37 protein-coding genes and 1 other annotated feature (1 of these 38 only partly in view) are annotated in these 45,176 nt (G+C 52.6%); of the genes, 15 read left to right on the plus strand and 22 right to left on the minus strand.

The genetic code is table 11. From position 1 onward, the window contains the following. Nucleotides 1-189 (plus strand) — a binding site (T-box leader); it begins 153 nt to the left of the window's first position. 34 nt (nucleotides 190-223) lie between these two features. Then, the gene (gene aspS, locus H5T67_05220) at nucleotides 224-1,525 is read left to right on the plus strand and encodes an aspartate--tRNA(Asn) ligase (GenBank protein MBC7244716.1); all 1,302 of its coding nucleotides are present in this window, start codon (nucleotides 224-226) and stop codon (nucleotides 1,523-1,525) included. Between the two features lie 96 nt (nucleotides 1,526-1,621). On the opposite strand, the gene H5T67_05225 is transcribed toward aspS, so the two are convergent. Genes H5T67_05225 through obgE form a run of 3 tightly spaced genes read right to left on the minus strand, consistent with a single transcriptional unit; the run spans nucleotide 1,622 to nucleotide 4,360 of the window. After that, nucleotides 1,622-2,461, minus strand: a complete 840-nt coding sequence (locus H5T67_05225; GenBank protein ID MBC7244717.1) for a sugar phosphate isomerase/epimerase — start codon at nucleotides 2,459-2,461, stop codon at nucleotides 1,622-1,624. Then, nucleotides 2,440-3,111, minus strand: a complete 672-nt coding sequence (locus H5T67_05230; GenBank protein MBC7244718.1) for a nicotinate-nucleotide adenylyltransferase — start codon at nucleotides 3,109-3,111, stop codon at nucleotides 2,440-2,442. The genes H5T67_05225 and H5T67_05230 overlap by 22 nt, the downstream gene beginning before the upstream one ends. Next, complete coding sequence (gene obgE / locus H5T67_05235; protein MBC7244719.1) at nucleotides 3,092-4,360, minus strand: GTPase ObgE; 1,269 nt, start codon at nucleotides 4,358-4,360, stop codon at nucleotides 3,092-3,094. The genes H5T67_05230 and obgE overlap by 20 nt, the downstream gene beginning before the upstream one ends. A gap of 375 nt (nucleotides 4,361-4,735) precedes the next feature. Between obgE and H5T67_05240 the strand changes: the two genes are divergently transcribed. From H5T67_05240 to H5T67_05270, 7 genes are all read left to right on the plus strand, one after another. Beyond that, nucleotides 4,736-6,415 carry a DUF1957 domain-containing protein gene (locus H5T67_05240; GenBank protein ID MBC7244720.1) on the plus strand — a complete coding sequence of 560 codons (1,680 nt, stop codon included), beginning with the start codon at nucleotides 4,736-4,738 and terminating at the stop codon, nucleotides 6,413-6,415. A 154-nt stretch (nucleotides 6,416-6,569) separates the two neighbouring features. Next, nucleotides 6,570-7,700, plus strand: coding sequence for a sugar ABC transporter permease (locus tag H5T67_05245; protein MBC7244721.1), 1,131 nt, complete (start codon nucleotides 6,570-6,572; stop codon nucleotides 7,698-7,700). Nucleotides 7,701-7,740: 40 nt separating this feature from the next. Then, complete coding sequence (locus tag H5T67_05250; GenBank protein MBC7244722.1) at nucleotides 7,741-8,622, plus strand: sugar ABC transporter permease; 882 nt, start codon at nucleotides 7,741-7,743, stop codon at nucleotides 8,620-8,622. A gap of 176 nt (nucleotides 8,623-8,798) precedes the next feature. Further along, entirely contained in the window at nucleotides 8,799-11,105 is a 2,307-nt protein-coding gene (locus H5T67_05255) for an extracellular solute-binding protein (protein MBC7244723.1), read from the plus strand. 80 nt (nucleotides 11,106-11,185) lie between these two features. Beyond that, nucleotides 11,186-12,805, plus strand: coding sequence for an ABC transporter ATP-binding protein (locus tag H5T67_05260; GenBank protein ID MBC7244724.1), 1,620 nt, complete (start codon nucleotides 11,186-11,188; stop codon nucleotides 12,803-12,805). A 39-nt stretch (nucleotides 12,806-12,844) separates the two neighbouring features. Further along, nucleotides 12,845-14,140, plus strand: coding sequence for an ABC transporter permease (locus H5T67_05265; protein MBC7244725.1), 1,296 nt, complete (start codon nucleotides 12,845-12,847; stop codon nucleotides 14,138-14,140). 35 nt (nucleotides 14,141-14,175) lie between these two features. Continuing rightward, on the plus strand, nucleotides 14,176-15,444 hold the full coding sequence (locus H5T67_05270; protein MBC7244726.1) for an ABC transporter permease: 1,269 nt from the start codon (nucleotides 14,176-14,178) through the stop codon (nucleotides 15,442-15,444). Nucleotides 15,445-15,489: 45 nt separating this feature from the next. Here H5T67_05270 and rlmB read toward each other — a convergent pair whose 3' ends face one another. From rlmB to H5T67_05290, 4 genes are all read right to left on the minus strand, one after another. Continuing rightward, complete coding sequence (gene rlmB / locus H5T67_05275) at nucleotides 15,490-16,251, minus strand: 23S rRNA (guanosine(2251)-2'-O)-methyltransferase RlmB (protein MBC7244727.1); 762 nt, start codon at nucleotides 16,249-16,251, stop codon at nucleotides 15,490-15,492. 109 nt (nucleotides 16,252-16,360) lie between these two features. After that, nucleotides 16,361-17,764, minus strand: coding sequence for a cysteine--tRNA ligase (locus H5T67_05280; protein ID MBC7244728.1), 1,404 nt, complete (start codon nucleotides 17,762-17,764; stop codon nucleotides 16,361-16,363). A gap of 32 nt (nucleotides 17,765-17,796) precedes the next feature. After that, nucleotides 17,797-18,501: a cytidylate kinase-like family protein gene (locus H5T67_05285; GenBank protein ID MBC7244729.1), complete on the minus strand. Its 705-nt coding sequence runs from the start codon at nucleotides 18,499-18,501 to the stop codon at nucleotides 17,797-17,799. A gap of 70 nt (nucleotides 18,502-18,571) precedes the next feature. Further along, entirely contained in the window at nucleotides 18,572-19,654 is a 1,083-nt protein-coding gene (locus tag H5T67_05290) for a PIN domain nuclease (GenBank protein ID MBC7244730.1), read from the minus strand. Between the two features lie 455 nt (nucleotides 19,655-20,109). On the opposite strand from H5T67_05290, the gene H5T67_05295 reads away from it, so the two are divergent. From H5T67_05295 to H5T67_05320, 6 genes are all read left to right on the plus strand, one after another. Further along, nucleotides 20,110-20,565: a PadR family transcriptional regulator gene (locus tag H5T67_05295; protein ID MBC7244731.1), complete on the plus strand. Its 456-nt coding sequence runs from the start codon at nucleotides 20,110-20,112 to the stop codon at nucleotides 20,563-20,565. Nucleotides 20,566-20,640: 75 nt separating this feature from the next. Continuing rightward, entirely contained in the window at nucleotides 20,641-20,841 is a 201-nt protein-coding gene (locus H5T67_05300) for a hypothetical protein (GenBank protein MBC7244732.1), read from the plus strand. Between the two features lie 508 nt (nucleotides 20,842-21,349). Beyond that, nucleotides 21,350-23,293, plus strand: a complete 1,944-nt coding sequence (locus H5T67_05305) for an aconitate hydratase (protein ID MBC7244733.1) — start codon at nucleotides 21,350-21,352, stop codon at nucleotides 23,291-23,293. Between the two features lie 29 nt (nucleotides 23,294-23,322). Further along, nucleotides 23,323-24,624 (plus strand): ATPase, encoded by a 1,302-nt coding sequence (locus H5T67_05310; GenBank protein MBC7244734.1) that lies wholly within the window; start codon nucleotides 23,323-23,325, stop codon nucleotides 24,622-24,624. A gap of 10 nt (nucleotides 24,625-24,634) precedes the next feature. After that, nucleotides 24,635-26,494, plus strand: a complete 1,860-nt coding sequence (locus H5T67_05315; protein MBC7244735.1) for an ATP citrate synthase — start codon at nucleotides 24,635-24,637, stop codon at nucleotides 26,492-26,494. Between the two features lie 98 nt (nucleotides 26,495-26,592). Continuing rightward, nucleotides 26,593-27,708, plus strand: coding sequence for an isocitrate/isopropylmalate dehydrogenase family protein (locus H5T67_05320; protein MBC7244736.1), 1,116 nt, complete (start codon nucleotides 26,593-26,595; stop codon nucleotides 27,706-27,708). Nucleotides 27,709-27,812: 104 nt separating this feature from the next. Here the strand turns inward: H5T67_05320 and H5T67_05325 are convergent, their stop codons facing one another. The 3 genes from H5T67_05325 to rph all read right to left on the minus strand — a co-directional run bounded on the left by H5T67_05325 (nucleotide 27,813) and on the right by rph (nucleotide 29,957). Continuing rightward, on the minus strand, nucleotides 27,813-28,589 hold the full coding sequence (locus H5T67_05325) for a LysM peptidoglycan-binding domain-containing protein (protein MBC7244737.1): 777 nt from the start codon (nucleotides 28,587-28,589) through the stop codon (nucleotides 27,813-27,815). After that, complete coding sequence (locus tag H5T67_05330; GenBank protein ID MBC7244738.1) at nucleotides 28,549-29,124, minus strand: HDIG domain-containing protein; 576 nt, start codon at nucleotides 29,122-29,124, stop codon at nucleotides 28,549-28,551. Before H5T67_05330 ends, H5T67_05325 begins: the two co-directional genes overlap by 41 nt. 116 nt (nucleotides 29,125-29,240) lie before the next feature. Then, nucleotides 29,241-29,957, minus strand: a complete 717-nt coding sequence (gene rph, locus H5T67_05335; GenBank protein ID MBC7244739.1) for a ribonuclease PH — start codon at nucleotides 29,955-29,957, stop codon at nucleotides 29,241-29,243. Nucleotides 29,958-30,460: 503 nt separating this feature from the next. On the opposite strand from rph, the gene H5T67_05340 reads away from it, so the two are divergent. Then, nucleotides 30,461-31,561 (plus strand): ABC transporter ATP-binding protein, encoded by a 1,101-nt coding sequence (locus tag H5T67_05340; GenBank protein MBC7244740.1) that lies wholly within the window; start codon nucleotides 30,461-30,463, stop codon nucleotides 31,559-31,561. A 48-nt stretch (nucleotides 31,562-31,609) separates the two neighbouring features. Here the strand turns inward: H5T67_05340 and H5T67_05345 are convergent, their stop codons facing one another. The 12 genes from H5T67_05345 to H5T67_05400 form a co-directional block, all read right to left on the minus strand. After that, a complete protein-coding gene (locus H5T67_05345) occupies nucleotides 31,610-32,989 on the minus strand; it encodes an MATE family efflux transporter (GenBank protein ID MBC7244741.1) in 1,380 nt (459 codons plus the stop codon). 155 nt (nucleotides 32,990-33,144) lie between these two features. Next, nucleotides 33,145-35,466: a hypothetical protein gene (locus H5T67_05350; GenBank protein MBC7244742.1), complete on the minus strand. Its 2,322-nt coding sequence runs from the start codon at nucleotides 35,464-35,466 to the stop codon at nucleotides 33,145-33,147. 88 nt (nucleotides 35,467-35,554) lie between these two features. Next, on the minus strand, nucleotides 35,555-36,499 hold the full coding sequence (locus H5T67_05355; protein ID MBC7244743.1) for a haloacid dehalogenase-like hydrolase: 945 nt from the start codon (nucleotides 36,497-36,499) through the stop codon (nucleotides 35,555-35,557). A gap of 57 nt (nucleotides 36,500-36,556) precedes the next feature. Then, on the minus strand, nucleotides 36,557-37,840 hold the full coding sequence (locus H5T67_05360) for a 6-phospho-beta-glucosidase (protein MBC7244744.1): 1,284 nt from the start codon (nucleotides 37,838-37,840) through the stop codon (nucleotides 36,557-36,559). After that, nucleotides 37,824-38,186: a PTS lactose/cellobiose transporter subunit IIA gene (locus H5T67_05365; GenBank protein MBC7244745.1), complete on the minus strand. Its 363-nt coding sequence runs from the start codon at nucleotides 38,184-38,186 to the stop codon at nucleotides 37,824-37,826. Before H5T67_05365 ends, H5T67_05360 begins: the two co-directional genes overlap by 17 nt. Nucleotides 38,187-38,266: 80 nt before the next feature. Further along, nucleotides 38,267-38,965: a formylglycine-generating enzyme family protein gene (locus H5T67_05370; protein ID MBC7244746.1), complete on the minus strand. Its 699-nt coding sequence runs from the start codon at nucleotides 38,963-38,965 to the stop codon at nucleotides 38,267-38,269. Nucleotides 38,966-39,003: 38 nt separating this feature from the next. Beyond that, nucleotides 39,004-39,804 carry a hypothetical protein gene (locus tag H5T67_05375; protein MBC7244747.1) on the minus strand — a complete coding sequence of 267 codons (801 nt, stop codon included), beginning with the start codon at nucleotides 39,802-39,804 and terminating at the stop codon, nucleotides 39,004-39,006. Nucleotides 39,805-39,816: 12 nt separating this feature from the next. Continuing rightward, a complete protein-coding gene (locus H5T67_05380; protein MBC7244748.1) occupies nucleotides 39,817-41,262 on the minus strand; it encodes an NTP transferase domain-containing protein in 1,446 nt (481 codons plus the stop codon). Beyond that, nucleotides 41,259-41,594 carry a PTS sugar transporter subunit IIB gene (locus H5T67_05385; protein ID MBC7244749.1) on the minus strand — a complete coding sequence of 112 codons (336 nt, stop codon included), beginning with the start codon at nucleotides 41,592-41,594 and terminating at the stop codon, nucleotides 41,259-41,261. Before H5T67_05385 ends, H5T67_05380 begins: the two co-directional genes overlap by 4 nt. A 64-nt stretch (nucleotides 41,595-41,658) precedes the next feature. Then, entirely contained in the window at nucleotides 41,659-41,982 is a 324-nt protein-coding gene (locus H5T67_05390) for a PTS sugar transporter subunit IIB (GenBank protein MBC7244750.1), read from the minus strand. Between the two features lie 73 nt (nucleotides 41,983-42,055). Further along, nucleotides 42,056-43,420 carry a 6-phospho-beta-glucosidase gene (locus H5T67_05395; protein MBC7244751.1) on the minus strand — a complete coding sequence of 455 codons (1,365 nt, stop codon included), beginning with the start codon at nucleotides 43,418-43,420 and terminating at the stop codon, nucleotides 42,056-42,058. Between the two features lie 99 nt (nucleotides 43,421-43,519). Continuing rightward, on the minus strand, nucleotides 43,520-44,791 hold the full coding sequence (locus H5T67_05400) for a PTS sugar transporter subunit IIC (GenBank protein MBC7244752.1): 1,272 nt from the start codon (nucleotides 44,789-44,791) through the stop codon (nucleotides 43,520-43,522). Nucleotides 44,792-45,176: the final 385 nt, after the last annotated feature.

A 45,176-nucleotide genomic window follows, 5' to 3' on the forward strand; every position in this document is an offset into this window, starting at 1 on the left:
GGGACTGCAATGATGCAGAAGCGAAAAGATGACTCCGCTCGTTTCAGTAGGACAGGCAATCGTGATTGAACAGCGTAGTAGGCTGCGCCGGATGCTCCCGTTAGCGAGCTTGGGTTATTAACCCACAGAGTCACTGGCCAGAAGGCTAGTGAGAATAAAGGTGGCACCACGGGAAACCCCGTCCTTTAGTCAGGCGGGGTATTTTTTGTATCGGGAGGTAACGATGCAAAGGATACGAACAGATGAAGCGCCTAGCCATGTAGGAAAGAGAATCAAGCTTGCCGGCTGGATGCACAACTGGCGCGATTTGGGGCAGTTCGGCTTCCTGGTTTTGCGCGATGGAGCAGGAACTTTTCAGGCTGTCCTGGATGATGCTGCAGAAATGGCGAAGCTCAAGGGCTTGCAATACGAGACGGTATTGCAAGTCGAGGGAGTGGTGGCTGAAGAGCCTCGCGCTCCAGGGGGTGCAGAACTGCATGACTGCCAGGTTACGGTGATTTCGCCAGTTCTAGAACCCTTGCCTTTCGAGATCAACAAAAAGGAACTAAAGCCCGGCTTGGATGTCTTCTTGGACAATGCGCCGATCGGTTTGCGTCATTTGCGCAAGCGGGCGCTGTTCCGCATCTCAGCCGAGATCATGGCTGGTTTCCGTGAATACCTGATGCAGCAAGGTTTCGTGGAAATTCAGACGCCGAAGATCGTTGGTTCAGCCACCGAAAGCGGCGCCAACGTCTTTGCTCTGGATTACTTCGGTCGCCCAGCTTATCTTGCGCAAAGCCCGCAGTTCTATAAGCAGATCATGGTGGGAGTCTTTGAGCGAGTTTTTGAGATTGGCCCGGTTTTTCGTGCTGAGAAACATAACACTGCGCGGCATACGAACGAGTATGTCAGTCTTGACATCGAGATGGGATTCATCCAAGATCACACCGATGTAATGGCCATGCTCACAGAGATATTGCGCCATATTTTCAACCGGCTTACCCAGGTATGCCAGCGTGAGATCGATCTGCTTAAGATAAAAGTACCTGCTATTGGCCAAACGATCCCTGCGCTTCGTCTGCCAGAAGCCCAGCAACTGATTTTCGAGCGCCATGGCGAAGATTGCCGTGGCGAACCGGACCTCTCGCCCCAGCATGAAGAATGGCTCTGTGAATACGCCGAGCAAGAGCTGGGCTCAGAGCTGTTGTTTGTCACGCACTATCCAACCTCCAAGCGTCCGTTCTACGCCATGCCCGATGACCAGGATCCGACGCTTACCAAGAGTTTTGATTTGCTATTCCGTGGATGTGAGGTAGTGACAGGAGGCCAGCGCATTCATCGTTATGAACAGTTACTAGACAATGCACGAAAGTGGGGGATTGACCCAGAAGACATTGCAGGCTACCTACAGGCTTTCAAGTATGGGATGCCTCCCCACGGTGGTTTTGGCATGGGATTGGAACGGTTGCTGATGCAATTGGCACGATTAAGGAACCTGCGCGAGGCTACGCTCTTTCCCAGAGATCTGGATAGAGTGGCTCCGTAAAGACTATCCCTAGACGCAGCAGGAGTGGCTCCCATGTTGCCGAATATGGGGCATGGGAGCCCGGGCCACTTGTTTAGAGATGGATCTTGTATTTTATCACCCCATTTCGATCCGTCGCACAAACTCGATCATCCTTGCCAATCCCTTGCGCACGCGTGACAGGCTCCAAGCTCCAATGGCCGTAGGGCTGACTTCTAAGGTGAATGGGCCCGAATAGCCGCTGGCCAGCAGGAGCCGCACGAACTCTGCTAGTGGCAGAATCCCCTCGCCTGGCATCTGATGATGTTTCAGAAAACTATAAAGTGGTGGCCAATCCGGGAAAATGCGCCGCGATACCAAGTCGCTGAAGTGCACATTGACCACTCGCCCGTGAAATAACTCATAGGCTTCCATGAGTGGATAGGACGATGCACCCGCATGGGCGGTATCAAACGTGAGGGGCAAATCGTATTGGTCAGCGAAAGCGCGTAGCCGACGTGCATCGTGTAAGATATAATGGGCATCGGATCGCCGAAAGAACCCAGGGTTCTCTAGAGAAATTTGCACCCCTGGGTTGGCTTGTTCCCGTGCGCGCAATAGCACGTCTGTGAACTCGGCCCATTTGCGATCTTGTGGAGTAGTTACTTTGGGTACGTGTAGCACGACAAGGGGACAATCTAGCTGTTCAGCCAAGGAAACCAGGCGTGGTAGAATGGACCCTGCGCTATTCTGCCCGGGGTAGGGCACGATAGGTGGGTGCACGCTGAGCACGGGGAGAGCATATTCCTGACTTAGCCTGCGCACATAAGAGGCACCACGCAGGATGATCTCTGGACTGAGGACCAATTCCACCCCCTCGAAACCAGCCTCGCATGCAAGAGCAAAGGCAATCCGCAAGGGGCAATGATACAGAGTGCCAGTGGAGAAGCTTAGTTTCAACGCAGCGTCCCTTGCCAAAAAGAGGCATCTCCTTGTGCTTCTTCATCCAGGTAGAGTCGATGCTCGTAAATATATTTCTCGACCTGAGACGGTAATTGGTAGCGGATGGCCAGACCAGAGCGTACCCGCCGCTGCAAATCTGTCGAAGATATGGATAACTCCGGCGTGTCGATTAACTCGAGCTTGTTCCGCAAGCCAGGCAACGCTTCTTCCAGTGCGGACAAGTCTACGTGATAACCCGCGCGTTCGGCGACCACGATTCGACATAAAGTTAATAATTCCGCTGGTTTGTACCAGGATTCAATGTTGGCCAAGGAATCCATACCAATGATAAAGTACAAGTCCACATCGGGTCCGAATTCAGCGCGCAATTGACGTAATGTATCTACCGTATAGGATGGGCCAGGTCGCTCCGCCTCAATGAGTGAAAGGACAAAATGCGGGTTATCGGCGATAGCCAGCTCAGTCATGCGCACACGGTGTTGAAAAGCGGAATAGGAACCTTGTGCTTTGTGTGGAGGCTGGCGTGCCGGTACGAACAATACCTTTTCTAGTTGTAGATAAACCCGCGCATCTTCGGTGATCACTAGATGCCCATAATGAATGGGGTCAAATGTGCCCCCAAAGACTCCAATACGTCGCTTCACTTTATTGCCACTCCAATTCAGAATTGCCAATCAGTACGGTATCCCCCGGCTGGACACCTGCGCGTTGCAAAGCATCAAAGATGCCCATGGTCCTCAAGATGCGCTGAAAGCGAGCCACGGCTTCGTCATTGTTCCAATCCGTTATTGCTGCAACTCTTTCCACCCGGCGTCCTCGCACACGAAAGTGGTCGTCTTCTCTCACGACCTCAAAGGCATCCTCATCCTCGACCGGGCGGAAGATTCTGGCTTCTTCTACCAGGATTTCCTCTACGGGTATCTCCTCCAGCAGCCTGAGCACACCGTGCAGCAACTCTCCCGTCCCTGCACCGGTTACTGCAGATATGGCAAAAACAGGGAGATGTCGTTTGCACATCTCCGCCTGTACAGAAGGCCACGCTTGCTGAGCTTGCGGCAGATCCATTTTGTTCAAGGCTACGACCTGGGGCTTAGCCGCCAGCCTCGGACTGAACAAAGCCAATTCGGCATTCACTGTCTCAAAATCTTGCAAGGGATGTGCAGAAGCTCCGTCCAGGAGATGGATCAATACGCGGGTGCGTTCAATATGGCGCAGGAACTTGGTGCCAAGTCCTGCTCCGGCGTGAGCTCCTTCAATCAGACCCGGGATGTCCGCTAATACCAGATTGTGGTCATCAATCGTTGCCACGCCGAGATTGGGCGTCAGGGTAGTGAAGGGATAATCGGCGATCTTTGGTCGGGCTGCGCTTACCGCAGCGAGCAGAGTGGATTTGCCAGCATTGGGTACGCCGATGATGCCCACATCGGCGATCAGCTTCAATTCCAGTTTCAGCGAACGGACCTCGCCTGGCTCACCTTTTTCAGCGATGCGCGGGGCCTGGTTCGTGGGAGAGGCAAAAGCAGCGTTGCCTCTTCCACCCCTTCCACCCCTGGCGACGAGCACACTTTGCCCCTCATGGACCAGGTCAGCCAGCAGTTCTCCAGTCTGGGCATCGCGAACTACTGTGCCGAGTGGCACTTGGATGAGCAGATCTTTCCCCCGCTTGCCCTGTTTGTCTTTACTCTGACCATTGCCACCTGCTTCAGCTCGGAAATGTTGCTGTCTTTGAAATTGAATCAGTGTATTTAGGTGTCTGTTAGCGACGATGTACACATCGCCACCATCTCCGCCATTGCCCCCATTGGGGCCGCCAAATGGGACGAACTTTTCGCGGCGGAAACTGACACAGCCGTTTCCGCCCTTCCCTGCCCGGACATGAATTGTCGCTTCGTCAAAAAAGTAAGGTTCTTCCATTATCTCAGCAACTTACCGCAAAGAGCAACTACCCAGAGTTAGCTTCCTGCTCCTTGTCTGGCAATCTCTTGGCGCAGTGCCAATTATATCATGGTTAGTGGTTTACGGGTAGTTTATCGCATGGGATCCTCATACCCTAACCTTCGTTACCTCAGAGTACATTCTAACCCAAACATCTGTATCTGAAAACAGTTGCTGGGGAAGAATCGCTGGGCCCGTGGTGTATTTTGCGGAATGAAATTTGTCAGTATAATTTAACACACTGCACTCCATTACAAGCCGGCAACGGCCATCTTATGATGCTGAAGCCTTGGACGAAGGAGTCCATATCGCTCGTTACAGACGATGCAAATCGTATACTACTGCAGGAGGCTCATGATGAAAGGTGCCTTCACCTTCGTGTTGCACAGCCATTTGCCCTACGTGCGCAAGGCTGGCCGCTGGCCTCATGGCGAGGAAATGGTCCATGAAGCCATTGCGGAGACGTACATTCCCCTTCTCGATGCTCTCTTTGAATTAAAGCAAGAAGGTTGCACACCCCGTCTGACCATTGGCCTGACTCCCATCCTGCTGGAGCAATTATCCGATCCTGATGTCCTTGCTCATTTCGAACTCTATGTCCTGGAGAAGTTAGCATTGGTGGAAGCGGACATCAGACGTCACCAGGCAAACCACGATGCTCATCTGCTCTATTTGGCTGAATTCTATCTCAATTGGTACCGAAACATTCTGGAATCTTTTACCGAAAGATACAAAAGGAATCTGGTAGCCGCCTTTCGACAACTACAAGATGAAGGAAACCTGGACATCCTAACCAGCGCGGCTACACATGGCTATCTGCCCTTGATGGAGCGCGATTCCACAATCTATGGACAGTTGAAGGTGGGTTGGGAAACTTCCCGACGGCATCTGGGGCGTGCACCACGCGGCATCTGGCTCCCGGAATGTGGCTATCGCCCCGCTTTTGTCCAGGATGGCACGTATAAGCCCGGCATCGAAGAATTCCTCAGCGAATTGAATCTGGGCTACTTTTTCACCGATACGCATGTGATTATCGGAGGGAAACTCGTTGGCAAAGTTGCCGGGGACGCCATCGGGCCATATGGTGCACTGCCAAAGCGCAAGCTTGTCGTGCGCATGGATGAGCGCCCCGAGGCCAAGCAACGCACAACCATGCGACCGTACTACGTCTATTCCGCGAATGTAGCCGTCTACGGCCGCGATGAGCGCACTGGCTTGCAGGTGTGGTCTGCTGCTCACGGTTATCCGGGCGACTTTCTCTACCGCGAGTTTCACCGCAAAGATGACCACTCTGGTCTGCAGTACTGGCGTATCACCGGAGCCCAGGTAGATCTGGGACAAAAGGCACTGTACGATCCCCAACCTGCTATGAACCAGGTGCACCTGCACGCCGACCATTTCGTGCACATCCTGGAAGAGGAAGTGAGCCGCTACTACGATACTACGGGAAAACCGGGTATTGTCGTCTCGGCATATGACACTGAACTTTTCGGCCACTGGTGGTTCGAGGGCGTTGCCTGGCTCACAGAAGTGCTGCATCGTTTGGACAAAAACGAAACAGTCGCTGTGATGACCGCCGGCGATTATCTGGAGGCTTATCCACCAGATGAAGTGATCGCTCTGTCCGAAAGCTCGTGGGGGCAGGGCGGCGGCCACTGGACTTGGCTAAACCCGGATACCGAATGGATGTGGCCCCTCATACACAGTGCTGAACTGCGCATGGAGGAACTGGTTGCGCACTACCCACAGGCTGATGGCGACCTGCGAGATGTCTTGAACCAGGCAGCCCGTGAATTGTTGCTCCTGGAAAGCAGCGATTGGCCATTCCTCATCAGCACAGGGCAGGCCCGGGAATACGCCAGCGGACGCTTCCAGCAGCACCTGGCACGCTTTCACCACCTGGCATCCATAGCCGATTCTGGAACGCTCACTGAGATGAACAAGCACTTTTTGGCCAATGCTGCCGAGCTGGACAACCCATTTCCCGATGTGGATTACCGCGTCTTTGCCAAACGAGAAAGGTCCATGAATTGAACTGTGAAGCATGCAAAACTCTAAGAATTTGGCTTTGGTGAAATTAAAGTAAAATGAGCATATAGATGCAAGGAAAGGAGAAGTTTTATAGATGATTAGCCTGACTCCCCAGATCATGGGCACCTCTCTGATCACAGTCTTGCGCTTCCTGCTGATGATCATTGGCGCCCTGGCACTGGTCGAAGCAGTGGTTTACACGCTGTTTTACCGCCGACCAAGGAATGTGCTCTTCGGAGTGGTGATACTGGCTTTGACTGCACTGTTGCTCTTCGCTTTCATTCGCTATGTCAAGCCGGCTGAGGGGCTGAGCACGACACGCAAAGTAGGGATTGGAATTGCCTTCCTACTGGCAGACCTTGCCCTGTACTGGCTCCTGGGCTGCCCACGTATTACCAAGCTGGGCCTGGCCTACCTGTTGCTGACGCCAGCGTTGATAGGCATTGCTGGCTTGATCCTCTACCCATTTGCCTACAACGTCTATTTGGCCTTCACGAACATGTCCATGACAACGGTGCGCACCTACACCTTTAGCCTGCAGAATGGACTGAACAATTTCAGGGCTGTGTTCACTGGAGTCGTTGCCCATGACGCCACCTTCTGGCAGGTACTGTGGCGCAGCATTCTCTGGACAGCAATCAATGTCTTCTTTCATGTCACCGGAGGTATGGGGTTGGCACTGCTGCTGAACCGCCCTATGCGCTTCCGCGGGTTATACCGTACTCTGCTTGTGTTTCCTTGGGCTATTCCGCAGAGTATTGCCTGTATGTCGCTTCGCAATGAATTCAACTATCATTATGGATTTTTCAATGTGCTGCTGCGCAATCTCGGCTTGAAACCCATCAACTGGCTGACTGATCCTTTCTGGGCATTTGTGGCGGTGTGTATTTCCAACATTTGGCTTGGAATCCCCTTCATGATGGTCATTATCCTGGGAGGCTTACAAAGCATCTCGCGGGAGTATTACGAAGCAGCCGAAATCGACGGCGCATCGGGCTGGCAACAGTTTCGCAACATCACTATCCCGCTGCTGCGCCCAGTGACCACGCCAGCCATTATCTTGGGTACGGTGTGGACGTTCAACGCACTTAATGTGATCTATCTCGTTACTGGCGGTAATCCGCAAGAGAAAACAGATATCCTGGTATCCTCTCTGTACAAAGCTGCCTTTGACTTTTACCGCTACGGCTTCGCCGCTGCTTTTGCCCTGGTGATCTTTGCTTTTCTGTTTATCTTCAGCGTGGTGTACATCAAGGCAAGCGGCGGTTTAAAGACAGTCTATGAGTAGGGAAGCAGGCTGAGGAATTGTGAGAAAGGAGTTATATACTATGGACTGGCGCAAATTCTTCTATAGGGCACACGGTGATAGTCCTTTCAAGCGCTTGCTGGTTCATCTGACTTTGATCATGGCGTGCATTATCGCAGTCTATCCTATTCTGCGCATTTTTACCATCTCCATTCGCCCGGGCGATCGGTTGCTTTCTACGGATTTGCGCATTATCCCGAAAGATGCCACTCTGAACAGCTACCGTCTGGTGCTCTTTGGCGACCCGGTTACCAAGCGCAAATCGGATTTCTTTTTGTGGCTGTGGAACAGTCTAATCATCACGCTGACAACGGCAACCATTGGCGTGATACTCTCAGCATCTGCGGCGTATGCTTTCTCCCGGTTCAGATTTCCAGGGCGCGCGCCAGGGTTGATTTTCCTATTGACTACACAGATGATCCCGGCAGGAATGCTGCTTCTGCCGTTGTATATTATGCTGACACGGCTCAAGCTGATCAATAACTACCTGGGTTTGATCATCGCCTACTCTGTGACATCCGTGCCATTCAGCATCTGGATCCTGAAGGGGTATTTCGACACTATCCCCCTCGACCTAGAAGAGGCCGCCCTGATCGATGGCACGTCCCGCTTGGGGGCTTTCTACCGCATCATCCTGCCGCTGTCTACACCATCCTTAGCCATCGCTTTCTTGTTCAACTTCATGAGCGGGTGGAGCGAGTATTTGGTAGCCCGGGTAGTATTGCAGAAAGCGTCCATGTACACTTGGCCATTGGGTCTGTGGACATTTGCTGGACAGTTCACACTTGCTGCAGGGCGATTTGCAGCTGCTTCCATTATGATTGCGATACCGGCGATGGCTCTATTCCTCTATTCTTCCAAATGGCTGGTGTCTGGTTTGACACTAGGAGGGGTTAAAGGTTAAAATAGGATTGACAACGGATTGCGATTCGACTACACTAAAATGGTACTAAAATATCCTTGTCATAAGGATAAATGCATAGAAAGGAGGTGGCATTCGCTAGAGAAACGTGAAACTCCTAAGAGTGAATCAAATTTGCGACAAAGATGGAAAACTTTTCTTCAAGGAGGAGAAAGACAATGCGTAAGTGGTTTTCAACTTTAGTAGTGTTGGTTGTGGTGTTTGCCATGCTGCTGACATCGTGTGCACCCAAGGCCACGCCTACACCCACACCCAAACCTGGGGTAACCGTTGTGCCAACAGCAACGCCAGTGCCCAAGGTCACCATCACCATGTGGGAGCAGGAAGACGAGGCCAAGCGGAATGCGGTCCTCTATCCCCTGGTCAATGAGTTCATGGCGGCTAATCCCAATATCGTGGTTGAAGTTACAAACTATGGGAATGAGGAATTGCGTTCGCAGTTCCAGACCGCTTCTCTGGCCGGGGAAGCCCCGGAGATCATCCGCTGTCCCAATGATTTCGCTGGTCCGTTCAGCGTAATGGGCATCCTACTGCCCATCAAGGAGATGTTTGACCAGGCTTTCCTGGATCAATTTGTGTTTGGCGCGTTGGCAGGCGGAATGGTTGCGGGCACACTGTGGGGTATCCCTGACTCGTCGGGCAATCACCTGATGTTGCTCTGCAACAAGCAACTTGTCCCCACCCCACCAGAGGATAGCGACCAACTGATCCAGTTGGCAAAGCAGTTGACGAACGAGGCAGCTGGTCAGTGGGGTCTGGCGTACAACACGCAGGAACCCTTCTGGCTCGCTCCGTTCCTCGGAGGTTTCGGTGGCTGGGTGCTAGATGACGCCACGGACATGCCCACGCTCAACACCCCGGCCATGGTAGATGCACTGCAGTTCATGGCCGACCTCAGCCTGGTGCATAAGGTCGTCCCACCTGGTTGTGATTACAACACCATGGACACCCTGTTCAAAGAGGGCAAGGCGGCCATGATCATCAACGGCGACTGGTCCTTGACCGGCTACCTGGACGCAGGGGTAGATTTCATCCCCGCTCCTATCCCCAAGATCACCAAGACAGGGCTCTGGCCCACGCCGATGACCTCCGGCAAATACTACATGGTCAGCGCCGCGGTCAAGCCCGGTACGCCCAAGTTCGAAGCAGTGAAAAAGTTCATCGAGTTCATGACTGGTGAGCATGCTCAGCAGATGTGGCTCGAGAAGTCCAAAGTGCTGCCTTCGAACAAGAAAGTTGCCCAGTCACCTATCATCCAGCAAGACCCCATCCTGAAGGGTTCGATGGCTCAGTTGGAAAAGGGGCGCGGCATGCCTGCAGCTCCGCAGTTGCGTTGCTTCTGGGATAGCGCGCGTCCTGGCCAGCAGGCTGTGATCGCTGGAACACAGACACCTGCCGAGGCCGCCAGGAAGATGCAGGAAGATGCTGATCGCTGCATCGTGGAAGCTGGCCTTGCTCCGACGAAGAAAGTGCGGGTAGGTCAGGTGACGGACATGGGTGGCATTGACGACAAGTCGTTCAACGCCACTGCTTGGAAGGGAATCCTGGATGCGATGGAGCAACTGGGAGCGGAGGGCAAGTACCTCGAATCGCAAGTCCAAGCTGACTACGCCAAGAATATCCAGCAGTTCCTGGATGAGAAGCTCGATCTGATTGTCACGGTAGGCTTCCTGCTAGGTGTTGACACGGCGAAAGCGGCTATTGCCAATCCTGGCCAGAAGTTTGCCATCGTGGACTATGCTTATCCCGACTGCTGGCCTGGGGCAGTGGTGGGCAAGGACTGCGGCTCGGACAAGGAACTGCCCAACGTGCTGGGTCTGACCTTTGCTACCGATGAGGCTGCCTTCCTGGCTGGCTATCTTGCTGCGGGCATGACGAAGACGGGCAAGGTAGGCACGTTTGGCGGCATTAAGATCCCGACTGTGACCATCTTCATGAAGGGCTTTGAGGCTGGAGTGAAGTACTACAATCAGAGGCATGGCACGAAGGTGGAGGTATTGGGTTGGGATACGGCCAAGGATGAGGGCTTGTTCACGGGCAACTTTGAGTCTACCGACGATGGGCGGCGCTTTGCTGAGTCGCTGATGGATGAAGGTGCGGACATCATCCTGCCGGTGGCTGGTCCTGTTGGTCTTGGCTCGGCGGCTGCATGCAAGGAGCGTGGCACCATGCTCATTGGGGTGGACACGGACTGGTACATCAGTGCGCCGGAGTTCAAGGAGACGTATCTGACCAGCATTCTGAAGAACATGGATGTGGCCGTCTTTAATGCCATCAAGGCGGTAGCCACAGGCACCTTCAAAGGCGGGGTATATGTTGGCACGCTGAAGGACAACGGTGTGGGCATTGCTCCGTTCCACGAATATGATGCCAAGGTGCCTGCTTCCCTGAAGGCAGAACTCGAGGAGATCAAGGCAGACCTCATCGCAGGCAAAATCACAGTGAATGGTGTGCTAGGTTTGTAATCACCTCATCTGAGAATGGTTCGGGCCAAGGAAATCCAGTCCTTGGCCCGAACTGTATACTATTTCTGGAGGAACGTTTCATGCCCCTTGTCCTGGAATTGCGCGGCATTACCAAAGCTTTCCCTGGAGTGCTGGCCAATGATCATATTGATTTGACCCTGCAAGAAGGTGAAATTCATGCCCTTCTAGGTGAGAATGGGGCAGGCAAGTCCACCTTGATGAATATCCTTTATGGGCTTTACCAACCGGATGAAGGACAGATATTCCTGCGACCCCGCAATCGTTCTGCGCTATCTGGCTCGGTTGCTTCGCGCGATGGTCTGGTCGAGGTCAAAATCCATAGCCCAAACGATGCTATCGCGCAAGGCATCGGCATGGTTCACCAGCATTTCATGTTGATCCCACCGCTCACCGTTACAGAGAATGTAATGCTAGGGGTGGAATCCACCCGCGGGGGGCTTTTCCTGGATCAGCGCACAGCCGCTAAGCGCATCCGGGAGCTTTCACAGCAATATGGACTGGATGTAGATCCAGATGCCTATATCAGGGATCTGCCAGTTGGGGTGCAACAACGGGTAGAAATTATCAAGTTATTGTACCGCGAAGCAGACATTCTGATCCTGGATGAACCCACGGCTGTCCTGACCCCGCAGGAGGTGGATCGCCTCTTCGCCACTATCAAGAACTTGGTCAAACAGGGCAAATCGGTCATCTTTATCACGCATAAACTGCGCGAAGTCATGAAGATCGCGGATCGCATTACCGTCCTGCGCAATGGACGTGTGGTGGGAACTACCACGCCAGCTCAGACTACGCAGGCAGAGCTGGCTGCCATGATGGTGGGTCGCCAGGTTGAGTTGATGGTGCATAAGAAACCAGCCACTCCAGGAGAGGTAATCCTGGAAGTACAGAATCTCCAAGTATTGGACGACCGCCAGAACCTGGCGGTGAATGGGGTATCCTTCGATGTTCGCGAAGGAGAGATCCTGGGCATCGCTGGTGTGCAGGGCAATGGGCAAACAGAACTAGTAGAGGCTCTCACTGGATTGCGTCCCGTTGTTGGTGGAGAGGTGCGCATCCAGGGTGTACGTGTTACTAATGTTGCACCACGCAAAATACTGGAAAAAGGGGTGGCGCATGTACCTGAGGACCGACAGCGGGATGGGCTGGTTTTGAGCCGTCCGGTTCATGACAACCTAGTGCTTTGTACCTATTACCTACCCCCCTTCGCCAAAGGCATCAGCATCCAGGAAAATACCATCATTGCTACGGCATCCAAACTGGTGGAAGAATTCGATGTGCGTACTCCCAGCGTTTTTGTGCCTGCTTCCACGCTTTCCGGGGGCAACCAACAGAAAGTGATTGTTGCCCGAGAATTCTCCCGCCCAGTCAAATTGATCATCGCAGCCCAGCCCACACGTGGTTTGGATGTAGGCTCTATCGAGTATATCCACCAACGCATCATCGAGAAACGCAGTGAGGGTACGGCGGTGCTTTTGGTCTCACCAGAGTTGGATGAGATCATTGCCTTGTCCGACCGCATCGCCGTTATGTACCGAGGACGAATTATGGATATCTTGCCATCCAAAGGGATCAACCGCGAGTATCTTGGGTTGCTGATGGCAGGAGTGGAATCATTTGAAGCGGCCAAGTTGGCACCTCCTACCATCGGGATAGAAGAGGTAGAACGAGTCTTTTAGAAAGGTTGTCCGATCTCACATCGCGATAAGGAGTGAGAAGTGAACGAAGAAAAAGTAGGGGCAGAATCAACACCAGCGCAGGCGCAGGAAAAGCAGGTGGTCACGGAAGCGAGAAGGCGACGCAGGTTTCTGATCCCCTCGGCATGGCAGACTTTGCTCCTGCCCATCTTGGCGGTTTTCACTGGCTTGCTAATTGGTGCTATTGTCATCGTGATTACCGATGCCACTGTAGTCGCAACATACCGTAACTTCTTTCGCGCACCGGGCACGGCTTTGGCTGCTACCTGGCGATGCATTGCTACTGCTTACGGTGCTTTGTTATATGGCTCCCTTGGTAGTCCGAGGGAAATCTACGAGGGACTCAAGATCTATCAGAGCACCGGGGACAATGCTTTATTTCTACGGGCTATTTGGCCCATCACAGAAAGCCTGGTGGCTGCGACTCCGTACATCTTTGGAGGCGTGGCTGTAGCGCTAGGTTTTCGCTGTGGTTTGTTCAATATCGGAGCCGAGGGCCAGATTGGCATCGGCGCATTGGCCGCAGCCTGGGTTGGATATAGCATTACGAATTTGCCTGCACTGATTCACCTCCCACTGGCTATCCTGGCTGGAGCGTTGGGTGGAGCCATCTGGGCAGCCATACCAGGTTATCTCAAAGCCAAAACTGGAGCCCATGAGGTCGTGAATACCATTATGATGAACTGGATCTCGTTCCGCTTGAGCGACTGGTTGCTCAATGGCCCGATGAAAGCCCCAGGCTATCGCCCCGTCACGCCTAATATCGAGCCTACCGCTGCTTTGCCGCGTCTTTTTCCTCCTCCTATCCGCTTCAATGCTGGCTTCTTCCTCGCACTCATCGTGGCTGGCCTTGTCTATTGGTTCTTGTTCAAGACCACCCTTGGTTTTGAGATCCGCACAGTAGGGGCAAACCCTGATGCAGCACGCTATGCCGGTATGAGCATCGCCCGCAACATTATTCTGGCTATGCTATTGAGCGGAGCATTAGCCGGCTTAGCAGGCACTAGCCAGGTCCTAGGGGTAGACCACTGGGTAGGACAGGGATTCACCGCTGGTTACGGATTTGATTCCATTGCCATCGCCCTGCTGGGCAAAAGCCACCCATGGGGTGTTGTCCTGGCCGCCCTGCTCTTTGGCACGCTACGTAGCGGGGCCACGCGTATGCAATCCTTGGCAGGCATTCCCATTGATATCATCTCCATCATCCAGGGGTTGGTCATCGTCTTTATCGCTGCCCCGGCTATTATTCGTTGGTTATATCGTATCCGCGTGGAGCGAGCGGAGGAAGTTGTTCTCGCCCGCGGGTGGGGCAAATAGAGCAGAGAAATACTGAAATCCGAAAGGTGTGAAGAATGGCAACAACCGCTGTACGGGCTGAACAAAGGGCACTCACCATGGGCCGTAGCCAATGGCTAGGCATCGCGTTCCTGATGGCTGGCTTACTGACCTTTATTCTATTTGGAAGAGGATTGGAAGCCGGACTGCGGACCAAATTTGGGCTTAATCCTGGTTTTGGCTCCCAGGCGATCTCAATACCGGACCTGATCCTTCCCACTCAATCTACGATCTACACCCTGGTTGTGATTATGCTGCTCCTGGGAGTGCTGCAACTTGTGCGTGGTTTTCGCTTCGGGGATGCTCTCTTGGGAGTTGTGGCGTTTTGCTTCGTGTTCGCTTTCCTGACATGGGCCGCGCGCGGCAAATCCTTTAGCTTGGTGGGTATGCTCAGTAGCTCTTTGGTCAGAGCTACTCCAATTGCTCTGGCCGCCTTGTGCGGTGTGATGTGCGAGCGCAGCGGCGTGGTAAATATTGCCATTGAAGGTATCATGCTGATGTCCGCGCAGGCGGCAGTAGTTGTCGCTACGGTTACCAAGAATCTCTATATGGGACTTGCAGCAGCCATTCTAACGGGAGCAATCGTATCGGCTTTCCACGCTGTCATGGCTGTCAGCTTTAAGGTGAATCAGATTATTAGTGCCACGGCCATCAATATTTTCGCCACTGGAGCAACAAGTTTTATCAGCGCGCGTTTCCTCGAGAAGAATGTCAACCTCTTGAACAACTCTGGGACCTTCCGCGTTATTCCTATTCCTATCCTTTCCAAGATCCCCCTCCTAGGCCCTATCTTCTTTGAGAATGGGCTCATTGTGTATCTGATGCTGCTTATTGTCGTGTTTATACACATTCTGCTCTTCTATACCCCGTGGGGTTTGCGCGTTCGGGCAGTAGGTGAGCACCCCCGTGCTGCGGATACATTGGGCATCAATGTCTATCTCGTGCGCTACGTAAGCGTGATATTGGGTGGGGTCATTGCTGGCATCGGCGGGGCTTATTTCACCATAGGCTCCGTAGGGCGCTTTGACGAGATCATGACCGCAGGCAAAGGCTTTATCGGCCTGGCAGCGATGATCTTTGGCAAATGGACACCCTTTGGCGCTTTTGCTTCTTCGATTCTCTTTGGATTTGCCGACTCTCTGCAGATCAAGCTACAAATCCTGAGAGTGCCCATTCCCTCCGAGTTCTTGCTTATGGCTCCCTATATCGTCACCATGATCGTATTGACCGGGGTTGTAGGAAGAGCGATCCCGCCCGCTGCGGATGGGGAGCCGTACGAGAAGTAAGGCCGTAGAATAGTCAATGACAGATGACAAAATCCCAACGGATGCTCATCGGGATTTAGTCATTCTTTGTTGCCATGCTTCATACAGCGCGATGGAACTTGCGACAGCAACGTTCAGAGAATTGATTTTCCCACGCATGGGCAGCTTGATCCAGAAATCGCAATGTTCACGCACCAAGCGGCTCAACCCTCGACCCTCGCTGCCCACCACCAAGGCTAGAGGCATGTTCAGGTCAGCCTCGCGATAATCCTGTGCCTGAGGCAAGTTCTCCAGGCCGACGATCCATATCCCTTCTTTCTTCAATTCCTCCATAGTGCGCACCAGATTGATTACCTGGGCAATCAGGAGATATTCTACCGCACCAACGGAGGCATGGCTCACTGCAGGAGTGATTTGCGCCGCACGGTGACGGGGGATGACTACACCATGCACAGCTACCACTTCGGCTGTACGTAGCAAAGTGCCCAGGTTCTGTGGATCTTGCACGAAATCGAGGAGCAGAAGAAAAGGCAGCTCATTGCGTTGGCGGGCCTGGTCTAGTATGACATCCAATTCAACGTAAGGATAAGTCCCCACCTGAGCGGCAACGCCTTGGTGATTCACAGGACCGAGTTGATCCAACTGGCGACGGTTGACGCGCTGCACGGCTATGTGGCGCTCTGCAGCAAGAGCCAGGATGCGCGTTACTATGCCACCTTCCTGAATGCCCTCAGCAACAAGCAGGTTGTCAAAACGCCGACGCCCAGCTCTGAGCGCTTCATATACGACATTACGGCCATAGAGGATTTCGCGCACAGTCTCTATCATTCATTATCATCATGCAGCGGAGCACGCGCGAGAACGGGCAGAGCACGTCCTAAGTAAGGACCCAACAGTGCACCGAGCGATGCCAAATGATCTCGCCCCCCTTAATGGGCTAGGCGGCAGTGTATTTCCAGGTTGTTCCTTCTGGCCCATCCTCCAGGATGACTCCCATCTCTGCCAGACGATCCCGGATTCTATCAGCCAGTGCCCATTGCTTGGCAGCACGCAACTGGCTGCGTACCTCAACTAAGAGGGCAATGAATGGCTCGGCTTCCGTTGGGCCTGGCAATCCCTTCATCGTCAGGCCCAGCACATCCGTCAGTTCTTTCAAGATGCTCTGGGCATAGGTCAGCGATTGGGAGGCAACCCCGCTATCCCGTGCTTGGTTGATCATCCGCGCCAGTTCAAATACCTGCGCAATCGCTCGCGGCGTGTTAAAGTCATCGTCCATGGCTGCGATAAATTCACGGCGGGCTGCCTCTGCCTCCTCGCACAAGGCATCGCCTGGATTGATCGAAGGGGGACCGGTATAATCTTTCAACGCAGCACGCAGTCTCTCTGCCCCTCGCTCAGCGGCTAACACATTCTCCTCTTTCCAGGTCAATGGACTACGATAATGAGAGGAGAGGATAAAGAGGCGAATTGCATCCGTACTGTATTTCTGCAGAGCCTCCTGAACGCTAATGAAATTGCCCAGGTGACGGGTCATTTTCTCCTCGTCTTCGCGCAACTTCAAAGGGCCATTGTGTATCCAGTATTTAACAAAGGGCGTTTTACCTGTATATGCTTCAGATTGGGCAATTTCATTTTCGTGATGCGGGAAAATGACATCTGGGCCGCCGCCATGTATGTCGAGCTGCTCTCCCAAAAACTGGATGGACATAGCGGAACATTCGATATGCCAACCCGGACGACCTTTGCCCCACGGACTGTCCCAAGACGGTTCGCCTTCCTTGGACGCTTTCCAGAGTGCAAAATCCATGGGGTGCTCCTTGCGTACATCAACCTCAATGCGTGCCCCAGCCTCCATCTGGTCCAAAGAGCGCTTCGAGAGTCGGCCATAATCCGGAAAGCGAGTTACGCGAAAATAGACATCCCCATCCACCTCATAAGCATATCCTTTTTGGATTAAACCTTGAACCATCTCGATAATCTTGGGGATAACCTCTGTAGCACGTGGATGGTAATCTGCGCGTTGGATATTCAGCGCATCCATTTCGGCAAAGAAACGGACGATATACCGGTCCGCCAACTCTTTAACGGAGGTGCCAAGCGAGCGTGCTGTCTCGATGATACGATCTTCGATGTCAGTAAAGTTTTGTACATGCTTGACCTGATAGCCTCGATAGCGCAGGTACCGTTTGATCGTATCAAAGACGATGTAGGACATGGCATGTCCTACGTGTGCCGGACCGTACAGATTTGGCCCACAGACATACATTTTGACTTCCCCTGGTTGCAAGGGGATGAACTCTTCCTTTTGTCGCGTTAGCGTGTTATACACCTTTAAGCCCATATTCTCACCACTTTGCATTTATTATCTATCTCTCATTGCTGAGAGGCCTCTGGAATTACCCGCTGCACTTGTGCCATCACTACTAGTTGGATGGCCGTCTGAATGGATATCCGCCCAGTATTGATCACCAGATCGTATAATTGGGGGTCAAGCCAGTTAACCCCATAGTAACGCCGCAGATACTCTGCTCGTGCCTGATCGCTAGCCAAAATGCGCTGTGTAGCCTCGCGCTGCGTAATGCCTTCAATACGCATCAGTTTCTCAACCCGACGGGGCAAGGGGGCGATGACCTTGATGTGCAGTGCCTCTGGATTGTCTTTCAGTAGTACCTGGCTGGCCCGGCCGATGATCAGAACGTTGCCTTCCTGGGCCATGTTCAGGATTACCATGCCCACAATGCGTACATAATCTTCCATGGCTGCGCTCAAGAGTGGCATGGCAGGCGTGAAAATGCCCCGTGGGGACATGGTTAGGGATAAAACCGATTCCCGGCGCTCCATCTCGCCAATGCTAGGGATAGCAGGCGATGCTTTCAGTGCATCCAAGATCCTTTGCATCAAGCCTCGTCGACCCTCATAGCCCAGTTCGTGCAAAGCGATCTCTGGCACTCCCGCTTCCAATGCAGCGCAATCAATGGCCTCACGGTCAATGATACGGAGTCCAAGTGCCTTTGCTACACCAGCGGCTATTTCAGAGCCGCCAGCGCCCAGTTGTCGCGATAAGGTTACAATTGCCATGGTGATCAACTATTGCGCATGCTGCGCTGATATAGGCCGTACCTACCAGCTTCTCACTGCTCTGCTGCAGCTACTTCTTGCCAACCAATTGTGCAAAAATCATGCGCCCGGCCACCGTCTGCAGAACCCGCGTGACACTCACTTCCACGGTTTCGTTGAGATGGCGACGACCCTCCTCTACAACGACCATTGTGCCGTCATCCAGATAGCCCACACCTTGCCCCAATTCTTTTCCTTCTTGGATGATGTGCAAGGTGATGGTCTCACCTGGCAAGACCACCGTTTTCACCGCATTGGCCAGTTCGTTGACGTTGAGCACCTTAATGCCCTGCAATTCCGCCACTCGGTTCAGGTTATAATCGTTGGTGATGATGGGACAATCCAGGTTCTTGGCCAATCTAACAAGCTTCTCGTCCACTTCATGGACATCAGGGACATCGAGCTCTGCGATCCGAATCGGGACGCGAGATTCTTTCTGCAGTTTGTTCAACATATCCAGCCCACGCCGACCACGGTTGCGTCGCAAGGTGTCGGGGGAGTCAGCAATGTGCTGCAATTCATTGAGCACAAAGCGTGGGATCACGATAGTCCCGTGGATAAAACCTGTTTGGCTGATGTCCGCAATGCGTCCATCAATAATTACGCTAGTATCCAGCAATACTTGTTCTTCTTTCCTGGGTACTTGTCTTTCTCTGGTCAGTCGTATCCCCAAAGCACTAAAGATCTCCTTTTCACGAGTAACCATCACCATAACGCCCAGATAAGTGAACAACAAAGCGGAGACAAAGGGAAGAATTTCTCCCAGGGGTGTGGGCAAAACAGATAGGGGCAAAGCAAGTAACGCAGAGATGATCAGACCAAGGACCAGGCCAATCAGGGCAGCTACTAGAGTTGATATAGGAACTTGCCGCAATTTGCTCCTGAGCCAAAAAAATGGCCGTGTGGTCAGATGGGGAGTGAACAGCAATCCCAACAAAGCTCCGATCGCCGCAAGGATGTAGGGTAGGAATATGACCACAGAATTGCCAAGCAATTTCACTATGCTATACAGATAGGGTGGCTGTCCTTGGGTGCTAAGAGAGAATCCAAGCTGCCATCCTAGAAAGCCCACGAGTAAGGCCCCAATAATACGGGCAATAAGTTCTATATTCACCGAAATCCTCCTCTAACAAGTAATTACACCTGGCATCCGTACCATTTGGAGCGATCACCCTCTTGCCCTGTTGACAGTTCACCTCCTTTCCGTGTAGGCAAGAGGTCCAAGTTTTGATAATCTTTCTAGCCCCAGCGAAGTTTACTTGCTTTTATCTCAATGACGTTCGATTGTGCGCAATGATACGGATGCTATGGAATAGAGATAAACAAGTTCAAAAGCCAGCAACAGGGTTTTGCAAGACATTAAGTACCGAATATACGCGCCTTATCTACCTGTTTTTGATACAGTTTCCAAATTTGTCTCATCATAGCACAAGGCATGAGGATTGTCAAAGAAGCTGAGAGGTGAGGGGGCTCTCTTTGTTTCTTGGGTCTTACAAATTAGCCTTTTATGCTATTATATGATTAGTCCTATATAATATTAAAAATATATTATACTAAACCCTTACTCGGATGGCTGACCAGGGCTGGGTCGAGGTCCAAACCATCCAGAGCGAGAACCGGCCGCCTCGCCGAGTCTACTCTCTGACAGAAATGGGACGGGAGGAGCTGCGGCGTTGGCTGACAACGCTGCTCCCTCCGGAAGAGGTGCGTATTCCATGGCTGATTCAGGTCTTTTTTGCTGGCCAACTCTCTGATGACGAGATTCTGGCTATCTTCGAGCGGGTGGCTGCACAGATGCGGGCAAGGTTGGAGCGTGCATGCAAGGTTCCCGAGGTAAGTGCTGACTATGTAAAAGTGGTTGACTCTCCAAGGGAGACCTTTTTCTGGATGCTGACCTTGGACTACAGAATCGCAGTAATGCAGGCGGAGCTGGCATGGATCGAAGAAGCCATAAGACGTCTGCAACGCAAGGAACAGCCACCTGCTGAACAACAACAGCATCAGATTCACGTAGCATTGGATTGACAATCAACCGCATGATCACAAGCGCGCCTGCTGTCCAAGCGCGCATCACAATGCTAGCATAAAGGAGGTGTGAAAATGCTAAGCTGGAAGGATGTGTTGGTACAACAGGAGCGCTATAAGGATGCTTTGCGCGAAGCAGAGAAGGAGCGGCTGGTGCGACAGGCCTTGGTCAGGCTCGCCATGGATCGCCACTTCCATTGGCGAGCACTGACCTGGCTTGGTAGCCAACTGGTTGCCTGGGGCTATCGTCTACAACAACGGTATGGGACTGCATAAGATGAAAGCAGCACTGGATTGAAGTGCTCTTTTCCTTGCTCGAGGAAGATCTAGTAGCAGCCTTAATCCCACAGGTGGACAAATTTTCACGCTCTTTGGGAACATTTACCTATTTGGCAGTCAGCATAGCAGCGATGCTACTGCTGCCGATTGCCTTTTTCTGAAGCACCGAAGCGGGAAACACGAGACAAAAATACAAAGGAGCATGATATCCCCCTGGCTAGTATAGGTTCAACAGCGAGTCCTTACCACTGGGAAGGTCTTGCCCCCCATTGCTATTTTGACAAAAATCCCCGCTGCTTTATAATGTCTCAACAAATGTGTTGAGTAGGTTAATTACCGCTGGATACCGAGGCTGGTTCTGTGCAGTGTGGCACACGGGGATGCGCTTAAGGCGCTTTTCTCCCGTGTCGGCAGAAATTCAAGAAGCCTCAGGTGGCTGGAAACAGTACTTGCAGGCTTTTTTGTTGCCTGAGGATACATAATCTAATCCTTTTAAGGAGGCACTATGGGCAAGAACGTTGTTCAGAAAATTCTGGAGCCACACATCGTCGAGGGAAAGTGGGAACCTGGCAAGGAGATTGGCATTAGGATTGACCAGACACTGACCCAAGATGCTACTGGCACAATGGCTTATTTGCAGTTTGAGGCCATGGGGGTACCACGAGTCAGGACGGAATTGTCAGTCAGTTATGTGGACCACAATACTATCCAGATTGGTTTTGAGAACGCCGATGACCACAAGTACCTGCAGACCGTGGCAGCGAAATACGGCATCATTTTCTCGCGAGCAGGGAACGGTATCTGCCATCAGGTTCATTTGGAACGCTTTGCCAAACCAGGCAAGACGCTGCTCGGTTCTGATTCTCACACGCCAACGGCTGGTGGTGTGGGCATGATTGGCATCGGCGCAGGTGGCCTTGACGTCGCGGTGGCTATGGCCGGCGGTCCATTCTATCTGACTTGCCCGCGTGTGATCCGCATCAATTTGCACGGCAAACTGCCGCCATGGGTTTCCGCAAAGGACATTATCCTCAAAGTGCTGGAAATCTTCACTACTAAAGGCAACGTTGGTTACGTGTTCGAATACGGTGGAGATGGCATCAAGACGTTGTCCGTTCCTGACCGCGCTACCATCACGAACATGGGCGCGGAATGCGGCGTGACCACTTCCATTTTCCCAAGCGATGAAGTTACGAAATCTTTTCTCGAGGCACAGGATAGAGCCCAGGATTGGGTGGAAATCCTACCTGACCCAGACGCGACTTACGATAGAGTCGTTGATATTAATCTCGATGAGCTTGTGCCGCTCGTGGCATATCCGCATAGCCCGGGGAATATCAAGACGGTCCGAGAGCTAGAGGGCTTGCCAGTAGATCAGGTATGTATTGGCAGTTGCACCAACTCATCTTACAAAGATCTCATGACCGTGGCCCGCATTTTGAAGAATCAGAGGGTTCATCCTAACGTCAGCTTTGTGCTCGCTCCTGGCTCGCGACAGGTGCTGCAGAACATTGCCCGCGATAGCGGATTGTCTGACCTGCTAGCCGCAGGAGTTAGGCTGTCTGAGTCTGCTTGCGGCTTTTGCATTGGCAACAGCCAGGCGCCTGCCACTGCTGCGGTATCCATACGGACCAGCAACAGGAACTTTGAGGGGCGCTCTGGCACGAAGGATGCACAGGTATACCTTACCAGCCCCGAGACTGCGGCCGCTGCAGTCATCACTGGCAAACTCACCGATCCCCGTGACCTGGAGAAAATGGGCATCGAATACCCTCGTATCGAGATGCCCAAGCGTTTCTATATTGACGACAGCATGTTCATTATGCCCTCGGAACACCCAGAGGAAGTCAAAATCTTCCGCGGTCCGAACATTGGTGAGCCACCTGCCAGCACGCCCCTGCCCGAGACCATCGAGGGCGTGGTTACAATCAAAGTGGGCGATAAGATCACCACGGATCATATTATCCCTGCTGGCGATAAGATGAAATACCGCTCGAACGTGCCCAAGTACTCTGAGTTCGTCTTTGCTCCCGTTGATCCCAAATTTTACGAGCGTGCGAAGCAAATTCAGGCCTTTGGGAAACAAAACGTGATTGTTGCCGGTGTGAGTTATGGCCAGGGGTCGTCGCGAGAACACGCCGCGCTTTGTCCGATGTATCTGGGTGTTAAAGCGGTGATTGCCAAGTCCCTGGAGAGGATTCACACCGACAATCTCATCAATTTTGGGATTGTTCCGCTCACATTCAAGGAGGAAAGTGACTATGACCGCATCGAACAGGGCGATGAGATCGAAATCCCGAATATTCGCAGAGCACTTGAAACTGGAGGGGCGCTGTTCGTACGGAACAAGACCAAAGGCATCGAGTTTGAGGTAGGCTACAATCTTTCCGAACGTCAGAAGGCGGCGATCCTCGCTGGAGGCACGCTAGCGCTAATGGGGAAGAAATAAGCATAAACTTTAACAAGGATGAGGAGATTATGGCACAGAGAGGCATTCGAGAATTTGACGGTAAAAGGATGCTAGCCGCACACTGGTCAACCTACTTTGGCCAATTGCCTGCCTATCCTGGCCAGGTTGTGCTTGTTGGGCCAGACACCAATCTCGATACCCTGCCACAAGCACATCCGTGGTTGACTCGGGAGAAACTGGTCGTCAAGCCCGATCAGCTCTTTGGCAAGCGGGGCAAGCATGGCTTGATCAAGGTTGCGGATACGTATGAGGAAGCAAGGCAATGGATTGCCGAGCGAATGAATAAGGAAACGACCATCGGCAAGGTCACCGACAAACTGACCCATTTCCTCATCGAACCATACGTGCCGCACGAAGGCGAGTATTACGTTGCCATCAAAAGCGATCGCGATGGCGACACCATTTACTTCTCCAATCACGGAGGCGTGGATATCGAGGAAGTATGGGATACAGTGGTCGAGATTCACGTGGGGGTTGCGGAGGATATCAATCAGCTCGATATCGAATCCAGGCTCCCGGCGGATACCCCAGTAGATAAGAGAAAACTCTTCGCTGATTTTGTCCGGGGGTTATTCAAGTTTTATCGGGACCTTGCCTATGCCTTCCTGGAGATCAATCCCTTTGTAGTTTCCGATCACACTATTGTCCCGCTGGATCTCGTAGCCAGACTCGATGATACCGCTCTCTTCGAATGCGGGGATAAGTGGGGGTACATCACCTTTCCTGCGCCCTTCGGACGTAGGTTAACCAAAGAAGAAGAGTATATCAAAGAGATGGACGAGAAAAGCGGCGCTTCGCTCAAACTGACGATACTCAATCCCAAAGGCAGAGTTTGGACAATGGTCGCAGGCGGTGGAGCGAGCGTCATTTACACCGATACCATCGTTGACCTTGGCTATGGGCAGGAACTGGCCAACTATGGGGAGTATAGTGGCAACCCTTCGACCAGTGAGACCTACGAGTATGCCAAAACAATCCTGGATTTGATGACCCGTGAAAAGGATCCTCAGGGTAGGCCCAAATTCCTGCTGATCGGCGGTGGCATTGCCAACTTCACCGATGTGGCCAAGACCTTTACTGGCATCACTATGGCTCTGAAAGAATATAAGCAAAAACTCCAGGAGACGAATGTGCACATTTTCGTGCGTCGTGGAGGGCCAAATTACCAGGAGGGTCTGCGTCTGATGAAGGAGTTGGGCCGAGAACTCGGTGTGCCTATTGAAGTGTATGGTCCCGAGATGCATATGACCCGCATTGTGAACCTTGCCCTAGGCTCATCTGAAAAGTCCGCTGGGGAAGACAAGAAATAGGTGGTGACACATGGCAGAAAAACGACCTGACTACATTTTATTCGACAAGAACACCAGGGCTATTGTGTATGGGTATCAAGCGGCCCCCATTCAGCGCATGCTCGATTTCGATTACGTTTGCCGGCGAACCACGCCCTCCGTGGCCTGTATTGTAGATCCCACCCAAGAGGGATACCACAAATGCTTCTGGGGCGCTTCAGAGATACTCATTCCCATCTATCGCTCAATCAAGGAAGCAGCAGAAAAGCATCCTGATGCGGATGTACTAGTGAATTTTGCGTCATTCCGCTCCGCTTACCCTACTTCCAAAGAAGCACTGGAAAGCGATACGATACGCACAGTAGCTATCATCGCGGAGGGCGTGCCAGAGCACCGGACAAAGGAATTAATCCACATTGCAAAACAGCGTAATAAGTGGATCATTGGTCCTGCGACCGTGGGCGGGATTGCTGCAGGTGCATTTCGTATTGGCAACACAGCAGGAACGATCGAGAACATCATCGAGGCCCGCTTGCATCGGCCCGGTAGCGTGGCCTATGTCTCCAAATCGGGAGGGCTGTCCAACGAGCTCAATAACATTGTTGCACGCAATTCCGATGGTGTGTACGAAGGCATTGCCATCGGTGGCGACCGATATCCTGGCTCTACATTTATCGATCACCTCCTGCGTTTCGAAGCCAATCCAGAGATCAAGATGATGGTCATGTTTGGGGAAGTCGGTGGCTTGGATGAATATGACGTAGTCGAAGCGCTCAAAGATGGACGCATCACCAAGCCGCTAGTCGCATGGTGTATTGGGACTTGCTCCAAAATCTTTCCCACCGAAGTGCAGTTTGGCCATGCAGGAGCCCGTGCTGGGGCAGATCGAGAGACAGCTGATGCCAAGAACAAGGCTTTACGGGAAGCAGGGGCCATCGTTCCAGATTCTTTTGATGATTTCGATGCCAAGATCAAAGAAACCTACGAGCGCTTGGTCAAAGAAGGCAAGTTGGTACCCAGACCTGACGTTGAGCCACAGAAAGTGCCCATGGACTATGCCGATGCCGTCCGTCTCAAACTGGTCAGACGTCCCACTGAATTCATGACTACCATCTCCGATGACCGAGGTGAAGAGCCAAAGTACTGCGGGGTGACCATCAGTGAGGTTGTGGAACAGAACTATGGCCTAGGAGGCGTTCTTGGGCTGCTTTGGTTCAAGAAAAAGCTTCCTAAATGGGCCACGAACTTCCTGGAGATGGTTGTATTGATCACTGCGGATCATGGTCCGGCTGTATCCGGTGCGCACAATGCCATTGTCGCGGCACGCGCAGGCAAGGATCTCATCTCTGCACTGGCCAGTGGATTGCTCACAATTGGGCCACTCTTTGGCGGAGCAGTGAACGATGCCGCAGAGTATTTCACGTTCTACCATGATGCGGGGCACACTCCTGATTTCATGGTCAGAGACATGAAAAACAAAGGCATCAACATCCCTGGCATTGGGCACCGCATCAAATCGGTGAGAAACCCGGACAAGCGCGTCGAGCTACTGAAGGATTACGCACGAAAGCATTTCCCCATGACACCTTACCTGGATTATGCACTGGAGGTGGAGAAACTAACGACGGCTAAGCGAGAAAACCTGATCCTAAACGTAGATGGCTGTATCGGCATCCTGTGTTGCGATATGTTGAGAAGTATTGGCTACACGCCGAAGGAAGTGAAAGAATTCGTTGCGCTTGGTGCTCTGAATGCCCTCTTTGTGCTGGGCAGAAGCATCGGGCTGATGGGTCATGTGATGGATCAAAAACGGTTAAAAACCAGGCTGTACCGACAGCCATGGGACGAAATCTTGTATCTAATGCCTGACAAACCTGAGGAGGTGAAATAAGTATGGCAAACATCGCATTGGAAAAAGCAGAGGCAATTGAAAGAGCCAAAGAGCACTTCGGCAAGCTTTTGGTGGAACAACTGGAACGCGTCGAACGCATGAAGGCAGCCGAGGACTGGCTGGACTATTCCAAAGTGAAACCCATTATCATCGGCATAGCAGGTGGTGATGGCATTGGGCCGATCATCTGCCAACATGCTCACCGCATCCTGGAATTCTTGCTTCAGGATGAGATCAAGAGTGGCAAGGTCGAACTGCGGCCCATCGAGGGATTGACCATTGAGAACCGAGCCAGGCTAATGCAAGCCATTCCAGATGACGTATTGGCGCAGCTCAAAGCGTGCCATGTCATCTTAAAGGGCCCGACGACCACACCCAAGAAAGGTGACCCCTGGCCGAATATCGAAAGTGCCAATGTCGCCATGCGTCGTGAGTTGGATCTGTTTGCCAACGTCCGTCCGGTGCGTGTTCCGGACCAGGGTATAGACTGGATGTTCTTCCGAGAAAACACTGAGGATGTCTATGTATTGGGGAGCAAGGGCATTAACGTCACCGATGACTTGGCGATTGATTTCAAGGTGATCACCACCCAGGGCTCGGATCGCATCATTCGGTTGGCTTTCGAGTATGCCAAGAAGAACAATATCAAGAAAGTGACCGTGGTAACAAAGGCTAACGTGGTGAAAACCACTGATGGGAAGTTCCTCAACATTGCCGCCGAGGTGGCTAAGGACTATCCTGGCATCGAGTGGGATGATTGGTTCATTGACATCATGACTGCCAAGCTACTGGATCCCAGCCGCCGCTCCGAGTTCCGTGTCATCGTGTTGCCCAACCTCTACGGAGATATCATCACCGACGAGGCGGCGCAGATTCAGGGTGGCGTTGGTACAGCGGGCAGTGCGAATATTGGCAAGCGCTATGCCATGTTCGAGGCCATCCATGGCACGGCTCCACGCATGGTAGAGGAAGGCCGGGCACAGTATGCCGACCCATCCAGCATCATTAAAGCGGCAGCAATGTTGCTCAACCACATTGGGTTCGTGGAGAAGGCACGGCAATTGGATATGGCGCTGGATATCTGCGGCCAGTTCGAGCGGAAAATCCAGGTTACCGGTAGGCCAGGCGGGGCAACTGGAGCCGAATTTGCAGAGTATATTATAGAAACTCTACAAAGCCCTGATCTGGAGAGCAAGTGGCAGAGCTATCAATAGGGCCTGTACCGGCTACCCTGAGGCGATGCTAGTTCAAATTTGCTGCAAGCGAGAGCATTATCCACTAGTGAAATCCCCCTGACTGAGCAGGGGGATTTCACTTTTTACCACAGATACCAATAAAAGCATCTGGGAGCTTGCACAGGACTTAGCGGAATGATGCTACGGCTGCGGTATACGATGCCTACGCTCCAGCAATAGCGCATTCTCCTGTGACCAGAGGATAGGGAGATGGGTACAACCAAACTCGAAGCTTTGGTCCAGGACCGGTATGGGTTATCGGCATCCTCTGACCATATTTTGACCTCGTACCATTCGCCATCCTTTAGCGTAGCAACGGAAGCCCACTGCAGGACAATACGTGCTTCGCGGCCGTGGAACTCGGCGCCTTCAGACGGACCGAGTGAGATGGGGGCGGGATAGGGAAGCGCAGATGTCGGTGTGGGGGTCGGCGTGGGCGTGAAGACTTCTGAACGCACCGGGGTGCGCTTCGCACCCGCAATGATGAGCTTTTGACCAACGGCGATCAGGTGGGTATCTTTTAGGCCGTTGGCTTCCACAATGGCCTCGATGGTAGTATCGTATTCCTTGGCAATCAATCCCAGCACTTCACCTGGTTGCACTACGTGGATCACTGGCTCAGGCGTAGCAGTGGGAATGAAGGAGGTTGGCGTAGGCTTCCGCTCTACGCTCACTCGAGTGATCGTTGCTGTAGCTGAAGGGAAAAAGGCTGTTGGTTCATTCCCGCTCTGCCAGGGCAATAGCAACCACGCTGTTGCTAAGAAGGTGAGAAGGGCAAAACCTGCCAGCAGCAGGTGATGCCATGAGTTTTTTATCCTTTCAACGATTCCCCTGACCTGCCAAGCCCAGTTCTTCTGCAATGCCTTTCATCGCCTCCAGCACCAATGGCACGTGCTCTCCCCATAGGTCTACCCCGAGTGCTTCTGCACCACGTAGGATGTCTTCACGGCTCACACCAGCGGCAAAAGCCTTGTCCTTAAATTTGCTCTTGATGGATTTGATTTCGGTGATGTCTCGGATATCCTTCGTTGGGCGCACCAGGGCCACAGCCGTAATCAAGCCGGTCAGTTCGTCTACTGCATACAGCGCTTTCTCCATAATGGTCCTGCGCTCAATGCCAAGGTAGTCTGCGTGAGATTCTATAGCGCGTGCGATCTCCTCTGGCCAGCCCCGTTCACGTAGGATCCTGGCTCCTTCGGCAGCATGGGGAGGCATTGTGGGGAATTTTTCATAGTCAAAGTCGTGGATCAGCCCAACAACGCCCCATTTTTCTTCATCTTCGCCTAATTTGCGGGCGTACGCCCTCATCGCTGCTTCTACCGCTAGGGCGTGCTTAATTAGGCTTTGATTTTGGGTGAATTCGGTCAACAGTTTCCATGCATCTTCACGGTTCATAGTTCATTCCCTGTTCTATTCTTCTGGTCTACATAACAGCAGATGGAAACACAATAGCAGGCCTGGGCTCTAGAAGGCAACGCATTTCTTGTCTCCTATGTTTGGCATAATGCCTGCTAACTGGCCAGAGCCTGCTTCTGTGCCATCAAGAGCTCTTTGATGCCCTTTTCAGCTAGGTTCAACAGTATGTCCATCACTGCTCGATCAAAGGGTTGCCCTTCTGCGGTCCCCTGTATCTCGACGAATTGACCACGTGCGGTCATGACAACGTTAAAATCTACTTCCGCTTGTGAATCCTCCTCATAGCACAGATCGAGCACGGGTTCGCCCTGTACTACGCCTATACTTACTGCTGCCACTGGAGCACGCCACACACTGCGGTGCACTGCACCCGATTGCACGAGTTGGTTCACTGCAAGCGCTAGCGCTACGTAACCCCCGGTCACTGCAGCCGTGCGGGTGCCTCCATCTGCTTGGATTACATCACAGTCTATCGTAATGGTGCGCTGGCCCAACTTGCGCAGGTCTAGCGCTGCCCGTAGGGAGCGGCCAATCATCCGTTGGATTTCCTGTGTCCGTCCTCTGACGCTTCCTGTACTGGCTTCACGTGGTGTCCGCGTGTGGGTAGATGCAGGTAACAGGCCATATTCAGCAGTCACCCACCCTTGGGCCTGGTCTTTCAACCAAAGCGGGATTTCGTCAGCCACAGAGGCCGCGCACAATACCCAGGTCTTGCCCATGCGCACCAGTACAGAAGCCGGGTTGTGATCCAGATAATGAGGAATAAACTCTACTGGTCGCAGTTGGTCATTGGCTCGCCCATCAGGTCGCACGCGCTTTCCTCCTACATCGTTTATCGGTCAGGTTAAGTATAGCATGAACATGGCGATTGTTCAAATTGCATGTGCACAATCAAGCAGATGCGTTGGCTGTTGCTAGGGGGATGCGAATGGATAAAAAAGAGCCGAGTAGCGATACAATGACAGGCTATGTGCTGTCTGGCTGCTTGTCATCTCTCAAACTCGAGCAACAATATTTGCAATCACCTGAAGAACATGCTCATTGGACAAAACTCGGGTTTTTTACTATGATAGTGACACATCTGCTATAGCATTTTCAGCGCACAGAAGAATTACGGTTTTTTTACCTGTTTGAGCACTAAAGAGAACAAAAAGGAGGCGATCTGGCAACAACTGATTCAGACAGTATGACCTTTCGCAATTCGTAAGGAAGCGGTTTTGGCCTTATGCCCATCCTTGTGGATGACCGAACAGTCCTGTTCCTTGCAAATTGCATAGTATTTCCCACTTTTAACATTACATTTGGAGGAATTGAAATGGCTAGCGTGACATATGATCATGTCACCAAGCGTTTCGGCGATGTCATTGCAGTTAACGACATGACGCTGGATATCCCTGATAAGGAGTTTTTGGTTCTGGTAGGACCATCTGGATGTGGTAAGACTACTGCGCTGCGTCTTTTGGCCGGCCTTGAGGAGGTCACCAGCGGGATTATCAAGATTGGCGACCGGGTGGTCAATGATATTGCACCCAAGGATCGTGATATTGCCATGGTTTTCCAAAGCTACGCTCTCTATCCGCACATGAGCGTGTACGATAACATGGCCTTTGGTTTAAAGCTGCGCAAGATGCCCAAACAGGAAATTGACCGGAGAGTTAAAGAAGCCGCGGAAATATTGGGCATTCAAGGGCTACTTGACCGCAAGCCTCGGCAATTATCCGGCGGCCAGCGCCAGCGCGTAGCCCTTGGGCGTGCTATTGTCCGTGAGCCGCAGGTCTTTTTGATGGATGAGCCCCTATCCAACTTGGATGCCAAACTCCGAGTACAAACCCGCGCTGAGATTTCCAAGCTCCACCAGCGTTTGCAAGCCACTTTCATTTACGTGACTCATGACCAAACCGAAGCAATGACCATGGGCACGCGCATTGCTGTCATGAAGGATGGCATATTGCAGCAAGTAGATACTCCCCAGAACCTATACGACTATCCTGGCAATATGTTCGTCGCTGGCTTCATTGGCAGCCCAGCGATGAACTTTTTCGAGACCAGGCTCAGTGGCACTGTGGAGGAGATGTACGCTGAAGGCCCGGGTTTCAGAGTTCGGGTGCCAGCTGACAAGTCTCTAGCCTTACGGGATTATCTCGGCAAGCAGGTAATTTTCGGAATCCGGCCAGAGGACATCCACGACCGCTACTATGCTCCACCGGGTATCACTGCAGAAACAGTCACGGCAAAGGTAGATGTGACTGAGCTGATGGGTAGCGAGGTCTTTGTGTATCTGCTCTCCGACTCCAAGTTTTTCATCGGCCGCTTTGATCCCCGCACCTCAGCCCGGGTAGGGCAAACGATTGATGCCGTCTTCAACATGGCCAAGGTTCACTTCTTTGACCCCAATACGGAGAAGGCAATTCGTTAGGCGCGCTGAAGCAATCGAAAGGGGATGAGAATTTTCTCATCCCCTTTTTCATAATCGAAGTCTTTTCCAGTCTCCTCTGCGGAACAGGAAATAGATTAAGGCAGCTCTGGCTGTCCAATCCACAGCCGTACCCAGCCAGACTCCATTCAGACCCCAACCAAACACAATGGCAAAAAGGTAGACGATTGGCACACGGAAGAAGAGAGTGCCTACCAGGGTGGCGAGCATGGGTGTCCTCATGTCCCCAGCACCACGCAGACTGCCAGCGATCACCATCAAGACAGCAATGGGCAATTGTTCCAGCGCTCCAATTCGTACGGCATCTCCGGCAAGGGATAGGACTTCGGGCGTGCTACCAAAGATAGCCGCGAGGTTTGAACCAAACAGGGCGAAAATAACGCCTAGCGCCCCCATCACAGCAATGCTAACGCGCATGGTGCTGCGTATGCTTTCCTCAGCTAACTCTGGTTTCCTTGCTCCTAGAGACTGACCAACGAGCGTAGTGCTGGCAATGCCCAATCCAAACCCAGGCATGAAGGACAAAGATTCTATGTTGACTGCAATCTGATGTGCAGCCAGTGGGATCTCTCCAAGTGCTGAGACAATACGCATAAAAAGGATAAAGCCCAAGCGCATGACGAGGGACTCACCAGCAGTAGGCAGGCTAAGGCTCAACATTTGTCCAATCAGTTGTCCATCCCACTGCAGTATATCGCGACAACGAAGTTTCAGGAATCTCTTCCCGTTTATAACTAGAAACAGAGCCAAGGAACCACCCAATAGCTGAGCAGATGCGGTAGCCAAAGCTGCGCCACGTAGCCCAAATGCGGGAAAAGGCCCTAGTCCAAAGACCAATACCGTTGCCAGCAACACGTGCCAGACATTCATTACCAAGGTGATCATCATGGGCGTTTTCGTGTCACCAGAGCCGCGCATGATCCCATTCAGCACCAACATGGGAAAACCGAGCAACGATGCCACAAGGATAATGCGCATGTACGCGCTACCCATGGCGATTGCGCGCGTACTGGCCCCCATAAGCGCAAGTATCGCACTTGCGGAAGGCCACAGCACCGCAATAGTTCCCGCTGCAAATAAAATGGCAAAGAGAATAGCGCGTGCGGCAACTCGCTTGGCCTGCTCATAATGGGCACCACCCCAGGCGTGGGCAACAAGGGTTGTAGCTGTAATGGAGATAGCAGAGAACAACTGCGTAGCTATGTTCAGAAATAGCCCACCCAGGCTCACAGCGGCTAGTGCTGCAGGATCTTTCAGCCTGCCAACAAGCAACGTATCGGCTAGGTAGACCATGGTCACCAGTAGGTTTTCCGTTACTGCTGGCAGTGCTAGCTTGACGATATTGTGTGGAATGTTTTCACGTGTCAGCACAAGTGTGGCGACAGCAGAATATTGATCCGAAGCAGCCACGCTGAGTACACCCTTTCTTGCTCAGAGGTTGTGCAAAACGGAAGGATCATAACATACAATATGGCAGCGTGCAAACACAAGAGGCCATATTCTTATTGCGCATGTGAGCGATTTACGCCGCATAGGGGGTACCGGAGATAAAAACAAGAGCAATTTTACATAAATGAAAGCTGAGTGCGATTCTGTATCGCGAGTGGATCCAAACTCACCAGGGAATCTAGACCTGCTAGAGCAATATCCGCTTGGCTGGCCCATTGTCGTAGGGCGACATCCTGGATAAACTGCCATCCTTGAGCGGCCAATTGCTTGCGCAATGTCATGGAGCGTGCGAGTTTAAGGCGGAGCAAATCCAGGCGTGCCTCTGGAAAAATAACCAATTTACGCGCCTTGGCGAACTCATCCGTAACAGGCACCCCAAATAGGGGATGAAGCGCTGCTGAATCCAGCACTACAAAAGCCAATATGGTTCTTTCTGGCTGGACCCACCATATATTTACCCCCTGAGTCCCGAATTCCACCTTGTAGCCCCAACGCTTACCCAAATCTGCTAGAGTGTGCAATATCCTCTCTCGGGCTTCAACGCGTTGTTCTAGGTGATCCGTATCTTTCAAAGCCCAATGCCCTGCCGCTATTTGTTGCCCGTATGACTTTAAACAAGCCATCACCCATTCTGCATCCGGGGTCAACACGCCGGGAAAGCACTGATAGATTGCCCGCATGAACTCAGTAAGCTCGATGCTGGCAACGGATGTCAGAATCTCGTATGTGGCTTGTTCTACTCTCTCTGTGAGAGGAGGGATATCTGGTGCTTGCTTTAGCCACCACAAGCATTCATCCTCTTCCCCTTCCTCCCATAACTGCACCAAGGTACGATCTATTTCCTCCTGTAATGCTGCCTTGATTTGATCCCGCACCCAGTCCAACGGCGATATCGGCTCTTTTATTGACATAACTCGCTGCAGAACCCCGCGTTGCGCCAACGTTTGCCAGATATGGCAGTGGAGGCGTGCAAAAGGCGCAGGTTCACCGCGCTGTTGCAGCACTTCCTCCGCTGCCGCTACGGCGATCTGACGCAGTCTTGCCGTAAGCTCCTCGCTAGACATTGGCCATAGTGGCAAGGAGGCTCCAGGTGTCCAAGTGAAGCGATAATCCCCGCGCAAGCCAGCAAAAGGCTTTGTAGCGGCTTCTGGCTCTCGAGGGTGATACAAAGCACTCTCCAGGCGCAGATTTGCCCTGGACGCAGCTAAGGCCAATGTCTCGTGATAAGCCAATCCTTTGTTCTGCCCCAAAAAAACGATGTGTCCGTCAGCATCCAACGTCTTTTGCAAGGTGGAGAATATAGCACCTATGACTCTTAGATACCAAGGCCAATCTGAACTGCGCCGTCTGACCAATGGCCAGAGCAAGGATGATTCAACGTGTCCATAAAGCCACCCTGTCCATAGATAAGGCAATGCCCAATATGTGCGACCAATTTGAGGCGGTAGGGTCAGTATCAGGTTGACACTGCCTGCCGGAAGTTCTGGTACTAATTGTCTGACGGGCATGCGTCCTACAAATGCCCTGACTGCAGGAGTAGACTCTCTTGCTTCGGCGGTGTGAGGAAGCATGACGACATCTTTTACACTGGCTGCCAATGGTACCGTTGATACTGGTTGCTGCTGAGCTAATCGTCGGGCTGTGTCTTCGAATATTTGCCAGATGTTCCACTCCACGAAACGAGTGGGCGGATGGAGATGTGGTGTATGAGGAGCGGCAGGTTCACCAGGCACAGTGTTCAATTTGCTACCGAGTTCTAGACAATGCAATAAGGCAAGCCGCAAGAAATCGTGTACCACCGTGCCAGAGAACAGATCATCTATTTTGAGCACCAGGTTGGAGAGGACGTAGAGGTTACGCGGTGTGTACAATTCCAGCAGGCTAATAGCGAATTTCCTGCCGCTGCCCTCACGCCTGGCCACACGGTCCAGCATATACCAGTAATGCAACCCCCGTGGCTGTATTTCGCGCAAGACCCGCGCGTCGCTTTCATCGCAGTCACGTAAGCCAGCGTCTCCACAGGCAGCACAGCGATAACTGACCCGCTTAGGAATATCCTGACCACGTTCCCAAATGAAGTAGTCAGCTATGATCTCCTTACTACATTGTGGGCAGGGGATACGGTAGAGGCGACTTAAATGCTCCCGCAAGGGCACCCCAGCTTTGAGCCAATCGCCCAGGCGCGTAACAGCAGCAATGAGTTCGCGTGTAGGCGGAGGCGTCAGAGCCAGGCGGGTACGCAAAGCATCCAGCGGGTTGAAAGTAACCGCAATCACACGGCGCCCCAGTGAGTGAGTTTCCATTACGATTGTTGGCGATTGGCAGAATGGATCAATGACCAAATCATTTGTTTCGGTATACGCTCCAACGTAGGCGGCGACGACGTGGGATAAAGCGTTGGCCTCCGTGTCTGGGATGAAATAGTTCACAGAGGTCATCTGTGAGCCCCTTTCCAAAAACTAATGGACCCTATGAACCACGGTCAAAGCAATACGATGAACCAAATAGGCAGCTAGGTGCCCAAAATCATCGGTTGATGGATGCAGCCATGCGGCGATAGGTATGGCGACGGCCACGGATGGTGAACGAGAAGGCGAGGATATTTTCTGGGAGAGCCATGCCACTGTAACCTGCATCGCCGATATGCAAAATGTCTGCTCCAGTCATCTTGCTCAGCAAGGCGATGCGTCGTACCGTATCCTCGTCGCTCCCCTCCTGAGAAGTGCCCATCGCTGTCATGGCTAGTTTGCCCAAGCTATGAGCCAGGTCTACCAGCGCTTTGATCATCTCTGGTGTTGCTCCTGGCGTGGTCCCAGGAGCAGGTACAAGAATGACGTCTGCTCCGGCTGCGGCAAACCGCTCCACTGCTTCTGCAGAGACGATGCCCGCTGCTCCTAACCCCGCGCCATGCATTTTCCCCGCAATGATAATGATGCGCTCGCCAATAGCTTGGGCAATCTTGGCTGTCGCTTGCTCAATCGTTTCCGTGGAGACGCCTGAACCTGGATTCCCAGTCAGCACTAGGTAGTCGGCCCCTAACTCAACTGCCTGGCGGGCATTGTCCACTGTGGCTATCCGCCCTTGATAGTCTTCGCTGACCCTATCTGCTGGCACAGGTTCCAGGTTAATGCCAACCGGTCTTCCTACGAGTGCCTTCACTTCGTGGATCGTTACTCCGATGCCAACGGGCAATTTGGGCAGTATAGGGATGCCCGGTAATGCAGGCAATTGCCCTTTGGGGTAGCCCATTACCAGAGGATGAAGTACATCGTAGACATTGAGCGTAATCAAATCCGCGCCACATGCTGCGGCTACCTCGGCATTGGTCACGCCATCTATCAGCGGCAGTGTAGTGCAGACTACCTCTGCACACACGGTGCGTCCTTCAGCTAGTCGGATGCTCTCCAGTAACTCTGCCTTGCTCATAGCACGAAAATCACTGGCATTAGCATCGAGAATTCGCTTAACCATTGGCTCCCTCTCCGACCCATTAAGAGTTCGCGGTGAAAAGACAACGGGTGATGGGGATCATATCTTTGCACCGAAGAACTGCGGTAGATAATCTCTATTGGCCTCCAGCAATTCCGCCAGCATCGCCTTTGCTACGGGATAAGATGGTATCAGTGGATGCGTGAGCAAGGCTTTGAGCGCTACCTCTCGTGACCCGGTAACGCCAGCTTCGACCGCATATTGCTCGTAGGCTTTCACGGCTTGTACCAACGGCCGAATGACCTCTGGAAGGTGACCAACACGAATCGGACTCAGCCCATGCGCTCCCACAATACAGGGCACTTCGATCGAAGCCGAGGAGGGCAAGTCAAGGATGCAACCGTTATTGCGGGTGATCACAATTTGCACGTCCCGCCGATCGGTGAGCAAGGAGGTTATCAAGCGCACGGCCATTTCCGAGTAATAAGCCCCCCCACGCTTCATCAATTCCGGTGGCTTGACCACCAGGCTGGGATCGGCATACATCTTCAATAGTTCGCTTTCTACTTCTTTGACTACTTCCCCACGCGTTTTCCCTGCGCTCTTTGCCTCCCTCACTGCCTCGTCGTGATAGTAGTAATAGGCCAAGTAGCCGATGGGCAACATGCCCAGGAGACGGATTAAATCAGGCTCAAAGGGGAAGTGTCCATGTTTGCTGGCCAGTTGTACAAAATCTTCAACATGTAATAGCCGTCCTCTGACCCATGCCTGGCGAATCCAGGCCAAGTGATTCAGTCCCACCCAGTCCAGGAAAACTTCATCAGCAGAAACTCCCGCATATTCGGCAACCGCCATAATGGCATTAATGGGGTTGTTGCACAGCCCCACGACCTTAAGCGGGGTATGCGTGAGCAGGGCTTCGGTGATGATACCAGAAGGATTGGTAAAATTGAGATACCAGGCATTGGGCGCGTGATTTTCCACATCGCGCGCAATGTCCAAAGTAACGGGAATCGTACGCATGGCTTTCATGAAGCCGCCTGGCCCCGTTGTTTCCTGACCGATGACGTTATACTGCAAAGGAATCTTCTCGTCGCGGATACGGGCATCCACGCCACCGACTCGGATTTGGGAGATGACGAAATCGGCGCCTTCGATGGCAGCAGGGCGGTTGGTGTACGTAACGACTGCTGTTTCCAGGCCGGCATGGGCAATCATGCGTCTGACTAGACCGCCCACCAACTCTAGCCGCTCAGCATTGATGTCATATAGGGCGATTTCCCCTACGCTGAGTTGCTCACGGCGCTGGATAAATCCATCCACGAACTCCGGAGTATAGGTGCTACCCCCGCCAATGACCGTAATCTTATGGACGCGGATCATCTCTTGATCTCCTTTCTAATTCGGCAATACGCTTGTGCAGTTTGATGAATTGCTCGGCATAATCAATCTCTGCCCAAGCCAAGAGCAGCAGGTCCAGTGCATGTACCAGCAGGATAGAAAAGGGAATCTGTTCTCCGCGTGCTTCACGGTGTAGTATTTCTGCTTGCATCTTGTGCGCTGCCAGTTGCGCTTCATTCGCCCTTTTCAAAGCCTCCTCTGCCTGCTTCCAATCGTTTTCGGCGGCATAGTCGGCTGCCTCTTTGGCAGCGCAGCGTGCATCACCCCCATAGAGAATAAGGGTACACAGAGTTTGTTCCCAATCGGTCCCGCACGTTTGCTCAGACATGTATTCCTCCCAAGAGTGATAGCCCTGTGATTTCATGGTGTAGTAGATGCTCGTGCCAAACTGGCATGAATCTACCGCGATCAGGATGACTCTGACAGCGTAGTCTGCCTCTGGCTAATGCTGATAGCGGACACTTCGCTGGCGCTGATGACGCAGCGGAAGCTAGTGTAATCGTTACGGCGGCGAGGCGTATAAGGCAGTCGTGAGAAGCAACGGGCATTATCATGCGTGGTATCCCAAGAACCACCACGCATGGGTTGAAGGACACGTCCGCCGGGTCCAAATGTCCATTCCCAGACATTCCCAGCCATATCGGCCACACCGTAGGGGCTGTCACCCTGGGGCGAGAATTTTCCTACCGGTGTCGTATCAAAGATGCGCGTTTCGCACGTGTTAGCGCGGGATTTGTCCCATTCATCGCCCCATGGATAAATCCGTCCATCCGTACCCCGCGCTGCCTTTTCCCACTCCTCTTCGGTGGGTAATCTCTTGCCAGCCCATTTGGCATAGGCGGCTGCATCGTCCCAATTGACTTGCACAACGGGGTGGTTTTCCTTGCCTTCGGGGATGTTGCCGCGCCGCCAGTGCAAAGGTGGGGGATAACCGGTGGCATCCACGAATCGTTTGTACTCCGCGTTGGTCACGGGGTATTTGTCTATGTAAAAAGCCTCGACGTAAACGGGTTTTTTCTCTTCGCCCTTGAAGAACTCGCCTGCGGGAATATAGATCATTTCCTTGCCGTCTTGTGCGATAATCACTGCAGGGGGTTGTTGCTCCATTCTTTATCCATCCTCCCTTGATTTTGAATGCAAATATCTCAGTCTTGTTGCTCGATTCTTGGCTTATTTGTGCGCTTTTTGCGTTTACCCGCTCGTATCGGCGCTGGCAATTGTCCTCTCAGCCACCACCATCCCACTGCAATTAACGCGCCCTCGAAAGCCAGGGTGAGCAGTGTGGGAAGCTGTCCCCATCCGGCAAATCCAACGGTGATAGCGTTGTAACCCAGCTCAATGCCCGCGTGGATCAGCATGGCATAAAACAACAGGTGCAGCTTCTTCTCTAGGAGGGCGTAGCCCACTACTGCTCCCAGGCAAGCATTGAAGAGCAGCAGGGACAACCGATCTGCTAACGAGGCAATGGCAGCCAGCCCTAGGTCAGGCAGGGAACGGGCTGCAGTCTCTGCCAACAAGGCAGTAGAGGTATCGCCAAATAGCAAACGCAAGCCAACTCCAATAAAGGCAAAACCAAGAAAAATCCGGGTAATCAGGCCCACGCCAAGTCCCAATGCTATGCCAGAGGGCACAAGTACTTGCCCACTTACTCGCTTGTATTTTAGCACAAGATACTTCATTGCTTCAACAAAGAAACCTGCCAACAAGGCCATGATGATAAGCTGGGTTACAGTACGGGCGGTCCCACCAGAGGCAGCCAGGAATTGACGCGCCAGGCTGGTGAAAAAGTTTATTGGTAGGAGAGCTAGCAACAAGCCACCAGCACCCCACCAAATCAGCGTCCTGTCCACCGTGGGCATACGCCTCAGGATGAAGAGAAGGACATAGCCTGGCAGTAGCACGAACAGCATTCCTTGACTACAAAGCAGTATCCCTCTCAGTCCCATGTGCTTCCCCTTTTACCACCCGTATTTCTCAGGCCCCCACTCCTTGCGTTCCACTTCTTGCTTGAGCAGGAGCAGGCTGTTTTCAGGGATATCCCCACTGACGACCACACCAGGACCAATGGCCGAATAAGCCCCCACTTTGGAGCCAGGCATGAAAATCGTACTCACCCCAGTGCGGCAAAAGTCGCCAATGAACGAGGCACAGGAAGCATAGGGTGGAGTCTCCCAACGACTTTTCACCTTGTGCGGCTGGGGCTGATCGTCAAAGCGCAGCGTACCGAACACCGTGCCTGCACCAATGTCCACCGCTTCACCCAATACTCCCCATAGCTCGCATTGGTGCATGATCGTACTGCGCCCCAACAAAACGCCGTGGATTTCAGCGCAAAAGCCGATTTTGCAGCGCGGGCCTATACTGGTATGTTCGCCTATCAGCGCGTAATCCTTTACTTGAGTGTGCGGACCAACATAGGTGTTTGATCCGATGATCGCCCCATTGGTGACCATAGCGTCTTGGTCAATCCAAGCGTTTCCCTCGATCACCGTTCCCGGACCAATGACGGCATTCTCGCCCAGTAACAGATGCCCTTTTATCTCTGCCTTTTCAGAAATGCGTGCGGATGGGTGAATGACATCAGCGGATAAGGATTGGCTCAAGAATCCAAGCCAGATGTAATTGGCGGCAAGGATGTCCCAAGGTCTATCTATATCCAGAGCAAAGGCAGCAGGTTCGACCACTCGCACGGGAAGGCCATCCTCGACCATCATCTGGATGGTCTGTGCTAGGTCGGCTTCATTTTGAGGAGGCATGCCGCCAGAGGGAATAGCAGTTACGTAGCCCGGGTGGGCTTCTAAGTAAGGTAGGACGACTTTGCGGTGGAGAATAAAAGCCCCAGCTAGCCGGTGGGTAATGCTATGACGAGGATGAGCAATCACCTCCTCCACCAAGCCCTCTCGCACGCGTACAGCTAAGTATATGGTTTGGTTTTCCAACCTGTGCAGCGGTGCAGCCAAGGCGAGGGTGGTGTCCTGGCCTTCTTTATAGGCAGAAATCAGCCTGGGTAAAGTTGCTGGATCCAAGAGTACATCGCCATATAGAACAAGGACCTGCTCGTCTTCTATGCTTTTCAATGCTTGAAGCAAAGCAGGAGCTGTGCCCTGTGGTGGATCGAAAACCAAGATCTCGACGTTAGGCTGTGGCATCCCGTCATCAGGACATCCCAATCCCGCAGCGCCAACAGGTTGCTTGCCTTTGCCCGATACAAGATGCCTAAGTTGCGCCTCGAAGCGCGAGTTCGTTACGACAGCGATAGAGGTAATGCCCTCAGCCACGAGGCTACGAATCTGCTGGCGCAGTAATGGCGCTCCTCCAATGGGCAAAGCAGCCTTGGGACGTGTCGTGTTAAATGGCCAGACTTTGCTGCCTATTCCTTGAGCCAGGATAATTGCTCTCTTCACGCTTGCTGTTTCCGTTGTAGCGCGTTCATGATTTGCTCGAACAGCTTTTCCCCGTCCATCATGCCATAGGTCACAGATTCGATGTCTTCAACAGGGATGCCAAGGGGTGCTGCAGCTTGGGTGATGGAGCGCTTTTTGAAGCGCACCTGTGGCGCGATGAGGACCACGTCCACAGGCTTGTTTGCGAAGTCATAGACTGCTACCTCGGCAGCGGAGAGCAGTATCATCTCCAAATCAGTCCCCTTGGCCTTAGCGGCTTCCTCGGTACGAGCTGCCAAAAGGCTGGATGACGCGCCCATGGCACAGAACATGAGAACCTTGATTTTGTCCATTGTCTCCCCTCGCTTTTAGTTCTATAGTTTTCATGGGTGGCCTATCTTGATGCCCGCACCATGTTCATTTCTTCACGGCTTGCCAGATTTGCTCGAACAGCTTTTCCCCATCCACCATGCCATACGTGATTGGGTCAATGCTTTGGACGACAATGCCCAGCGGTTCTGCCATCTGGGCAATGGCTCGTCGCTTGTACACTACTTGTGGAGCTACCAATACCATATCCACCATACGCGACTGGAAATCATAGGTGGTTACCTCTGGCACAGGGATAGCGTGTATCTCTAATTGGTGGCCGCGTCGCTGAGCAGCTTCAATGGTACTTGCCTCCAATAGGCTGGAGGACATCCCTGCTGCGCACACGAGCAGAACCCTGTATAAGGCCATAATTTTCTCCTCTACTTTTAGATAGACAGCATCTGGAATACAATCGTTTCGTAAATATTACAGACGCTTTGTCTCAATGCAAAGGCGGGAAAAGATCAGCATGCGCCTGAATATAATCGTCCAAGATGCGCTTGGCAGTTTCGTAACTAGGAACCAGCGGGTGCAAGGACAACGCCTGGAGTGCTAATTGATAGGAAGGGGAGAGAGCAGCTTCAATAGTGAGGCGTTCGTACTCCTTTACTTGTTTCATCAGACCTAGAGCATGGTCGGGAATGGAGCCAATCGCGATGGGGCGCACTACGGACTTGCCCAGATAGCAGGTGACTTCTACGACATCCTGTTCCTTCATGCCAGCGATAGCACCACGGTTCGGGACGTTCAGGATGGAAACACCCTGCTGTGCACCGGACAGGCACTCCATCACGCCAAGGGCCACTCCTTCATATCCTTCCTCTTCCACCGCCGATTTCACTATCTCCCTAGCAAATGGCTTGTGGCCGGTCTCTGTGGCCATATACGTCTCACCGCGTTTCACCAGATACGAAATGTAGGCTTCCTGCAATTGTTCTTCTTTGCCCTCATCGCGAAGCCGCTTCAGCTCAGCAAAGAGCCATTCGTTTAGCTCCTGGATTTGCTCTCCGCGCGTTTTCCCAGCAGCCAAGATATGCTGGACCGCCTCCTCAGTGTGGTAATAGAAGTATAAATACTCGTTGGGGATCATGCCCAACGCGGCGATGAAACGAGGGTCAAAGGGCAAGTGAGCAATAGCCTTGCCCCTTTGGCTCAGCATAGCGATGAGTTCCGGCAAGGTGTCCCGCCCTTGAACATAAGCAGCCTTGACCCAGCCAAGGTGGTTGAGTCCAAAATATTCTAAGAAAAGATCTTGCGGTGATACCTGCAGAGCCTTGGCTATTTCTCGCTGCATGGCAGCTGGATTATCGCAGATGCCAACTACTCTCTGGAATCCCGCATGGTTGATGATTGCTTCGGTGATTAAGCCAGAAGGATTGGTGAAATTGATCAGCCAGGATCGGGGAGCCAATTCCTCCATTAGCTTCACGTAGTGGAAAATAACTGGGATAGTGCGCAAAGCCATGGCAAAACCACCAGGACCAGTGGTCTCTTGCCCGAGCACATGGTAACGCAAAGGGATTCTTTCGTCGGCCACGCGGGAACGGATGCCCCCTACGCGAAAAGTAGTTAGTACATAATCAGCGCCCTCGATCGCCTCATGAGCATCTGTCGTCCATATCGTGTGGAAGGAAACCTCTTCCTGGTGCAGTACAGGCTCACAGACCATGCGGATCAATTCAAGGTGCTCGGCATCGACATCCATGAGATACAGGTCGGTAAGATTCAGCTTTTTCTGGCGACGCAAAATCCCCCGTAGCATGAGCGGAGTGCGCACACCCGCTGTGCCAATGATTGTGAGTTTCATATACCTATTTGGTTGCCTCCCCTAATGGGTTGGGAACAAGGGAGGGTGCCTGCTCAGCACCCTCCCTTGTACTACTGAATTTGTAAGAAAAAAGCAGCCTCAGGCTCCCTCTTTCTCCAACACCTGACGCTCCCAGGCGCGGAAGAACGGGTACCAGATGATACCTGGGAGGATGAATTCGGTGATAATGACCAGGATACTGGCCCGTATGTCGTACCCTGTTGCCAAATACATCAGAATAGGCGAGGGTAGCGTCCACGGCGCGGCGATAGCTGTGGCTCTTACCAGGCCAAGCACATGTGCCGCGTAAGCGATGGTGGCATTGAGGAAGGTGATCACGATGAAGGGAATGGCCATCACGGGATTAAAGATAACCGGCGTGCCAAACGTGATAGGCTCATTGATGTTGAAGATGCCGGGCCAGATGCCCAACCACCCCACGCGGCGCAGACGAGCGGACTTGGAGCGGATCAAATAGATCGCCAATGGCAGCGTGGCTCCAGAGCCACCTGGCACGACGTAGCTGCGGAAGAGATCCGTGTAGATCCAAGGCAAGGGCTTGCCCGCGGCTAAGGCTGCTGCGTTATCCGCTAGGTTGCTTGTCCAGATGGGCGAAAGCACAATGCCAATGGTCAGATCGCCGTGAATGCCCAATGTCCACAGGAAGCCATGCAGCGTCTCGGCGATGGCGACGGCAACATAGGAGGAAGCAGCGGGTACGATCTTAGACAGAGCAACCACCACCCCATGGGCGAAATCAATCCCCAGCACGACGCGCACAATCCAAGCCAGAGCAAAGACGACGATGGTGGGGATCAGAGCGATGAAAGCAGCCGTGATGGATGGTGGCACGCCAGCAGGCATTCTGATCACCAGGTTGCGTTTGACGAACCAGTTGTAGATCTCCACTGTCAGCAGGCTGACGATAATAGCCGTGAACAGACCTTGGTTGTCGAAATAGGTACCGGGCAATCCCTGCTCACCCCAGGCACCCAGGATAGGGCTTGCAATAGTAATGAAGGCTAGCAACGATAGAGCAGACGGCATTAGAGGCTCTAGACCTTTGCGCCGCGCCAGGTGGTAAGCAATGGTAACCGACGCAAAGAGAGACAGCAAACCGTAGGCCATGTTGAACGGCACCCACAGTTTTGCCGCTAATTCCGGGTTCGCATCCAGGTAATCCAGCCAGGACTGTACGGGGAATTGCAGGAACAAAAGGCTGAACGCACCAGTAATTAAGAGAGGCATTAACCCGGCCAATCCATCGCGCACAGAGGCTAGGTGGGGTTGGTCAAACAGAGGCGCCAATGCCTCCATAGCCTCAGACAGCCTATCAGCCCAGCTTTTCTTCTCAACAGATGCAGTAGCCATTTGAACACTCCTTTCTTTATAATAATTATTGAACGTGATTCAGAAAGTCAGCTCTGCAACAAACTCATTTTTCTCCCCTTGCATCACCTCCTTGTGCCACAAGATAGGATCCGCCTGCTGTAGAAAATGCGTCTGAGACTGTAACTCGTGGACCCGCTTACTCTGTTGAAGAACGATAGACCAGGCAAGACACCACTGCCTGTGCTATTGAGTGTTCAAAATAATGTTACACCAAAATATACACTCTGTCAAAAACATAGTGCGCTTGCGCCAACAGATCGTTACCAGGTGGTACAGGCGATTTTGACAAAAGGGGGTGCTCCTGTGGTAAAAGAATTGTGGAAACAACTGCACCAGGAGGAGCACCGCCTATGGCCGATCTGGC

The sequence above is a fragment of the Chloroflexota bacterium genome (genome assembly GCA_014360905.1).
Taxonomy (GTDB): domain Bacteria; phylum Chloroflexota; class Anaerolineae; order UBA2200; family UBA2200; genus JACIWX01.

Bases quoted from the DNA above. Each gene is read 5' to 3' on its own strand.
- aspS (MBC7244716.1), top strand. From the start codon at position 224: ATGCAAAGGATACGAACAGATGAAGCGCCTAGCCATGTAGGAAAGAGA.
- obgE (MBC7244719.1), bottom strand. From the start codon at position 4,360: ATGGAAGAACCTTACTTTTTTGACGAAGCGACAATTCATGTCCGGGCA.
- H5T67_05240 (MBC7244720.1), top strand. From the start codon at position 4,736: ATGATGAAAGGTGCCTTCACCTTCGTGTTGCACAGCCATTTGCCCTAC.
- H5T67_05245 (MBC7244721.1), top strand. From the start codon at position 6,570: ATGATCATTGGCGCCCTGGCACTGGTCGAAGCAGTGGTTTACACGCTG.
- H5T67_05250 (MBC7244722.1), top strand. From the start codon at position 7,741: ATGGACTGGCGCAAATTCTTCTATAGGGCACACGGTGATAGTCCTTTC.
- H5T67_05255 (MBC7244723.1), top strand. From the start codon at position 8,799: ATGCGTAAGTGGTTTTCAACTTTAGTAGTGTTGGTTGTGGTGTTTGCC.
- H5T67_05260 (MBC7244724.1), top strand. From the start codon at position 11,186: ATGCCCCTTGTCCTGGAATTGCGCGGCATTACCAAAGCTTTCCCTGGA.
- H5T67_05270 (MBC7244726.1), top strand. From the start codon at position 14,176: ATGGCAACAACCGCTGTACGGGCTGAACAAAGGGCACTCACCATGGGC.
- rlmB (MBC7244727.1), bottom strand. From the start codon at position 16,251: ATGATAGAGACTGTGCGCGAAATCCTCTATGGCCGTAATGTCGTATAT.
- H5T67_05280 (MBC7244728.1), bottom strand. From the start codon at position 17,764: ATGGGCTTAAAGGTGTATAACACGCTAACGCGACAAAAGGAAGAGTTC.
- H5T67_05285 (MBC7244729.1), bottom strand. From the start codon at position 18,501: ATGGCAATTGTAACCTTATCGCGACAACTGGGCGCTGGCGGCTCTGAA.
- H5T67_05295 (MBC7244731.1), top strand. From the start codon at position 20,110: ATGGCTGACCAGGGCTGGGTCGAGGTCCAAACCATCCAGAGCGAGAAC.
- H5T67_05300 (MBC7244732.1), top strand. From the start codon at position 20,641: ATGCTAAGCTGGAAGGATGTGTTGGTACAACAGGAGCGCTATAAGGAT.
- H5T67_05305 (MBC7244733.1), top strand. From the start codon at position 21,350: ATGGGCAAGAACGTTGTTCAGAAAATTCTGGAGCCACACATCGTCGAG.
- H5T67_05310 (MBC7244734.1), top strand. From the start codon at position 23,323: ATGGCACAGAGAGGCATTCGAGAATTTGACGGTAAAAGGATGCTAGCC.
- H5T67_05315 (MBC7244735.1), top strand. From the start codon at position 24,635: ATGGCAGAAAAACGACCTGACTACATTTTATTCGACAAGAACACCAGG.
- H5T67_05320 (MBC7244736.1), top strand. From the start codon at position 26,593: ATGAAGGCAGCCGAGGACTGGCTGGACTATTCCAAAGTGAAACCCATT.
- H5T67_05330 (MBC7244738.1), bottom strand. From the start codon at position 29,124: ATGAACCGTGAAGATGCATGGAAACTGTTGACCGAATTCACCCAAAAT.
- H5T67_05340 (MBC7244740.1), top strand. From the start codon at position 30,461: ATGGCTAGCGTGACATATGATCATGTCACCAAGCGTTTCGGCGATGTC.
- H5T67_05350 (MBC7244742.1), bottom strand. From the start codon at position 35,466: ATGACCTCTGTGAACTATTTCATCCCAGACACGGAGGCCAACGCTTTA.
- H5T67_05355 (MBC7244743.1), bottom strand. From the start codon at position 36,499: ATGGTTAAGCGAATTCTCGATGCTAATGCCAGTGATTTTCGTGCTATG.
- H5T67_05360 (MBC7244744.1), bottom strand. From the start codon at position 37,840: ATGATCCGCGTCCATAAGATTACGGTCATTGGCGGGGGTAGCACCTAT.
- H5T67_05365 (MBC7244745.1), bottom strand. From the start codon at position 38,186: ATGTCTGAGCAAACGTGCGGGACCGATTGGGAACAAACTCTGTGTACC.
- H5T67_05370 (MBC7244746.1), bottom strand. From the start codon at position 38,965: ATGGAGCAACAACCCCCTGCAGTGATTATCGCACAAGACGGCAAGGAA.
- H5T67_05375 (MBC7244747.1), bottom strand. From the start codon at position 39,804: ATGGGACTGAGAGGGATACTGCTTTGTAGTCAAGGAATGCTGTTCGTG.
- H5T67_05385 (MBC7244749.1), bottom strand. From the start codon at position 41,594: ATGGACAAAATCAAGGTTCTCATGTTCTGTGCCATGGGCGCGTCATCC.
- H5T67_05390 (MBC7244750.1), bottom strand. From the start codon at position 41,982: ATGGCCTTATACAGGGTTCTGCTCGTGTGCGCAGCAGGGATGTCCTCC.
- H5T67_05395 (MBC7244751.1), bottom strand. From the start codon at position 43,420: ATGAAACTCACAATCATTGGCACAGCGGGTGTGCGCACTCCGCTCATG.
- H5T67_05400 (MBC7244752.1), bottom strand. From the start codon at position 44,791: ATGGCTACTGCATCTGTTGAGAAGAAAAGCTGGGCTGATAGGCTGTCT.